The sequence below is a fragment of the Pseudoflavonifractor sp. BSD2780061688st1 E11 genome (genome assembly GCF_005844125.1).
Classification (GTDB): Bacteria; Bacillota; Clostridia; order Lachnospirales; family Lachnospiraceae; genus Sellimonas; species Sellimonas catena.
This window is the reverse complement of record NZ_SPHM01000032.1, coordinates 1-44,535: the sequence shown is the minus strand read 5'-3', so window position 1 is coordinate 44,535 and position 44,535 is coordinate 1. Positions and strand designations below refer to the sequence as shown.

General features: G+C 44.3%; 43 protein-coding genes and 3 pseudogenes. 40 read left to right on the top strand and 6 right to left on the bottom strand.

Annotated features, from left to right (window positions below):
• Window positions 1-77: 77 nt before the first annotated feature.
• The 30 genes and pseudogenes from FGQ85_RS13545 to FGQ85_RS13405 all read left to right on the top strand — a co-directional run bounded on the left by FGQ85_RS13545 (window position 78) and on the right by FGQ85_RS13405 (window position 30,130).
• The gene (locus tag FGQ85_RS13545; protein WP_138373720.1) at window positions 78-428 is read left to right on the top strand and encodes a hypothetical protein; all 351 of its coding nucleotides are present in this window, start codon (window positions 78-80) and stop codon (window positions 426-428) included.
• A 142-nt stretch (window positions 429-570) separates the two neighbouring features.
• Complete coding sequence (locus FGQ85_RS13540; protein WP_138373719.1) at window positions 571-1,269, top strand: hypothetical protein; 699 nt, start codon at window positions 571-573, stop codon at window positions 1,267-1,269.
• 263 nt (window positions 1,270-1,532) lie between these two features.
• Window positions 1,533-1,742, top strand: a complete 210-nt coding sequence (locus tag FGQ85_RS13535; RefSeq protein WP_118636165.1) for a DUF6462 family protein — start codon at window positions 1,533-1,535, stop codon at window positions 1,740-1,742.
• Window positions 1,743-1,842: 100 nt separating this feature from the next.
• On the top strand, window positions 1,843-2,013 hold the full coding sequence (locus FGQ85_RS18425; protein WP_164488620.1) for a hypothetical protein: 171 nt from the start codon (window positions 1,843-1,845) through the stop codon (window positions 2,011-2,013).
• Window positions 2,014-2,053: 40 nt separating this feature from the next.
• Window positions 2,054-3,289 (top strand): site-specific integrase, encoded by a 1,236-nt coding sequence (locus FGQ85_RS13530; RefSeq protein ID WP_138373718.1) that lies wholly within the window; start codon window positions 2,054-2,056, stop codon window positions 3,287-3,289.
• A gap of 275 nt (window positions 3,290-3,564) precedes the next feature.
• Window positions 3,565-3,966, top strand: a pseudogene (locus FGQ85_RS13525) (hypothetical protein); the annotation flags it as partial.
• Window positions 3,967-4,170: 204 nt separating this feature from the next.
• On the top strand, window positions 4,171-4,512 hold the full coding sequence (locus tag FGQ85_RS13520) for a nucleotidyltransferase domain-containing protein (protein WP_087169187.1): 342 nt from the start codon (window positions 4,171-4,173) through the stop codon (window positions 4,510-4,512).
• Window positions 4,502-4,909, top strand: a pseudogene (locus tag FGQ85_RS13515) (HEPN domain-containing protein). Before FGQ85_RS13520 ends, FGQ85_RS13515 begins: the two are co-directional and overlap by 11 nt.
• 111 nt (window positions 4,910-5,020) lie before the next feature.
• Window positions 5,021-5,803, top strand: a complete 783-nt coding sequence (locus FGQ85_RS13510; protein WP_138373716.1) for a hypothetical protein — start codon at window positions 5,021-5,023, stop codon at window positions 5,801-5,803.
• Between the two features lie 162 nt (window positions 5,804-5,965).
• Entirely contained in the window at window positions 5,966-6,874 is a 909-nt protein-coding gene (locus tag FGQ85_RS13505) for a trans-4-hydroxy-L-proline dehydratase activase (RefSeq protein ID WP_118636159.1), read from the top strand.
• 4 nt (window positions 6,875-6,878) lie between these two features.
• The gene (gene hypD / locus FGQ85_RS13500; protein WP_087166970.1) at window positions 6,879-9,257 is read left to right on the top strand and encodes a trans-4-hydroxy-L-proline dehydratase; all 2,379 of its coding nucleotides are present in this window, start codon (window positions 6,879-6,881) and stop codon (window positions 9,255-9,257) included.
• Window positions 9,258-9,410: 153 nt separating this feature from the next.
• A complete protein-coding gene (locus FGQ85_RS13495) occupies window positions 9,411-11,069 on the top strand; it encodes a DUF885 family protein (RefSeq protein WP_138373715.1) in 1,659 nt (552 codons plus the stop codon).
• 295 nt (window positions 11,070-11,364) lie between these two features.
• Window positions 11,365-11,775 carry a DUF3899 domain-containing protein gene (locus FGQ85_RS13490; protein ID WP_087166972.1) on the top strand — a complete coding sequence of 137 codons (411 nt, stop codon included), beginning with the start codon at window positions 11,365-11,367 and terminating at the stop codon, window positions 11,773-11,775.
• A 99-nt stretch (window positions 11,776-11,874) separates the two neighbouring features.
• On the top strand, window positions 11,875-13,656 hold the full coding sequence (locus FGQ85_RS13485) for an ABC transporter substrate-binding protein (protein WP_171027970.1): 1,782 nt from the start codon (window positions 11,875-11,877) through the stop codon (window positions 13,654-13,656).
• A gap of 67 nt (window positions 13,657-13,723) precedes the next feature.
• Window positions 13,724-14,680 carry an ABC transporter permease gene (locus FGQ85_RS13480; protein ID WP_138373713.1) on the top strand — a complete coding sequence of 319 codons (957 nt, stop codon included), beginning with the start codon at window positions 13,724-13,726 and terminating at the stop codon, window positions 14,678-14,680.
• Entirely contained in the window at window positions 14,673-15,833 is a 1,161-nt protein-coding gene (locus tag FGQ85_RS13475) for an ABC transporter permease (protein WP_171027969.1), read from the top strand. Before FGQ85_RS13480 ends, FGQ85_RS13475 begins: the two co-directional genes overlap by 8 nt.
• A gap of 41 nt (window positions 15,834-15,874) precedes the next feature.
• Window positions 15,875-16,939, top strand: coding sequence for an ABC transporter ATP-binding protein (locus FGQ85_RS13470; protein ID WP_087166976.1), 1,065 nt, complete (start codon window positions 15,875-15,877; stop codon window positions 16,937-16,939).
• On the top strand, window positions 16,932-17,867 hold the full coding sequence (locus FGQ85_RS13465; RefSeq protein WP_087166977.1) for an ATP-binding cassette domain-containing protein: 936 nt from the start codon (window positions 16,932-16,934) through the stop codon (window positions 17,865-17,867). Before FGQ85_RS13470 ends, FGQ85_RS13465 begins: the two co-directional genes overlap by 8 nt.
• Window positions 17,868-17,888: 21 nt before the next feature.
• Window positions 17,889-19,550 carry a DUF885 family protein gene (locus FGQ85_RS13460; protein ID WP_138373711.1) on the top strand — a complete coding sequence of 554 codons (1,662 nt, stop codon included), beginning with the start codon at window positions 17,889-17,891 and terminating at the stop codon, window positions 19,548-19,550.
• Between the two features lie 15 nt (window positions 19,551-19,565).
• Window positions 19,566-21,245: a M3 family oligoendopeptidase gene (locus FGQ85_RS13455; RefSeq protein ID WP_087166979.1), complete on the top strand. Its 1,680-nt coding sequence runs from the start codon at window positions 19,566-19,568 to the stop codon at window positions 21,243-21,245.
• Between the two features lie 270 nt (window positions 21,246-21,515).
• Entirely contained in the window at window positions 21,516-22,619 is a 1,104-nt protein-coding gene (gene ulaG, locus FGQ85_RS13450) for an L-ascorbate 6-phosphate lactonase (RefSeq protein WP_087166980.1), read from the top strand.
• 16 nt (window positions 22,620-22,635) lie between these two features.
• A complete protein-coding gene (locus FGQ85_RS13445) occupies window positions 22,636-23,088 on the top strand; it encodes a PTS sugar transporter subunit IIA (protein WP_087166981.1) in 453 nt (150 codons plus the stop codon).
• A gap of 17 nt (window positions 23,089-23,105) precedes the next feature.
• Window positions 23,106-24,596, top strand: coding sequence for a PTS ascorbate transporter subunit IIC (locus FGQ85_RS13440; RefSeq protein ID WP_087166982.1), 1,491 nt, complete (start codon window positions 23,106-23,108; stop codon window positions 24,594-24,596).
• A gap of 24 nt (window positions 24,597-24,620) precedes the next feature.
• Complete coding sequence (locus FGQ85_RS13435) at window positions 24,621-24,926, top strand: PTS sugar transporter subunit IIB (RefSeq protein ID WP_087166983.1); 306 nt, start codon at window positions 24,621-24,623, stop codon at window positions 24,924-24,926.
• Window positions 24,927-25,127: 201 nt separating this feature from the next.
• Window positions 25,128-25,904: a DeoR/GlpR family DNA-binding transcription regulator gene (locus tag FGQ85_RS13430; RefSeq protein WP_087166984.1), complete on the top strand. Its 777-nt coding sequence runs from the start codon at window positions 25,128-25,130 to the stop codon at window positions 25,902-25,904.
• Window positions 25,905-25,952: 48 nt separating this feature from the next.
• The gene (locus FGQ85_RS13425; protein WP_087166985.1) at window positions 25,953-26,804 is read left to right on the top strand and encodes an L-ribulose-5-phosphate 3-epimerase; all 852 of its coding nucleotides are present in this window, start codon (window positions 25,953-25,955) and stop codon (window positions 26,802-26,804) included.
• Between the two features lie 5 nt (window positions 26,805-26,809).
• Entirely contained in the window at window positions 26,810-27,865 is a 1,056-nt protein-coding gene (locus FGQ85_RS13420; protein WP_087166986.1) for a hypothetical protein, read from the top strand.
• A gap of 3 nt (window positions 27,866-27,868) precedes the next feature.
• Window positions 27,869-28,555 (top strand): L-ribulose-5-phosphate 4-epimerase, encoded by a 687-nt coding sequence (locus FGQ85_RS13415; protein WP_087166987.1) that lies wholly within the window; start codon window positions 27,869-27,871, stop codon window positions 28,553-28,555.
• 35 nt (window positions 28,556-28,590) lie between these two features.
• Window positions 28,591-29,310, top strand: a complete 720-nt coding sequence (locus FGQ85_RS13410; RefSeq protein ID WP_087166988.1) for an HAD family hydrolase — start codon at window positions 28,591-28,593, stop codon at window positions 29,308-29,310.
• A 16-nt stretch (window positions 29,311-29,326) separates the two neighbouring features.
• The gene (locus FGQ85_RS13405) at window positions 29,327-30,130 is read left to right on the top strand and encodes a hypothetical protein (RefSeq protein ID WP_087166989.1); all 804 of its coding nucleotides are present in this window, start codon (window positions 29,327-29,329) and stop codon (window positions 30,128-30,130) included.
• 99 nt (window positions 30,131-30,229) lie between these two features.
• On the opposite strand, the gene FGQ85_RS13400 is transcribed toward FGQ85_RS13405, so the two are convergent.
• Window positions 30,230-30,514, bottom strand: coding sequence for a helix-turn-helix domain-containing protein (locus FGQ85_RS13400; protein ID WP_087166991.1), 285 nt, complete (start codon window positions 30,512-30,514; stop codon window positions 30,230-30,232).
• 310 nt (window positions 30,515-30,824) lie between these two features.
• On the opposite strand from FGQ85_RS13400, the pseudogene FGQ85_RS19210 reads away from it, so the two are divergent.
• From FGQ85_RS19210 to FGQ85_RS13385, 4 genes and pseudogenes are all read left to right on the top strand, one after another.
• A pseudogene (locus FGQ85_RS19210) lies at window positions 30,825-31,310 on the top strand (MATE family efflux transporter); the annotation flags it as partial.
• Between the two features lie 203 nt (window positions 31,311-31,513).
• On the top strand, window positions 31,514-32,164 hold the full coding sequence (locus FGQ85_RS19205; protein WP_347563104.1) for an MATE family efflux transporter: 651 nt from the start codon (window positions 31,514-31,516) through the stop codon (window positions 32,162-32,164).
• 2 nt (window positions 32,165-32,166) lie between these two features.
• Window positions 32,167-32,772, top strand: a complete 606-nt coding sequence (locus FGQ85_RS13390) for a cytidylate kinase-like family protein (protein WP_087166992.1) — start codon at window positions 32,167-32,169, stop codon at window positions 32,770-32,772.
• Between the two features lie 165 nt (window positions 32,773-32,937).
• Window positions 32,938-33,144 (top strand): DUF6199 family natural product biosynthesis protein, encoded by a 207-nt coding sequence (locus FGQ85_RS13385; protein WP_087166993.1) that lies wholly within the window; start codon window positions 32,938-32,940, stop codon window positions 33,142-33,144.
• A gap of 123 nt (window positions 33,145-33,267) precedes the next feature.
• Here FGQ85_RS13385 and FGQ85_RS13380 read toward each other — a convergent pair whose 3' ends face one another.
• Both FGQ85_RS13380 and FGQ85_RS13375 read right to left on the bottom strand, forming a co-directional pair.
• A complete protein-coding gene (locus tag FGQ85_RS13380; protein WP_162610121.1) occupies window positions 33,268-34,089 on the bottom strand; it encodes a MerR family transcriptional regulator in 822 nt (273 codons plus the stop codon).
• 216 nt (window positions 34,090-34,305) lie between these two features.
• Window positions 34,306-34,767 carry a DUF2798 domain-containing protein gene (locus FGQ85_RS13375; RefSeq protein WP_138373710.1) on the bottom strand — a complete coding sequence of 154 codons (462 nt, stop codon included), beginning with the start codon at window positions 34,765-34,767 and terminating at the stop codon, window positions 34,306-34,308.
• A gap of 214 nt (window positions 34,768-34,981) precedes the next feature.
• Here FGQ85_RS13375 and FGQ85_RS13370 point away from each other — a divergent pair, with 214 nt between their 5' ends.
• The 6 genes from FGQ85_RS13370 (at window position 34,982) to FGQ85_RS13345 (ending at window position 40,946) form a co-directional block, all read left to right on the top strand.
• Window positions 34,982-35,782 (top strand): MerR family transcriptional regulator, encoded by an 801-nt coding sequence (locus FGQ85_RS13370; protein ID WP_138373709.1) that lies wholly within the window; start codon window positions 34,982-34,984, stop codon window positions 35,780-35,782.
• Window positions 35,779-36,588, top strand: coding sequence for an ABC transporter ATP-binding protein (locus FGQ85_RS13365; protein WP_138373708.1), 810 nt, complete (start codon window positions 35,779-35,781; stop codon window positions 36,586-36,588). Before FGQ85_RS13370 ends, FGQ85_RS13365 begins: the two co-directional genes overlap by 4 nt.
• A 3-nt stretch (window positions 36,589-36,591) precedes the next feature.
• Complete coding sequence (locus FGQ85_RS13360; protein ID WP_138373707.1) at window positions 36,592-37,305, top strand: ABC transporter permease; 714 nt, start codon at window positions 36,592-36,594, stop codon at window positions 37,303-37,305.
• A 100-nt stretch (window positions 37,306-37,405) separates the two neighbouring features.
• Window positions 37,406-38,326 (top strand): helix-turn-helix domain-containing protein, encoded by a 921-nt coding sequence (locus FGQ85_RS13355; RefSeq protein ID WP_138373706.1) that lies wholly within the window; start codon window positions 37,406-37,408, stop codon window positions 38,324-38,326.
• A 168-nt stretch (window positions 38,327-38,494) separates the two neighbouring features.
• A complete protein-coding gene (locus FGQ85_RS13350; protein ID WP_243128566.1) occupies window positions 38,495-39,688 on the top strand; it encodes a DUF6070 family protein in 1,194 nt (397 codons plus the stop codon).
• Between the two features lie 22 nt (window positions 39,689-39,710).
• Window positions 39,711-40,946, top strand: a complete 1,236-nt coding sequence (locus tag FGQ85_RS13345) for a DUF6070 family protein (protein ID WP_138373705.1) — start codon at window positions 39,711-39,713, stop codon at window positions 40,944-40,946.
• A 30-nt stretch (window positions 40,947-40,976) separates the two neighbouring features.
• Here FGQ85_RS13345 and FGQ85_RS13340 read toward each other — a convergent pair whose 3' ends face one another.
• From FGQ85_RS13340 to FGQ85_RS13330, 3 genes are all read right to left on the bottom strand, one after another.
• Complete coding sequence (locus tag FGQ85_RS13340; protein WP_138373704.1) at window positions 40,977-42,779, bottom strand: BlaR1 family beta-lactam sensor/signal transducer; 1,803 nt, start codon at window positions 42,777-42,779, stop codon at window positions 40,977-40,979.
• A gap of 2 nt (window positions 42,780-42,781) precedes the next feature.
• A complete protein-coding gene (locus FGQ85_RS13335) occupies window positions 42,782-43,168 on the bottom strand; it encodes a BlaI/MecI/CopY family transcriptional regulator (RefSeq protein ID WP_087167002.1) in 387 nt (128 codons plus the stop codon).
• Window positions 43,169-43,265: 97 nt separating this feature from the next.
• A complete protein-coding gene (locus FGQ85_RS13330) occupies window positions 43,266-44,165 on the bottom strand; it encodes a LysR family transcriptional regulator (protein WP_087167003.1) in 900 nt (299 codons plus the stop codon).
• Window positions 44,166-44,535: the final 370 nt, after the last annotated feature.

The window sequence follows — 44,535 nt, the reverse complement described above, 5'->3', positions numbered from 1 at the left end:
TGAACTTTGATAATCGAATACCTGCCAGATATTGAATTTTCAAGGTGCATAGGCAAAATCTATGTGCGAAGTTTGAGATGATAATAAAAATCTCGTCAATTTCATTTAAGACAATTGATGATTTCTTGGAATTCTATGTTCCATCAAAGAAAATGCGATATTTATTATTTCAAAACCAATGGATAAAGATTGATGGAAATTATATTCGCAGAAACCAGTTGTTAGTTGGAGAAAATCTTGAAATAAAAATTTATCCATCATATATTGATATAATACCTAATGACCAAGCGGAATGTGGAATTGAGATTATATATGAAGATCCGTTTCTTGTCATTGTCAACAAGCCCTCAGGGATATTAGTACATGATGATGGAGGTACGAAAATCAATTTACAAAAGATGTTAGATTCTTATTATAAAAAAAAATGAACTTGAAATATGGATTGAAAAAATAAAAGTAGGGTTACAAAGTATTCTGTTGGATTTAGATGCTACGATTATTAAGCAGGATACTATTTCAAGATTTGGAATAGTGATATACATTCAAAGTACTCAGTACGGAAAATGCTATTTGAAATTTGTTCCCCAAATACTTGAGCGTTATAATAATGAAAAAAAAATATATCATACTTTACATAAGAGCATTATGTGTGAATTGGTGAAATGCTATGATGAGTTCAATTGTTTAGTGTTGATTAATTGTGGAAACGAAGTATCAGAGTGGGATATTTCAAAGGAGGAAATAAAAAAATTTTTTACAAAAGTATATAATAATAGAATTATTTCTTCCAATGATAGTTTTTTTCATTCTTATGAAAGAATATTAATGGGAAAATTGTATAATTTAGAAAGTGTTTCTCCCCAAATTGCCCTTTATGTTAAAAAAGCAATAGAGTTATATAAAAAAAATTTCTCTAATAGCACAAAATACATTATTCATGGTGATATGCATCGACATAACCTCCTGGTATTAAATAATACTATTAAGGCTATAGACCCTATTGGATATATTGCTCCATACGAAATAGAATATGCAAGATACATTGGGACAGAACTAGAATTGCTGGTTGATTCGTGCTGCGAAGAATATGTTCACTCAAAGTGGCAAGACATGTTGTCTTTTTTCGGTAAACTGAGTCCGTTAATCTATGACGCGTTGTTTATTGATGTTGTTTTCCGCATGCACAATGCAACATTTGAGTGTGATGATGACAAACTTGTAAATAGATGGCTTAAAGTTTTATTTTGTATTGAAAATAGCTATACATAATTTTATAAAATACTTGACATTCTAAACTAAACATAGTATAGAAGCAAACGAAAATCAGAAAATCGTGAACTTTTTTCGTTATTAAAAAATGTAGTTATAGGATATACAGGCATATAAGAAATTCTAAAGAGATAATCTGAAATTTATTAAATCATTCTATAGAAAATTTTGATACTACATTGTATAATTAGCCTTTTTCGCTTGGAGATATGAGGAAATTAATTTTTAATTTCTTCTAAAATCTGAAGAAAGGGGTTTCTATTATGGGTTTCGCGAGAAAAGATGTCGAATCAACAAAGCAGTGCGAAAAGAAGTTTGTGAGATATCAGGAAGGCGCTGAAAAATACAGTCTTGGATTGACAAAATTCCAGGCATTAGCAAAAGAGGCTAAGGCGACATATAAAATTGATAAAGTTGTCTTAGTGAACTGTGAGATCTTTGAAAAGTATCTTGAAACATTTAGAGAATATTAATTATTTAAAGTGCGAAAAAGGACTCAGATAAGATTGCTGCCTGTTGACATTTTGTCATACAAAAAGTATAATGTGAATCATAGGAGGTATGAATGTAGCTATGACTAAGATGGGAAGACCAAAGTCTGAAAACACTAAGAAGAAAGTTTTGAGTATTCGTGTGTCTGACCAGTTATATTCGCAGCTGCTTGCATACGCCGAAAAACATAATATGACCACTACAGATGTTGTTTTACGTGGAGTGGAGGCTTTTATCTCTAAGCAGGAATAATCAGTGAGTCCTTCTTTCATATCGGGAGGAGGAAAACAACATGGCAAAGACAAGAAAAGATCTGCGGGGAAGGTCGTTAAGAAAAGGAGAGGTGCAAAGAGCGTCGGATAAGCGGTATATGTATACTTATACGGATCCGCTTGGCAGACGAAAATTTATTTACGCAAATGATCTTACACAATTAAGAGAAAAGGAAGAAAAACTGTTAAAGGATCAGTTGGACGGATTGGATATATATGTGGCCGGAAAGGCTACTCTGAATGAAACCTTTGATCGTTATATCTCTACTAAATACAATTTGAGAGAGTCTACAAGAAGTTCCTATTTATATACTTATGATCACTATGTGAGGGAGACTTTTGGGCTGAAAAGAATTGCAGAGATAAAATATTCTGATGTTTTACAGTTTTATTATCACCTTCTTAATCAGCAGGGTATTTCATTAGGAACGCTTGATTCAGTGCATTGTCTGCTTCATCCTACATTTCAGTTGGCGGTAAGGGATGAAATTATCCGCAAAAATCCTACTGATGGTGTAATGAAAGAAATAAGCAGAGAATCAGGGAAAAACAGAGGCGTCAGGCATGCGTTGACCATTGAACAGCAGAGATGTTTTATGGAGTATATTGCCAACCATCCGATTTATTATCACTGGTGGCCTATGTTTACTATTTTATTGGGAACAGGCTGCAGGATCGGGGAAGCGCTTGGATTACGCTGGCAGGATCTTGACTTTGAAAATCGGGTAATCAGTATTAATCACAGCTTGGTATATTACCCTGCGAATGGAAGTAATAAATGTGTTTTAAGGGTTTCACTTCCGAAAACAGATGCTGGCATCAGAACTATACCGATGTTGGATATCGTAAAAGACGCTTTTGAAATGCTCTATGAAGAACAAAAGGAAAACGGATTTAATGAGACAGAGATTGATGGAATGTCGGGCTTTATTTTCTGTAACCGCTTTGGTTCAGTGCCAAATCCGCAGACAGTCAATCACACAATAAAACGTATTGCCAACAACTATAATGCTGATGAAGTGGTGCGGGCAAAAAAAGAGCACAGGGATCCGATTATTCTACCTAATTTTTCATGCCATCATTTGCGGCACACTTTTTGTACCAGACTTTGCGAGAACGAAACAAATTTAAAAGTTATCCAGTCCATTATGGGTCACAAGAATATTGAGACTACATTGGACATCTACGCTGAAGCAACAGAAAAGAAGAAACAAGAATCATTCGAGAATTTGGCAGCCAAATTAGATATCTTTTGAGAAGGGCTTACAAATTCGCGGAGTACAACAAAATTTTGAAAAGACAACAAATTGACAACAAAATGAATTGAATAATGAATTATAACGAAGGACTGTGAATAATATATTTATTCAGTTGCAAGCCGGAATAAGGGATAATAAGTGATCACGAAGAGATCATAAAATATTTCCCGACAATGAAAGCACAGGGCGCAGCAAAGAATGAGGCGCACAATGCAGCTCAGACAGCAGGAAAAGCGGCAGAGTCAGCAGCAGAAGCAGCACCGGCAGCGGCAGAGACTGCACCGGTGAAAGTTGATATCGATTTCTCCAACGTGGAAGTAGAGCCGTTATTTGAAGATATGGTTGATTTTGAAACATTCAGCAAATCCGACTTCCGTGCAGTAAAAGTCAAAGAGTGTGAAGCAGTGCCGAAGAGCAAGAAGCTTCTGAAGTTCGTTCTCGATGACGGCAGCGGGGAAGACCGCGTGATCTTAAGCGGTATCCATGATTACTATGAGCCGGAAGAGCTGGTAGGAAAGACACTGATTGCGATTGTCAACCTGCCTCCGAGAAAGATGATGGGAATTGATTCCTGCGGTATGATCATTTCAGCAACTCACCTTGTAGAGGGAAGAGAAGGACTGAATGTACTGATCGTAGACGATAAGATTCCGGCAGGAGCAAAGCTTTACTAAGAGCGAATAGAATAAAAGATAAAACACAGCCATGATGGTACTGACAGAGAACCGTCATGGCTGTTTGTGTTATCTGTGTCACGGGATTTTGAACCAACTAAGCAAAAAAGCCTGTCGAAACAGAACAAAACCAAGTATAATATAAGTAGTTGTTAGAGAAGGTTTGTCAGAGCCTATGAGAATTTAAGGAGAGAAGGTGTTGATATGCCGACAGTAACAAGTGATTTGGTAAAGCAGTATGTGGAACTGCTCAGTAAAATATATGGAGAGCATTTAAAAACGGTTATTTTATATGGTTCTTATGCGAGAGGAGATTATACGGAAAATTCGGATATTGATATTATGGTGCTTCTGGATTTGAGTGATATGGACATAAAAAAATACCGCCATGAATTGTCGGGTATGACCTATGATTTTAACATGGATTATGATCTGGATATCAAGCCGATAGTCAAGAATAAGGAGCATTTTAATAAGTGGGTGGACGTATATCCGTTTTACACAAATATAGAAAGGGAGGGGGTAAAACTGTTTGATGCAGCATAACGAAAAGGGATCGCAACGGGATCTGGTTCTGTATCGCATTGAAACTGCAAAGAGTGATGTAAAATCGGCCAAAATACTTCTGGAAGCGGGAGAATACCGAGGAGCGAACAACAGGGCCTACTACGGAATTTATCATACTATCTCAGCAATACATGCACTTGATGGCAATGCTTACAAGAGACATAAGGACGCTCTTGCAAATTTTAATAAGAATTATATAAAGACAGAAATCTTTCCAAGAACTTTAGGAAGAAGAATTGCTTAGGCGGAGGAAATCCGACATGCGAGCGATTATGATGATTTCTATCTTGCAACGAGAGAAGAGGCAGAAGAGCAGATTGCCACAGCGATAGAGTTAATTGAGAAAGTAGAGGAATATGTGGGAAGCAAAATCTAAGAATAGTTTTGCGCTGATTCTGTCTAAGAGATAAAAAAGTAGCCATGATGGTACTGCCAGAGAACCGTCATGGCTGTTTGTGTATAAGGATGAGAGAAGAGGGGAGTACAAATGAGAAAAATACGAAGGCTGTTGTTTGGTGAAGCTGTTTTTACAGAAGAATATGCTTCATACCTGACTTTGCTTACACAGGTCGTAATCCGGAAATACCACGGCAGGAAAATAGGCCACCTGTGGACAAAGATCATCTACAAAAGCTTTTCCGTCCTGATAGCCTTGTCCTTTCTGGGAACTCTAGGATACGGTATGAGCAGGGCAACGCCTGCAGAAACGAAAGTCCAGGAAGTGTCAACAGAAATTTATGGTGACAGAGGATGGGATGAGAACCGACGTATGCTGAGCATGTGGCAGGGGGATGTCTATATTACCCTGGATAATCAGGAGAAAAAGGAACTGTGGCAGGATCTTGTTGATCTGGAAAGCCGGTACTGGGGAATTGAGCCGCCAACGGTGGAGGTGGAGCAGTATGAAGCGGAAAGCGAGAGAGATGGATACTACTCCAAAGCAGACCAGATGATCAGCGTTACGAGCAAGGCATGGTACTATTCCAGAGAGAGAATGATTGAGATTCTGCTGCATGAGGTCAATCATGCATACACACAGGCGGTAGCGGACAGTGTGAACTGGGAAGACCAGTATGAGGACGATCATACGCTTCGGATGTACGCCGATGCCTATATTTTCAAAAACGCGTCGGAACATTATACTGCGCCGGAGGAAGATAAAGAGGAGTATTACAATAATGCCCTGGAAGTTGCTGCCCGGGAGTATACGGAGGAGTGGGTCTGGAAATATCTTGAATATATTGACGAGATTCCACGTTCCACGGAGTAAGTCACGGGATAATTTGCGCATCTGGATGTAAAAGATGTTATTTTTTTATCAATTCTTTTCATTCTCTATTGACAAAATTATAACATTGTTGTACATTTAATTTAACGATTAGACTAAAGTTCAAACTGAGGTTCAAAGAGGGAGAACTGACAGGAGAGAATCATGAAAAATATCACAAATATACAGAAATTTTCGATTCATGATGGGGACGGGATTCGTACAACTGTATTTTTCAAAGGATGTCCTTTGAAGTGTGTATGGTGCCATAACCCGGAGACCCAGAGGTTTGAAAGAGAGATGGAGCTGGACAGGGAAAAATGCACAGGATGCGGAGCCTGCGCGGCGGCCTGCCCGAATGGTGCGATCCATATGGAGGATCACAAGCCGGTATGGAATTCACTGTCCTGTACATTTTGCGGAAAATGCGCAGATGTTTGTCCGGCGTCCGCAAGAGAAATCGTCGGATATGAGTATACAGTCAAAGAACTGGTTAAAGAACTCATGAAGGATCAGATGTTTTACGAACAGTCCGGCGGAGGAGTTACTTTCTCGGGCGGTGAAGTGATGTCAGTGGACATGGATTTTGTCCTCGCGGCAGCCAAAGAGCTGGACCGTCAGGGAATATCGCTTACCATCGACACATGCGGATATGCTCCTTATGAAAGATTTCAGAAGATTCTTCCTTATGTAGATACATTCCTTTATGATGTGAAGATTATGGATCCGGAGCTTCATAAGAAGTACATCGGAGTTGACAATAAACTGATACTTGAAAATCTGGTCCGCCTTTCTCAGGACGGCGCCAGAATCTATATCCGGATTCCTACCATCAAAGAGGTAAACGGAAACGAACAGAACATGAAAGAAACCATCGCGTTTCTTCAGGAACACGATATCCATCCGGCTCAGATCAATCTGCTGCCTTACCACGATACCGGAAGCGGAAAATACAGAAAGCTGGATATGGAATATAAAGGCACTGACCTGCATGCACCAGACAAAGAAGAGATGGAAGCACTGGCGGCTATATTTATCAATGCAGGATATACGAACACCAAAATAGGAGGTTAGAAAAATGGCAAAACTTCGCGGTATGAATGAAAGAATTCAGAAACTCAGACAGATCAGTGTAACTACTCCGGTTCATATTGACCTGGAAAGAGCAAAAATCGAGACAGACTTTTACAGAGAAAACGATGGAAAATATTCAATTCCGGTTATGAGAGCGATGACTCTGAAAGAATATTTTTCCAAGAAGACATTATATCTTGGAGACGGCGAACTGATCGTTGGTGAAAAAGGAAAAGATCCTCAGGCATCTCCGACATTCCCGGAACTTTGCTGCCACAGTGAAGAGGATATGATCGTCATGAGCGAAAGAGATCTGGTATCCTTCAAGACAACAGAAGAAGACCGGAAGCTTCAGAGAGAAGAGATCATCCCGTACTGGACAGGAAGAAGCATGAGAGAAAAGCTTCTTTCCAAGATGACACCGGAATGGCATGACTGCTATGAAGCAGGTATGTTCACAGAGTTCATGGAGCAGAGAGGACCTGGACATACATGCGGAGGCGAGCAGGTATTCACAACCGGATACATGGATTATAAAGAGAAAATCAAAAAGACAATGGATGCTCTGGATTATATCAATGATCCGGAAGCTCTGGATAAAGCAGAAGAGCTGAAAGCGATGGACATCGCATGCGATGCTGTCATTATTCTTGGAGAGCGTTATCACAAACTTGCTCTTGAAATGGCAGAAAAAGAAGAAAACGAGACAAGAAAGGCAGAGCTGCTTCAGATTGCTGCAAACCTGGAAGTTGTACCGGCACACAAGCCGCAGACATACTGGCAGGCAATCCAGCTGTACTGGTTTACACACCTTGCAGTTACGACAGAACTGAATCCTTGGGATGCTTTCAGCCCGGGAAGACTGGATCAGCATCTGTATCCATATTATCAGAAAGATGTTGCCGACGGTATTCTGGATGATGAGAAAGCAAAAGAGCTTCTGGAATGTCTGTGGGTAAAATTCTACAATCAGCCGGCTCCTGTAAAAGTTGGTATCACACTGAAAGAAAGTGCAACATACACCGATTTCGCAAATATCAACACAGGCGGGGTAACACCGGATGGACGTAACGGTGTCAATGAAGTAAGTTATCTGATCCTTGACTGCATGGATGAGATGAGACTGGTTCAGCCGAACTCCAACGTAACTATCAGCAAGAAGACACCGGCAAAATTCTTAAAGAGAGCATGTGAAATCTCCAGAGAAGGATGGGGACAGCCGGCATTCTATAACACAGAGGCTCAGATTGCAGAGCTCCTTAATGCAGGAAAGAGTCTGCCGGATGCAAGACGCGGTGGATCCTCAGGATGTGTAGAGACCGGAGCATGGGGAAGCGAAGCTTATATCCTGACAGGTTACCTGAACATTCCGAAGATCTTCCAGCTGACACTGTTCAACGGATACGATGAGTACAGCAAAAAGCAGCTTGGTCTTCAGCTTGGATACGCAAAAGACTTCAAGACATTTGACGAATTATGGGCTGCATTTAAGAAACAGCTTGAGTACTTCGTAGATGTTAAGATCCGTGGAAACAATGTTATTGAAAAATTATATGCTGAAAACATGCCGGCACCATGTCTGTCTGTTGTAACAAATGACTGTATCTCCAAGGCAAAAGACTACAATGCAGGTGGAGCAAGATACAACACAAGCTACATTCAGGGTGTAGGTATCGGAACGGTTACTGACTGTGTTGCTGCAATCAAATACAATGTTTACGACAAGAAGAACTTCACCATGGAAGAGCTGATCGAAGCAATGGAACATGACTTCGAAGGATATGATTCCATCTACAAGATGGTTCATGACAACAGCCCGAAATATGGTAATGATGATGATTACGCAGATGATATCATGCAGGACATTTTCGAGCTTTACAGAAGCACCATCACAGGACGTCCGAATATCAGAGGCGGAGAATACCGCATCGATATGCTGCCGACAACCTGTCATGTATACTTCGGAGATGTCATCCTTGCAACTCCGAACGGAAGAAAAGCTCACAAACCGGTATCCGAAGGTATCTCTCCGGAAAAATCCGCAGATACAAACGGACCGACAGCAGTTATTAAATCCTGCTCCAAGATGGATCATCTTGCAACAGGCGGAACACTTCTGAATCAGAAGTTTACACCGGACGTTGTAGCAGGCGAAGAAGGCCTCAATCATATGGCAGACCTGATCCGTTCTTACTTCGCGATGGATGGTCACCATATCCAGTTCAACGTAGTGGATCGCCAGACTCTGATCAATGCACAGAAACATCCGGAGGATTATAAAGATCTGATTGTTCGTGTTGCAGGATACAGTGATTTCTTCCGCAACCTGGATAAACCGCTTCAGGATGAGATCATTAACCGTACAGAGCAGTCTTTCAGCTAAGAGACAGAAGATAAAGTAATCAGGGACACTCTTTGAAAGTGCAGACTTTCAGAGAGTGTCCCTTTTTGTGTTGTATTGAAGAACCGTAAATGCTGTGCTAAGATGGAGAAAAGATCATAAAACCGATCAATCAGGCGGAAAGGAGTGACTGGAATGGCAAAAGGACAGGAGGAACTGCTTCGGCAGTACCGGGAGCTGGACAGGGACTGCGCACTGTTATCCAGATTTCAGCTGGATGAGAGACAGGCGGGAGACAGACTGTTCCTCCCGACAGAAGAGCATATGAAACAGGCATGGAGCAGGTGGGAGGAGTTGAGAGACAGGGCGGATGCTCTGGAGGAGCCGGATAGAGTTTTCTCCATGGTAAAACATCATTTTCAGGATTTTCTGGATTCCCTGGAATATACACTGCGGGATAAGGAAGAGCATCCGGAGGTGGATCACCTGAGAGTGCACTGGGAAATCGAGAATACTTCCCGGCTGAACCGGCATCCGGACGAGGAACGGTGTCAGGGGCTGACGGACTATCTTCGTGAGATCTGTGAGGCAAAGGACAGCGTGCTGGAACTGATTCAGGCAAGGGCAGAAGGAAGCACGGGAGATCTTTCGGAAGAATTCCGGAAAGAGAGCAGAATGGTAGAGATGTACCGGACGGACCTGAAGCGGTTTTTTCCTTCCTTCCAGGACGGACAGATGGAAAGGCTGGAGAAGGCGCTGATGGAGACGGAGACCGTTCTGAAAGAAATGGCGGCTGTCCTTCGGGATGAAGAAGCGCCGGCGTCGGAGACCGTGGAAGAAGACCTGAAGCAGACGATAAAGATGGATGCGGACGCCTACCGGACCATTCTGCAAAAACAGATGGGAGTGTCTTTGGATGAGCTCCTGTCCTGGTATCGGGAAGAGATCGAGAAGACCAGAGCGGAAGTTTTCGAAATTGCCGGGAAACTGGATATTCCGGAACCGGTGCCGGATACAATGGAAGAGGTCAATGATATTTTGTTCAAATACGAAGGCCCTTGCGATACTCCGGAGGAGATGCTGGATCGCGCAAACGAGTATCTGAAACGAACCAGAGCGCTGGCCCATGAGTATGTCCGGCTTCCGGAGGATGAAACGTGTATCTGTTTACCAGTGCCGGAGTGCTGCAAAGATTCCTACCCGTGGGGCGGATATGAAGGCGGAGATTTCAGTATCCGGCCGCTTGTGGGACAGATGTTTCTGAATGTTTACAACTACAAGAATGTAACGGACGGATGGATCCGGATGAATACTCTCCACGAAGCCTATCCGGGGCACCATGTACAGTATGTGAGGGCCGTGGTTGACGAGACGCCGGAGACGGTCAAAATCGGAGCCAAGCTGGTGCCGCTTCTGGAAGGGACCTGCCTTCGGACCGAGCGCGCATTCCAGGATCTCTTCTCGGAAGATCCGTTCTTCCCGCTCTTTGTCGCATACCGGCGGCATCATGCTTCCGTGCGGATCTGTGCGGATCTGATGCTGTTTTATTACGGGGCGTCTCTGGAGGAAGTAATCAGACTGTACGAAACGGAACTCGGATTCGACAGGGTAACGGCAAGAGGCCAGGTAAGGGCACATCAGAACTCGCCCGGGTATTTTACCTGCTATTACTACGGCATGAAAAAAATCTGCGAATGGGAAAAGGAGTACGATTTCTCCAAAAAAGAATTCACCGAGCTTTTGTTCTCCGCGGGATATATCAGCATGGACCGCTTTGAGGAACTGGTGAAGATGACCTCGAAAGAGCGGGAACACTATTTTCACGACTTTTGCAGCCTCCAGCAGGAAAAATAAGTAAAGAGAAAGAAATGCATTTTCGGTTTGGAAAATGTGTTTCTTTTTTTATGCTTCTATAACCAAAATGACTACCAGATAAGATCAGTAAATGATAATTTTGTTTAAAAAGCACAAAAGTGAGCGATGAAAATTGTATACTTATCTGAAAATAGTAATAAATGTCAGGAAAAGATTGACTAAAATATACGGGGGGGATAAAATGAAAGAGCCGTGATAAGAAAAAAAGGTGGTGACCACCGATAAAGTATAGAATTACGAATTGACAGAAAAATAGTAAAGCGAGGGGAGAAAGATGAAAAAAATAATGTTAAAAACCTGCCTGAAAAACGAAAAAGTCAGGACATTTTCTATAGCACTTCTTTTAGCGATAATATTTCTTGTTACTCATTTCAAAGAGAGTACATTGTTAAATATTTCGAATACATTGTTCGTTGTAGCAGCAGTTTATATTGTTGTCGGGGGAACAAGGTATATACGAAATGTTGGGCTGTTCAAAACATTCTCATATATTGCTTATAAAAGACGTTGGAAACAGGGAAATAAACTGGATGGAGAATTGCATCCTATGAGCTTGGCTGATTATACGATTAATGTTGTTATGGATGAGACAAGACAGAAACCAGTTGCCTTTTCCCTGTGCATAGGGTGTGCGTGTACAGCTATATCAGCATTTTTAAGCTTTATAAGTTATCGGTTTTTTTGAACCTTAACCATGAAAAGGGAGGAAATAGAACAGAGAAAGGAGGATAGCTTTGTAATAACTGAATAATGCAAAAATAAAGAATGGGAGGATATGACTCGTATGAAAAAAACACGAATTTTAACAGCCGTTATGTTGACAGCAGCTCTGGGGTTAACTGCCTGTAGTGGGAATGGCGGAACGGAAGAAACTTCAGGTGGTAAAAAGTCAGAGAGTGGAGAAAAAGTTCTAAAAACATATTTTTCAGACACCCCTCAAACCTTAAACCCACATACTACGGCTGACAATTATGAACTTCTTCTTGATATGAGTGCAACATTGTATCGAGAGATCTGGGATGAAGAAGCGGGCGATAAAACGTTTGTTCCGTCATTGGCGGATGGGGATCCTGTTGCAAAGGACGATTCGCATAAAGTCTGGACAATAAAGGTGCAGGATGGATTTACATTTACGGATGGAACGGAAATCAATGCAGAAACTGTTGAATATAGTATCAAAATGTTAAATGATCCCAAGCTTGCTAATCGTAATGTGAATGCAACTAATTTTGAAAATGGAGATGCTTATTTAAAGGGTGAATGTGATTGGGAAGAGGTAGGATTTCAGGCGATAGATGAAAATACAATTGAAGTAACATATGCAGAGAATTATGAACCGGAAAGTGCAAAAGATGTAAAAGATCTTTTCTGTTTTGTAGGAACAGCAGTAGTAAACCCGGAAGTATACGATTCGTGTTTAAACGCTGACAAGACGGAGTGTTCTTATGGATCAAGTTTGGATAAGTTTATGGCATCAGCCTTGTATGAACCGACATCATTGATTCAAGGACAGTATTTGGAATTGACACGGAGAACAGATGGGAAGGCTCCGCTGGAAGATGTATATACACCGGACAAGGTTGAATATCAGGCAATCACTGATGCCAATACAATTGTGCAAATGTTTGAAAAAGGGGAATTGGATGCAGTAGTTGCAAATCAGCCGGCATATGATGAATATGATGGAGCGCGTTATGTATATACCATTGATAACTTTGGATTATTCATTAATTCAGAAACTCCGACATGTGAAGCGTTAAAAGATGTAAATCTTCGTTATGCATTTTACTGGGGTCTTGACAGAGAGTCTGTTGTAAAAGCTGTATTTCCAACAGCATTGCCAAGTGCATATCAGTATGTTCCGTTTTCAACAATGCCGGATCCGGCGGATAAAGATAATAAGACGGTAATGTATCATGAGACAAAAGAGGCTAAAGCGATCCGCATGGATGGTCATGAAGTGACCCAGGAAGGATATGATGCAGATCTGGCAAAAGAGTATTTTGATAAAGCCTACCAGGCTAATGGAGGTCAAAAAATTTCTATTACAGCAATTTATTCAGATAATAATGAAGTAAGTAAAACGTGGGCGGAAGCAATACAGTCAGCATATCAGGAACTGTTTGGAGAGGATAAATTAGAAATCAAACTTCAGGCTACACCAGCTGCAATCATTTATGAAGAAATTGCGCGTGATAAGATGAACTACGATATGTGTCTCAGTTGTGGATGGGCAAATACATATGATGCACCATGGAATAACACGAATTTTGTGTACAGCGGACCATATGTATACAACACACAGTATTGTGTTATTGCAGACGATGAACTTTCAAAACAATGGGATGATCTGTTCTATAAATGCGCGATGTATGATTATAGATGGGATGCCCAGAAAAAACTGGAAGCAACAGCGAAAATGGAAGAAATCCTGTACAATGACTGCAGCTTTATCCCGGCATATTCGCGTGGAAGCCGTTACTTCTTTAGTTCCAAAATCACGCCATTAATGGATGAAGGAGATCCAGAATTGAAATTCTGTCTGATGCAGGCAAAATTTAACTAAAATTACGATACAGATGCCGCCAAAGCATCCTGCTTCTGGCGGCATAAATTAGAAAGAGGGATACTAGATGGTCAAATACATTATACAGAGACTGATTGCGGCTTTTCTGACATTTATTGTCATTCTGATTGTTGTTTTCTTTGTGCTTCATTCCATGCCTGGGGACATTATTGATTTTTCCCCAAAGCTGGATCCGGCCATTCGCGAAATGATCATGGATAAGTATCATTTGAATGATTCGCTGATTGCTCAATTTGGATACACGATGACAGACTATTTGCACTTTGATTTTGGTTACTCGCTTAAAGTGAGACCTGGGGTACCGGTATTTCAGTGTGTGCTGGAACGCCTTCCGGTAACAATACAGCTGAACTATTTTGCGGCATTCTTTATTTTGCCATTCGGACTGCTTTTTGGAATTACAATGGCGATCAAAAAAGATACGATTTACGATCATGTTGTAAGCAGCTTTGTTATTCTTCTCATATCGGTTCCATCCTTTGTGCTCGCAGCACTGATGCAATATTTTCTTGGATACAAACTGGGATGGTTTCCTCTGGTACTGGAGACGGAAGAAAGTTTGACGCTGTCAAAATTCTATTCCATGATTCTGCCGATTCTGGCATTGAGCTTCGGGGGAATAGCAAGTATTGCAAGAACATTGCGGGCAGAACTGGCGGAAGTATTGACAATGGATTTTATGATGCTGGCCAGAGCAAAAGGACTTAATTACAGACAGACGATTTTGCGGCATGCGTTAAGAAATTCATGTGTACCGCTTGCAAGTACCTTTTTATATTTATTTTTGGGAGTGCTTTCCAGTTCGCTTGTAATAGAACAGATTTTTGGAGTTCCTGGACTCAGTAAGACGCTTTTGCAGTCCATCAATGGGAAAGATCACTGGCTGACAATGGGCATTGTTATCTTCTATGTATTGATTGGACTTCTGATGGCGATTCTTGCCGATCTGTCGTATGGCTTTGTGGATCCTCGTATTCGGATGGGAGGTAAAAAGGATGACTGATAGAAAAGTTTATTTGGCAGATGGAGAGCCTTTGAGTGAAGAACTGCTCAATATGGGACCGTCAGAGTTCCAACTGGTAGAAAGAGAAGAAGAAATCAAGGATGTTGAATTTAAAACAGAAGCAGTATCTTATGGAAAAGATGTTTTCCGCAGATTTTTAAGAAGTAAGACGACGGTTGTTGCGGCATGTATAACGTTGTTTATTGTTTTTATGGGAATTGTTGGTCCGTACCTCAGTCCGTACAATTATCTGGAGCAAAATGTAGAGCTTAAAAATATGCCGCCCAGAATTCAGGGGCTGGAAAAGCTCGGAATTTTTGATGGCAGTGAGGTGTTGGAGGTCCAGAAGAGCAGCCTTGCTGAATACGAAGACTGCATTATTAAAAGTCTGGGAACGGTAACAGATAAATCTGCGTTTGGAACAGTGGAGATGGAGCGGATTAAAATTAATATGTACAAGTATAAAGGGGCGGATGACGTATATTACTGGTTCGGATCAGATGCACTGGGACGGGACCTGTTCTCAAGATTATGGCAGGGTACAAGAGTTTCCCTGATCCTGGCTTTCGCAGTTGTAGCAATCAATCTGACGATTGGCCTGATCATAGGTGCCATCTGCGGATACTATGGAGGATGGGTTGATTTGATTATCCAGCGCTTGATGGATGTTATCTGGAACATCCCTGCCCTGCCGCTGACAATTCTTCTGATCATGCTGTTTGGATCTGGGATACTCCCTCTGATGCTTGTATTCTGTCTGACTGGATGGATGGGCATGGCTAACGGGGTACGAATGCAGTTTTATCGCTACAAGAATCAAGAATATGTACTGGCTGCAAGGACAATGGGAGCAAGTGATGCCAGGATCATGGTCCGGCATGTGCTGCCAAATGCTGTAGGAACGATTATTACGCAGTGCGCATTGTCTGTTCCGAATGTCGTTTTCCAGGAAGCGGGACTATCTTATCTGGGACTTGGTGTTCAGGCACCAAACCCGTCGATCGGCATGCTCTTGTCTGATGCTCAGAAAGCGCTTTTGGATTATCCGTTTATGATTGTATCGCCGGGATTTGTGATTGTATTTCTGATGCTGGCGTTTAATCTGTTAGGAAACGGACTTCGGGATGCTTTCAACCCGACACTTAGACAATAATGAAGGATGAGAAATCAGATCAGAAAGGATAGGATATAGCTATGAACGAGGAGAGAGAAAAAGTACTGGAAGTAAAAGATCTGACGGTGTCCTTTCAGACGTATGCCGGGAAGGTACAGGCTGTCAGGAGCAGCAGTTTTGATCTGTATAAAAGGGAAACACTGGCAATAGTAGGAGAATCCGGATCCGGAAAATCGGTTACTGTAAAAACGTTGATGGGGCTTCTGGGAAGGACTGCTGTGATTGAGAAGGGAAGTGCTATGTATAAAGGCATGGACTTGACAAAATTGACAGAAAAACAGTGGGAAAAGATACGCGGCAGAGATATAGCCATGATATTTCAGGATCCACTGTCCTCTCTGAATCCGATAAAAAAAATCGGCAAACAAATTTCGGAAATATTTACAATTCTGCATAAAATGCCAAAGGCAGAGGCGAAGAAGCGGACATTGGAGTTAATGGCAGCAGTAGGAATACCGGAACCGGAGAAACGGTATAATCAGTATCCGTTCCACTTTTCAGGGGGAATGCGTCAGCGAATTGTGATTGCAATTGCACTTGCTTCTAATCCGGATATTTTGATCTGCGATGAACCAACTACTGCACTGGATGTTACTATTCAGGCGCAGGTGCTCGCCCTGATTGGAAATCTGCGAGAGAAGAAGGATGTGTCGACAATATTTATTACACATGACCTTGGGGTTGTCGCCCATGTTGCAGACCGGATTGCCGTTATGTATGCGGGAAAAGTTGTAGAGTACGGTACAGCGGAAGATATCTTCTATGATCCGCTTCATCCGTATACCTGGAGCCTTTTGGCATCCATGCCGGATACGAATCTGAAAGCAGGTGAAGAGTTGAGTGCACTTCACGGGACTCCTCCGAATATGTTGTTCCCTCCGAAGGGAGACGCATTTGCAGAGCGAAATCCATGGGCCGTTGCAATAGATTTTGAAAAGGAACCGCCGATGTTTAAAGTGAGCGATACACATTATGCGGCAACATGGTTGCTTCATCCGAATGCACCGAAAGTAAAACGTCCGGAAGTGCTGGAACGTAGAATCGCAAACAGTATGAGACGGAGGGAGGAACAGGCAAATGGTTAATAAGGAAATAGTGTTGGATGTCCGCCATCTGCAACAGTATTTTTCAAATGGCTTCGGAAAAAATAAAGTGGTTGTAAAAGCGGTGGATGATGTAAGTTTTCAGATTCCAAAAGGCGAGACATTCGGGCTCGTTGGAGAATCTGGATGCGGAAAAACGACAACAGGACGTACAATAATACGATTGTACAAACCGACTGGTGGAGAAATATATTTTAATGGCAGGCTGATTTCCGGAAAACTCAGCCATGAAGACAAAATTGCAGTCCATCAGGGAATTCAGATGATATTTCAGGATCCAATTTCTTCTCTAAATCCTCGTATGACGATTCAGGAGATTATCGGAGAAGGACTTCTGATTAATAAAGTTGTAAAAAATGATGAAGAATTGAGAAAAAGATGTGAAGAAATGATTGAACTTGTTGGATTGACAAAAGACCATTTAAGCCGGTATCCTCACGAATTTTCTGGTGGACAGAGGCAGAGAATCGGTATTGCCAGAGTGCTGGCGTCCAAGCCAAGTCTTGTCATTGCGGATGAGCCGGTTTCTGCTCTGGATGTATCGATTCAGGCACAGGTGCTCAATCTCCTGAATAAACTGAAAAGAGAGCTGGGGTTGACAATACTTTTTATCGCCCATGATCTTTCAGTGGTAAAATACTTTTCTGATTATATTGGAGTAATGAACAAGGGACGTCTTGTGGAAAAGGGGACTCCGGAAGAGATTTATAGTGAGCCAATTCATCCATATACAAAAGCACTTTTGTCGGCAATTCCTGTTCCGGATCCGGCATATGAGAAGTGGAGGGGATATATTACTTATAATCCGAATGTACATGATTATAGAGTAGAAAAACCATCCATGCATCATGTAAGCGGAAGTCATTATGTCTATTTGTCAGATTCAGAAATGGAAAAATATGTAAAATAGAACTGTCTGAGAGGAGAAAAGATGAGAAAAGAAGAATTATTACATTTGTATCGCCAACTTGACAAAGAGTGTGCTCTGCTTTCTAGATATCAGCTGGAAGAGAAGGAAACACAGGAAGCTTTTATTCCAGATAAGGACAATATGAAAAAAATCTGGGAACGGTGGAAGAGTTTATGCAGACGCGTGGCCGAACTGGAGGAACCGGACAGAGTGTTTTCCATGGTGAAGCATCACTTTCAGGATTTTCTGGAGTCTTTGGAATATACGTTTTATGATACAGAAGATCACCCGGAAAGGTATCATCTCACGATCCACTGGGAAATCGAGACAGTATCCCGTCTGAACCGACACACGGATGAAGAACGTTGTGAAGAATTAACGAGAAGTATAAACCAAAGGTGCAGGGTCAAAGAACCGTTTTTAAAACTGATGAAAGAAAAGTATGATACAGCCAGAAGAGAAGAGCTCGCAAGTGATTTTTTAGAAGAAAGCCGGACAGTCGAAAAGTGCCGTATAGATGAAAGAAAATTGTTTCCGACTTTTTCGGAGGGGCAGATAAAATGTCTGGACGAAGCGCTGGGAAATCTTCGGGATGTAATGGAAGAGATGGCAAATGATCTGGCAGAAGATAAGAGGAACGGACCGGAAATCAAAGAAGATGATTTGACGATTACTGTCAAGATGACGGAAGAAGAGTATCGAATTCTTTTAAATAAAAAGTTTGGAGTCTCTTTGGATGAACTGCTGTCCTGGTATCAGGAGGAGATGAATAAAACAAGAAGGAATGTTTTTGACATTGCAGCCGGTCTGGATATTCCGGAACAGGCACCGAAAACCATGCAAGAAGTAAACGATATCTTGATAAAGTATGAGGGACCGTGCAGCAGCGCTGAAGAAATGCTGGACCGTGCGAATGATTATTTAAAGAGGACACGAGCACTGGCGCATGAATATGTAAAACTTCCGGATGATGAAATTTGCCGATGTGTAGAAGTGCCGGAAAGCTGTAAAGAATCCTATCCTTGGGGTGGATATGAAGGAGGGGATTTCAGCATTCGGCCTTTCATAGGCCAGATGTTTTTGAATACATATAATTATCAGAATGTGACGGATGGATGGATCAAATTAAATTCGATTCATGAAGCCTATCCGGGACATCATGTGCAGTATGTTCGTGCTGCAGTAGACGAGACTCCCGAGACAGTCAAAATCGGAGCCAAACTGGTTCCGCTTTTGGAAGGCACATGTCTGAGGAGTGAGAAGGCTTTTCAGTTTATTTACGGAGAAGATCCATTTTTTCCGTTGTTTGTAGCCTATCGGCGCCATCATGCATCCGTAAGAATATGTGCAGATTTGATGCTGTTCTATTTCGGAAAAACACTGGAAGAAGTAGTGGAATTGTATGAAAAAGAACTGGGGTTTGATCGGGGAACAGCAAGAGGGCAGGTCCTTGCACAACAGTATACGCCGGGATATTTTACATGCTATTATTATGGGATGAAAAAGATCTGCGAATGGGAAAAAGAATATGGATTTTCGAAACAAGATTTTACGGAGTTACTCTTTTCGGCTGGATACATCGGTATCAGTCGGTTTGAAGAGCTGGTCAAAATGACAGCAGAAGAAAGAGAACGTTATTTCCACGAGTTTTCAAGCCTTCTTGCGAAAGAAAACAAGGTCTGAGAAAGGAGTGGCGTAATGAAACAGTTTTCGGAGCTTTTATATGAAAGGCCGGATTTTAAGACTGAAAAAGAAGCTGTAAAAAAGTATGCTTCCGATATCATGAATGCCCAGAGCCCTGAGGAGCTTGCGGAGATTTTTCAGAGAGAAGATCAACGAAGCAGACACATGTGGACGATGTATGATTTGGCGTATATTCGCAATACCATTGATACAACGGATTCGTTTTACGAGGGAGAGATGAACGCATTTTACGAGGAAATGGGTGAATTATCGCTTCTGTATCAAAAAGCGGAGTCTTCGATTTTGCAATCGCCATTTAGGAAAGGAATTGAAGAACGATTTGGTGCACTAATACTCCAGCGAATGGAAATGAATCAAAATCTGGTTAGTACTGAAGTTGTAGATGACATGGAATTGGAATCGGGGCTTTGTCAGGAGTACAATCGCCTGGTGGCATCTTGTGTTAGAGAATTTCATGGGGAAACATGTAACTTTGCCAAATTGTCCAAATTTATGCAGGATGCGGACAGGAAGGTGCGTAAAGAAGCGTTTCATGTGTGGGCGTCCATGTATGAGAGCATTGCCGGCCGGTTGGATGATATCTACGGCAAAATGATTGAAGTCAGAAGCCGTATTGCAGAACAACTTGGATTTGAAAGCTATATTCCGTATATTTATGCCCGCTTTGGACGGACGGACTATGGACCGGAAGATATCAGTCGCTTTCGGGGATTTATAAGAGAGAAAATAGTACCTCTCTGTGAAAAGCTGTACAGGGAACAGGCGCGGAAACTGGGGCTTGATTCTTTGGAATATTATGATGAATCGCTTAAAAATCCGGAAGGGAATGCAAATCCATGCGGTACAAAAGAGGAGATGCTTAAAAATGCATCGTTGATGTACCATGAACTGTCGAAAGAGACGGGCGAGTTTTTTGACTTTATGATAAAGTACAATATGTTTGATCTGGATAGCAGGCCCGGCAAGCAGCCTGGAGGGTACTGTGCCTTTTTATCAGAAGTTAAATCTCCGTTTATTTTTGCAAATTTTAATGGAACCAGCGCAGATGTAGATGTGTTGACTCATGAGATGGGACATGCATTCGAGGCGTATACAGCAAGCAGAATCTATCCGTTGTCTTCTATGATGTGGGCATCCAATGAGATAAATGAGACTCATTCTATGTCTATGGAATTTCTTACTTATCCTTGGATGGACAAGTTCTTTGGTGACCGGGCGGAAGAGTATCGAAGAAATCACTTGGCACAGGCGCTTGAAGCAATTCCTTTTATGGTGTGTGTGGATGAATTTCAGCACAAAGTATTTGAACATAAGCCGGATGCCATGGGGCGGAGGCGCATATGGCATGAACTGGAACAGGTGTATATGCCGTGGAGAAAGTATGATGGGAATGAATTTTTTGAAAGCGGCGGATACTGGATGCAGAGGCAGCATATTTTTATTAATCCGTTTTATTATGTGGATTATGCTCTGGCACAGATGGGAGCGTTTCAGTTTTATCGAATGATGGATGCGGATCCTGAGAAAGCATGGCAGGAGTACTACAGGCTCTGCCGTTCAGGCGGGAGCCGTGGGTACTTTGAGACAATGGAATATGCAGGAATCAGTAATCCATTTCAACAAAAGACAATTCAAGAGATTGTAGATTTCTTAAAGCCAAAACTCTTTTTATAGAACTCTATTAACACAGGGAACCAGCTATGTCTTGGAGAATTCTGAGACAGGGCTGGTTTCTTGTGTTTGCCTGTTGTGAAAATACACAAAAACCGAAGTCCTAAATTGTGCAAATCATAAAAAAATCAAGAAACGATCATTTAAATGATAAGTGCTCATATAAATCACTTGATTGAATTCAAAAAAAGTAATATACTACATATAAAGGAACAAGAAACAGGCAAAACGAAACAAAATATATGAATGTTTCGAACGAAAAGGAGGGCTTTTATGAGCAAAATCGACGACATCACAAGGGAGAGCTGGATTATGAGTACATTTCCGGAATGGGGTACCTGGCTCAACGAGGAGATTGAGGCAGAAGAGGTAAAACCGGGAACTGTAGCAATGTGGTGGCTTGGATGTACCGGAATGTGGTTCAAAACTCCTGGAAACTGCAACATCACAGTGGATCTGTGGTGTGGAAACGGAAAGAGAACACACGGCGATGGGAAGATGAAGGTCGGACATCAGATGGCAAATATGTGCGGAGCAAGAGCGATGCAGCCGAATCTTCGTGCCGTACCATTTGTAATTGATCCATTTGCGATCAAACAGGTGGATGCAGTGCTGGCAACCCATTACCATCAGGATCATATGAGCGCGGAGTATGCATCCCACGTAATCAAATCCGGCATGACAACCGTCAACGAAAAGGGTGAAGAGATTCCGGTTCCATTCATCGGACCAAAGAAATCCGTAGAACTGTGGCAGAAATGGGGCGTTCCGGCAGACCGCTGCATCACAGTGAAACCGGGAGATACCATTAAAATCAAAGACATCGAGATTGTTGCTCTGGACTCCTTTGACAGAACCTGCCTTGTAACAACGGATTCTACAGGACCGGACAGAGAAGAACTGACAGGAAAATGCCCGACCGACATGGATGAGAAGGCAGTAAACTACCTGATCAAGACACCGGGCGGAAACATCTACCACAGCGGGGATTCTCACTATTCTATCTACTTTGCAAAACACGGAAAAGATTACGACATCGATGTAGCATTTGGATCGTACGGAGAAAACCCGGTCGGAATGCAGGATAAGATGACATCTGTTGATATTCTTCGTATGGCAGAGGCTTTGAGATGTAAAGTTGTGATTCCGATCCACTACGATGTGTGGACCAACTTCATGGCAGACATCAATGAGATCCGCGTGCTTTACAATATGAAGAAAGACCGGCTGGATTACAAATTCCACCCGTTCTTCTGGGAAGTCGGCGGAAAATACGTGTACCCGACAGATAAGGACAAGATGGCATACCACCACAGGAGAGGATTTGAAGACTGCTTCGAAGCACCGCAGAACATTCCGTTCCGTTCCTGTCTGTAATAAGGAGGCAAAGAAGATGTTAAAAGAATTTGTGGAAAAGAAACATTACAAATTTGCCGAAAGCGCAAAAGACTGGAGAGACGCAATCCGTATGAGCTGTGAAGTCCTGGAAGCGGACGGGACGGTAGAGGGAAATTACAAAGAAGACATCATCAAGTGTGTCGAGAAATACGGTCCGTACATTGTAATCATGCCGGGGCTTGCAATGCCTCATTCTCAGGAATTCGCAGAAGGCGTACATAAGACAGAGATTGCCTTTATGAAACTGGAACAGCCGGTAAGTTTCGATCCGGACGATCCGGATAAGGATGCTGTTCTGTTTTTCACACTTGCTTCCTGCAATCCGGACCAGCATCTGGACAATATGTCAAGACTTGCCGAGATGCTTTCCAATGAAGAACTTGTGGAGGAGCTGAAAAAAGCAAAAGGTCCGGAAGATCTTCTGGCACTTGAAGAAAAATACTTATAAAGGAAGAGGGTAATGACGTGGATATTTTAATGAGTATTTGGTCCTATTTTGCGACCAACGTCCTGCAGCAGCCAGCATTCATGATCGGTCTGATCGTAATGATCGGGTATATCCTTCTGAAGAAACCGTGGTATGATGTACTTGCGGGAGTAATCAAGGCGATCGTAGGATATTTGATCCTGACCGTTGGTTCCTCGGGGCTGACAAACAACTTCCGTCCTGTACTTGTAGGACTGAGAGATGTATTTAACATCGATGCGATGGTAATCGACCCGTATTTTGGACAGAATGCGGTTACGGCCGGTGTTGAAGAAGTATTTGGAAAAGGATTCGGCGATGCGATGATTCTTCTTCTGATCGCATTCATCGTAAACATTCTGCTGGTTCGTTTCAGCAAATACACCAAACTGCGTGCACTGTTTACAACCGGACATGTGCAGGTACAGCAGGCTGCAACAGCTTACTGGCTGATCATGTTCGCTCTGCCGGGACTGATTTCCAATAACGTGGCTCTGCTTGTTGTCATGGCAGTCATCCTGGGAGCATACTGGGCAGTCGGCTCAAACCTCCTGATCAAACCTTGTCAGGAAGTTACGGACGGAGCCGGATTTACTCTGGCTCATCAGCAGATGTTTGGTGTGGCGCTGAACTACTGGCTTGCCGAGAAACTGTTCGGAAACAAGAAAAACGGTAAAAAAGTAAAGAAGATCGATGATATTGAGCTCCCGGGCTTCATGTCCATCTTCAACGAAAATATGGTATGTACATCCATCCTGATGCTCGTATTCTTTGGTGCAATCCTCTGCATCCTCGGAAGAGATTATCTGGTAGAGGGCGGATTCATGGAAGAAGGAGCATCCATGGTATTCTACGTAATCCAGACCTGTCTGTACTTTGCCGTATATCTGGCAATTCTGCAGCTTGGTGTCCGTACTTTCGTAACAGAACTGACAGCATCTTTCCAGGGTATCGCAGACAGACTGCTTCCAGGTTCCGTACCGGGTGTTGACTGTGCGGTTATCTTTGGATTCGGTTCCGCAAACGCTGTTCCGCTCGGATTCCTGGCAGGTTTCCTTGGACAGATCATTGCGATTGCACTGCTGATCGTCCTGAAGAGCCCGACACTGGTTATCTGTGGATTCGTACCTGTATTCTTTGATAATGCGACTATCGCGATTTTCGCGAACGAAAGAGGCGGTATCAAAGCTGCTTTGATTCTCCCGTTCATTTCCGGTCTGTGCCAGGTATTTGGTTCGGCCCTGATTGCAGGATGGGTTGGAATGGCAGCTTACGGCGGATATCTCGGTATGTGGGACTGGGCAGTCGTATGGCCGGTGATGACAGTCGTAATGAAGTTCTTAAGCTACGCGGGTGTTGTTGTTGTAGCGGTAGCACTCCTCATTATTCCGCAGCTTGAGTACAGAGCGGATAAGGAAGGATATTTCCTTATTACAGAAGATTATGAAGCGTATAAAGAATTAAAAGCAAAACGTGAGGCAGGGAAATAATCTGCCGGAAAGGAAGGAAAAGAAATGGCAAAAGAGAATATGAGCTTTTTAGTATGTTGTGCAAATGGAGCCGGCTCCAGTCTGATGATGAAAATGACAATGCAGAAAGTACTCGACAAAGTGGGCTTAAAGCCTGGAAAAGTACATCACTGCGCACTGTCCGAAGGAAAGACAGCGGCATCTCAGTATGATGTGGTATTCTGCGCACAGAACTTTGTAAATATGTTCAAAGACGCGGAGAAGAAGGGAACGATCGTAATCGGACTTCGTAATATCATGTCAGCACAGGAAATTGAACAGAAAATGAAAGAACATGGCATTATTGAATAAGTTGACAGCCATTTCGGTATAAGATCAGAGCCGGGTGCTCCGCTCGAAAGGAGCGGGGCACCCGAAAGTTTTTTAGAAACTCCGAAAATTTTCCTGTTCATTTTTAAGATCATTAATCGCAAAAATAATGACAAAAAATCATATACAATGGTATAATTGAAAACAAGCGGAAATCGATATTATAAAAGACAAGGAGGAAAAATGAAACGGGAAAAAGCGTATGTAGATGGACGAAGACAAAAAATACTGGAACTCCTGCAGCATAATCCTCAAATCCGCGTAGATGACCTGGCTGAAAGGCTGAATGTATCGGTGGTTACGATCCGGCGCGATCTAAGATTTCTGGAAGAAGAAAACCTGGTCAAGCGTTTCTACGGGGGCGCAAAGGTCATGAAAGAAGTGACAGAAGAAAAAGATACGATCTCCATGTGCAGAGATCTGATTGCACGGTACGCGGCGACTCTTGTGGAAGATGGAGATACGATCTTTATTAATACAAGCAAGAATGCGCTGAAACTGATTTCTTATGTGGAGAGCAGGAATGTAACCGTAATTACGAACAATGGAAAAGCAATCAATCACGAGGAAGCAGACGGTGTCAGCATTATACTCACAGGAGGAGAACTCCGGTATCCGAAAGAAGCGATGGTAGGAGATTTTGCGATCAGGAACCTTCAGAATATTTTTGCAAAGAAGGCATTTGTCGGCTGCTCCGGAATCAGCGTGAAATCGGGTATGACAACGGAAATCGCCAATGAAGTCAATGTCAACCAGCTGATGATTGAGCATGCGACCCAGGAAGTTTACATTCTGGCGGATCATACGAAGATCGGTCACAGCAGCAGTTTTACAAGCTGTGATATCAGCAAAGTCAAACATCTGATTACGGATGAGTTTGCACCGGAGGAGGAACTGGAACAGATGCGGATGCACGGCGTTCAGGTTCACCAGGTGAGGAGAGATTTCTTTTTAAAATAGCACTCTGATTTTATGCAGATACGGGATCTGATAACAGGAGGTAGCAGAATGAAAGCGTACTCATTGGGTCTTTATGAAAAGGCCATGCCCCCGGAGCTTTCCTGGAGGGAAAAACTGGAAACCGCAAAAGAAGCAGGATACGATTACGTGGAAATCAGTATTGATGAAACGGAAGAGAAAATCAGCCGTCTTGATATGACAGGGGAAGAGCGTTTTGAGATGGTTTCAGCGATGTATGAAACCGGACTTCCGATCCGCACGATGTGCGTCAGCGCCCTGACAAAATATTCCCTTGGAAATGATGATCCACAGTTCAGCGCCAGAGGTATGGAAATTCTGGAAAAATCGATCCGGCTTGCCGATGATCTTGGAGTTCGCGTCGTGATGATTCCGGGGTACGATGTCTATTACAGGCCGTCCACCCTTGAGACAAAACGCAGATATCTGAGAAATCTGAAAAGGGCCGCGGAGATGGCAGAAAAGGCGGGAGTGATTCTCGGACTGGAAACAATGGAAAATGAGTTTATGAACACAGTGGAAAAAGCAATGAAGTATGTGACTTTGTGCGGTTCCAATTATCTGAAAGTTTATCCGGATATCGGAAATCTTACAAATGCGGCGGTTCAGTATCAGTCAGACGTTCTGGAGGATCTGGAACTTGGAAGAGGAAATATCACTTCCATGCATTTGAAAGAGACACTGCCGGGAAGATACAGGGAGGTTCCGTACGGAACGGGCCATGTGGATTTTGAAGCTGCCATCAAAAAGGCATGGGAGATGGGAATCCGCAGGTACGTAACAGAGTTCTGGTATAAGGGAAGCGAAAACTGGAAAGAAGATCTGAAGTTTGCACATAACATGATGTCGGAAATTCTGGACAGTCAGTCAAAAGGAGCGTAGAAAGCATGATCAGAGTAGAGAAAAAAGTAATTTCAAATTTAACAAAGTGTTATTCAATTGCGCCGCTTTTTTATAAAGGGAAAGAGCATTTCCTTGTTGCGGCTGAGAAAGTAGATAAATGTCTTCTTTTCGATATGGAAGGAAATCAGGAAGAAGTTGTCTGGGAAGAGCCGGGCGGAGTTATGACAATGGTACAGGTACCGGGAACAGACGGACAGTTTCTTGCAACACATAAATTTTACTCTCCGAACGATTCCAAAGAGGCAAAAATCGTGAAAGTAACTCCGGACGGAAACGGAAACTGGGAGGTAAAAACGCTGGTAGACCTTCCGTTTGTTCATCGCTTCGATATTCTGGAACGTGGCGGAGTCAGATATCTGATTGCGTGCGCTCTGAAGTCCGGCTATGAATACAAAGATGACTGGAGATTTCCGGGCAAGGTTTATGTCGCAGTTCTGCCGGAGGATTTAAGCGGATTCGATGAAGAACATCAGCTGGAGCTGACTGTTTTAAAAGACAATATGCTGAAAAACCATGGCTACTACAGAGTGGAGGATGGAGGAGTCCAGACAAGTGTCATCTCCTGTGACAACGGTATTTATCAGTTTGTTCCGCCGGCAGATCCGGACAGTGAATGGGAGATCCGTACCCTGACGACCGATGCGGCCAGCGATGCTGTCATGGTAGACTTTGACGGGGACGGAGTAAAAGAGATCGCTGCCATTGCACCATTCCATGGTGAGAAGATCCGCTTCTACAAAAAGGTGGACGGTGCTTATCAGATGGTCTATGAATTCGGTGAAGACTGCGAATTCCTTCATTCTATTTACGGTGGAACCCTCTGCGGGAAACCGGCATTTGTGACGGGACACCGCAAAGGAAAACGGGATCTGATGGCTTTCTTCTATAACAGGGAAAAAGGATCCTATGAGGTAGAATATATTGATCATGACTGTGGTTCAGCCAATGTATATCACTACGTGAAAGATGGAAAAGATATGCTGGTATCGACAAACCGCGAGATTGACGAAGTAGCATTATATACGATTACGGAGGAATAAGAAATGCTGGAAGAATTAAAACAGGTTGTTTATGAAGCAAATATGGATCTCCCGAAATATGGGCTGGTTACATTTACATGGGGCAATGTAAGTGCCATCGACCGGGAAAGCGGGTATTTTGTAATTAAGCCAAGCGGTGTGGATTATGACAAACTGAAACCGGAAGATATGGTTGTGATGGATCTGGAAGGAAACAAAATTGAAGGAAAATATAATCCTTCTTCCGACACAGCGACACACCTGGAGCTTTATAAAGCATTCCCGAACATCGGAGGTGTTGTTCATACCCATTCTCCGTGGGCAACAAGCTGGGCGCAGGCGGGAAGAGGAATTCCTTGTTATGGAACAACACATGCAGACTATATGTATGGTGAAATTCCATGCGCGCGCTGCCTGGAAGGCAAAGAATTTGATGAGTATGAGAAAAATACCGGACTTTTGATTGTCGATACATTCAAAGACAAAGATTACGAGGCGGTTCCGGCTGTACTCTGCAAGAACCACGGACCGTTTACATGGGGCAAGGATGCCCACGAGGCGGTACATAACGCCGTTGTTCTGGAAGAAGTTGCCAAGATGGCAGCCCGCTGTGAGATGATCAATCCGGATGTGAAACCGGCACCGCAGGATCTTCAGGATAAACATTACTACAGAAAACACGGCGCAAACGCATATTATGGACAGAACTAAAAGGAAAAAATGAAAAGGAAACGAGGCGAGGCAGGATGATCCGGGCAGTGATCTTTGATATCGATAATACCATGTATAATTTTGACCGCGCGCATGCAGCAGCAATGGAGGCGCTTTTCCGGTATGGGAATCAAGCACTCTCTCTCGAACCGGGTTCCATGAAGGAAGGGCTTTCTGCAGCACAGAAGCTCATCCTGGACCGCCTTGGAACGAATTCCTCAGCGATACACAACCGGCTGATCCGGTTCCAGACCTTTCTGGAATCCATGAAAAACGTAGATCTGACCAAAGCGCTGGAGATGTATCATACATACTGGGATACACTTCTGGCTGTGATGGAGCCGGAACCGGGGCTTAAGGATCTTATTCTTGATCTTGGCAGCAGGGGAATCCGGATCGGGATCGGCTCGGATATGACAGCATACATCCAGTTCAAAAAGCTGGAGAAGCTGGGCGTGCTGGATCAGCTCTCCTTTATCGTTACAAGCGAAGAGGCAGGAGCGGAAAAGCCGTCGCCGGAGTTTTTCCGGCTCTGTGTGGAGAAGGCCGGATGTAAGGCAGAGGAATGTGTTTTTATCGGAGATAGCCTGAAAAAGGATGTGGAAGGCGCAGAAAAAAGCGGACTTTACGGGATCTGGTATCATCCGGCGCCGGAAAACCGGAAACATGATATGCAGGAAACCGGAAGCGGATATCCTGTGATTACGTCCTATGAGACATGCCTGAAAGACGGCGGATTCTTTTCGGAAATATAACAAAGGAGAAAAGGCTATGGGATCTTTTACTTACCAGACAATCGTGCTTGTACTGATCGGTGCAGCGGTATTTGTTCTTGGCACGACCAACATAAGGGGACATTTCAGAATGAAAAGACCTGGTATGGTTTTCAAAGGAAAAGTTCTGAATGCAAAGCTGGTGGAACGAAGAGATAAAGAGGACCGGCTGATCCAGCATTATTATGAACTTCAGGTGCAGTGCAGAACACAGAATAAGACATTTAACCACAAGATAAAAAGTACAACAGAGTACGAAAAGGGAGAAGAAATCCAGCTGATGCAAAATGGCGGACAGATCACGATGGTCAGTAATAAATCCATCTCGCTTGGCATTGCCATATTGATAGCTTTCGCCGGGATGGCACTTGCTGTATTTCCGGTAGTTTACCAGAATGCGGGGAAGAAAGAAGGATCTCTTGTACTGACTGTACTTCTTATACTTGCCGGATGCATTACCTTTTTCTCTTATATGAAAGAAAGGGGAAGAAACCTGACAGAAATTCAGGGAGAAATTGTGGATGTTCTCTATTACCGGACCGGGGACAATAAAAGGTTTTCCAAGCCGGTAGAGTCTTATTATCCGCTGATCCGGTGCACACTGGACGGAAAAGAAAAGATTTTCCTCAGCAGCTACAATTCCAGCCGTCCGAATGTCTACAAAGTCGGAAGGGAAATGAAACTTTTCTATGACAAAGAGACAAGAAGCATCGTTGAAAAACGGACAAGCCCGGCACTTCTTGTGGCAGCCGCAGTTCTCTGGTGCCTCGCCCTGATTGGACTGATCAGCAGTTTTATGTAAGAATAGAAAAATGAAGATCCCGGGTTCGCCGTAATGGTTATGGCGGATCCGGGATCGTTTTTGTATCAGGATGGATTTCGGAGATAAATGGAAAGACGCTCAATCTTTGGCATATGCCACCTCCTCTATAGAGAGAAAAGGAACTTCCTCAAACAGGTCTTCCAGCTCTCCTTCGATTTCCAGTGCGATTGCAATTTTGGTGAGGGAAATCAGCGAGATCTCACCGTTTTGCTCAAACCGCTTCACAGACCCCAGGCTTACTCCTGATTTTTCGCTCAGTCTTTTCTGTGAAATTTTGCGTCTTTTACGGATGCTGCGGATGCGCGACGCAATGAGCTGATCGATTTCCCGTGGTGTTTTGGTTAAAAAATTGTAATTAATCATAGCTAATATATTAGCTTAAAATGGGAAAAAAAGCAAGGGATGGCTAATATTTTAGCTTGATTTTCATAAGTACACAGGAAGCTCCATATTTGACAATTCCTCCACGCCCATGTTAAACTACTTACAGTTTCTCGGAGGGCTGGTACAGCGCTGACTGTGTCCGGCCGGATAAGGGGCGGTCTGAAATGTCCGTCTACGGAGGGGAAATCATTCAGAGGAAATGATGAGCCGGATAAGAGATGAGTTAAGATACTTGTTTCTTATCCGGCTTTTTTCATGAGAATACAATTCAGAACAGGGGGATGAGAGGATGGATTTTCTGAACGGGAAAATCAAAACGATTTATTTTAAGTATCTGGCAGCGGCATTTGGAAGTGCCCTCATCACATCGATCTATTCGATTGTTGACATGGCGATGGTGGGGCAGTACCATGGGCCGGAAGGATCGGCTGCCCTTGCGGTGGTGGCGCCGGTCTGGAATATTATTTACAGTCTGGGACTTCTGATGGGAATCGGCGGATCGGTTCTTTTCAGTATGATCCGGGGAAAAAGCGGGGGTGAGGAAGAACTACGAAGATCCAACGAGTATTTCACGGCATCGGTGATCGGCTCGGTGATCCTTGCGGTAATTGTCTGGATGGGAATTATCTTTTTTGACAGACAGCTTTTAGTTGCATTCGGAGCGCAGGATAATACGCTGACACTTGCAAGAGAATATGTGCGCCCGATTAAAACGGCTATTCCATGTTTTCTGTTTAACCAGATGCTGGCGGCCTATCTGCGGAATGACAAGAATCCGGCCCTTGCTACCGGAGCCGTGCTTGCCGGCGGAATTTTCAATATTTTCGGGGACTATTTCTTCGTGTTTGCGTGTGATATGGGTGCGTTCGGTGCCGGACTTGCGACAGCGATCGGCTCTGCCATCAGCTTTCTTGTCATGCTGACCCATTTCCTGACGAAGAAGAATACACTCCGCCTTGTGAAGCCGACGCGGCTTCTGTGGAAATTAAAGGAGATTACGGTAACGGGATTTTCCACCTTTTTCATCGATGTGCCGATGGGAATTCTGACGATCCTGTTCAACCGTCAGATTGTGATTTACCTCGGAACAAACGCGCTTGCGGTCTACGGGGTGATGGTCAATATCAGTACCTTCGCGCAGTGTTGTGCCTACAGTGTGGGACAGGCCTCGCAGCGATCATTTCCACGAATTTTGGAGCAGGAAAGGGCGGACGGATCCGCCAGACGCTCAAGTACGCGCTTGGAACGGCGGCCTTTTTTGGAATCTTGTGGACGGGGCTCTGCATCTTTTTCCCGGAACAGTTTATCCGTTTCTTCATGAGCCCGACGAAAGAAGTTCTTGCGATTGCGCCGACGATTTTCCGTTGCTATGGAATTTCCTTCCTGCTGCTGCCGCTGAATATCTTTTCCACCTATTATTTCCAGGCTCTGATGCAGCCAAGGACAGCGTTTATCGTTTCGGTGGCAAGAGGGCTTGTCATCAGCGGAATTCTGATCTATGTGCTTCCGGCCGCAGCGGGCGGAAATGCCGTCTGGTTTGCGATGCCGGTTACGGAGTTGGTAGTTGCGGTTTATGTCATCTGTGAGATGATCAAATATACAAAGAAATTAAGCGTGAAGGAGGAATGAGTATGAAGCGGATCATTACGATTGGACGTGAATTTGGAAGCGGCGGGCGCGAACTTGGCCGGAGGCTCTCCGAGGAGATGGGGATTGCCTACTACGATCAGGAGATTATTACCGAGATTGCGAACCGCACCAGCCTGTCGGAACAGTACGTTCAGGCGGTGATAGAACACCGGCCGTCCTTTTCTTTCCCGATTCATATCGGAAGGAGCTTTTATCCGGCGGTCAGCCCGGTGTTTGAGCAGAGCATGGCTGTCTTTCAGGAACAGTTTCGGATTATCAAAGAGATGGCGTTGAAATCGGACTGCGTGATTGTCGGGCGGTGTGCGGATTATATCCTGAAAGAATACCGGCCGATGCGGATCTTTGTCTATGCGGATATGGAAAGCAGGATGGCAAGGTGCCGTGCGAAGGCTCCGGAAGAGGAAGAGATGACAGACAAGGAATTAAAGCAGCACATCCTCGGTATTGATAAAAAGCGTGCAAAATATTATGAATTCTATACCGGACACAAATGTGGAGACAAGCTGAATTTCGATCTGTGCGTCAATACATCCGGAATTGTGATCAAAGAGATCGTGCCGGGCATGGCGGCCATGCTGAAACGATAGTCGGACAAAAAGATAGGTAATCAGATAGAATTTCCGCCTGTTGACGCAGTATGATGAAATCCATTATAATTTTCTTATATAAACCTTTGTATAGGAGAAAGGCTTTCAAATGTGGAGTAGGCGCTGTTTCTGTGAGAAATACAATCATTTGCGGGAGAGTGGGAAATGAAGGATATCAATTTTATCTGGCCGGTCATTTTATTCCTTTTAGGCTTGCTTATGTTAATCAATCCGAAGCTGCTTTGGAAAATAGAAAATTGTTTTACTGTGAAAGATGGAGAACCAACGGATTTATATATTGCATTTATGCGAATAGGCGGACTCTTATTTATGTTTGCATCAATCATTTTTTCAGTAGTATGCTTTGCATAAATCATGATGTTTAAAGAGATGGGACGATTCCAGGAAGGATTGAGACTCTGAAAAGACTCAAATTTCAAGGGATCGTCCATTTATTGTGGAAAGAGCCGGAAAATGGAATCCCGAAGTTTCTAATCATTTGAAACAACGGACTGGAATTCGAACTCTCGTAATCTGTCCTTTTTTTTCGGAGCTTCCGACTTCGTCAATGAGACGTTCCTCGCAGGCATCTCCGATGATTTCCAGCCGATTTTCACGAATGAAAGAAAAGAGCCGCTCGTAAATGGAATCCGTATCCTCCAGAGAACCCGGACCGCAGGCGGCCGCAAATAATCCGGCAGGGATGCTGGCGTTTGCAAGGGAAGCATCCTTTACAAAGGCGACAATTCGGGAGACAGTTTTTGTCTCTTGTTTTTTGAGCTGTTCTCTGGCAGTCAGATAACCTTCGGGATAACCGAAGGTGACGTGGTTCTGCTTGCAGTGCAGATAGAAATCAAGCCAGATTTCATCCGGAATGGCCTGCCGGTCCGCTTCGAAGGGTGTGCTCTGAAAAATCAGTGTTTCCTCAAAAGAAAGGAGCTGTACGTTACGGGTATCCATGGATGTTCCCTCCTCCAGCCGGACGAGCCGTTCCTCCAGCATACCTTGTACAGACTGGAGGCTTCGGATTTTTTCAGTCAGGTTTTGCTGCTGTTCTTTCAGAAAGGACAGGGCATGTCCGGGTGTGATATCAGCTGTATAGTCTTTGATTTTCGAGAGAGGAATCCCCAGTTCTTTTAAAATCTGAATCATTGAGATCACATAAATCTGTTCATGGGCATAGTAGCGGTAACCGTTTGGGGCAGTGTATTTGGGGCAGAAGACGCCGATCGTATCGTAAAAGATCAGTGTTTTCCGTTTCACTTCCGAAATACGGGAAAATTCGCTGATTGTCAGAAGATGCTGATTCTGTTTCAATGCTGATTTCCTCCATGATCTGGTATTTATAAGAGACTATACGGCGGCAGGGCGGGAATGTCAAGAAGGGGAATGGGAGCTGATTATAGATCATTATTGCAAGCCCAAATGTGAATTCTTAAATTACTGTCCGGAGAAAAAGTCCTGTGTGCGGTTTCCGGTAAAATAGCAAAAAAGGTACTGGGTTTTCTTTTGAACTCAGTACCTTTTTCTGTTTTATGACTGTCTCATGATCTTTCTGAACAGGAATCTTACCAGTGGTCCGGCATAGCACATCTGCCAGAAGAATGCCATCGGGAAATTCATCGCGATGGTCTGGATCCAGACCGGAATCACGTTGATTCCTGCATCTTTGAACAGCAGTGTAGCCGCAAGACTCATCAGCGGACACATCCACATCACAGTAATAGCGGAGATCGCCAGCACCAGATGAAATGGATTTTCTTTTTCCGGGTCTACGATTTTAAAAGCGGTTCTTTTTACGATGTGGCTCACAAAGAAAAAGTCCAGAAGAAAAGCGATCGGGTACATGATGATCAGTTCATGAAATGCTGCTCCGAATACGGCATAATTCATTCCGCCCATGTTCAGTGCAATATTGTAGCAGACCATGGCATAAACCATGAAAAATACCATCAGAAGTGAAAAAATGAGTTCCTGTTTTTTGGTTCTTGGCATAAAAAAATCCTCCTTATGAATGAATAATAAATCAGCAGAAAAATCGTGTTGTTCGTTATTCATTCGGGAGAATGTACGTTTCCAATAAAGACCTGAATTTTCCGAGTCACCAGTCTATCATAAGACGGGATCTGCGGTCAAGAAAAAATTTTTAAAGGGGCTTGCTTGTGACGTTACGTCATGAAGTATACTAGGAGCAGGAGGTGACACGGACATGGAAAAACAAAGAGCAGTACCGAAGGGATTTATGACCATCGGGGAAGTGGCAAAGAAGATGAATGTCACAGTCCGGACATTACAGCACTATGACAGAGAAGGACTGCTTTTGCCTTCTTCCATCAGTGAAGGCGGGCGGAGGCTTTATACAGATAAAGATGTAATCCGTCTGCACCAGATTTTATCTTTGAAACAGCTCGGATTCTCCCTGCAGGATATCAAAAACCGCCTGATTCCGCTGGATACGCCGGATGATGTGGCGGATGCCCTGGCACAGCAGGCAGAAGAAGTGCGACGGAAAGTCGAAAGTCTGTCCGAATCATTAAGGGAGCTTGAAATTCTGCGGGAAGAAGTGCTTCAGATGCAGGAGGTGGATTTCAAAAAGTATGCGGATATTATCGTAAACCTGCAGATGAATAATGAGTATTACTGGCTGATCAAGCATTTTGACGATCAGACACTGGAGCACATCCGAAGCCGCTTTGACCGGGAAAGCGGAACGGATTTTATGCACCGGTTTCAAAAGCTTCAGGAGGAAGCAATACAGCTTTACATAGCGAAAGTTCCGGCCGACAGCGAGCAGGGACAGCACTTTGCCGAGATTTACTGGAAGATGATCACGGAATTTACCGGAGGGGATTTGAGTATGCTCTCCAAATTGGTGGAAATTGGGAAATTTGAAGGAACAGATCCGAAATGGCAGGAAAAACAGGCCATGGCCAATGAGTATGTCGGACAGGTGCTGGATGTGTATTTTTCCCGTCTGGGGGTGAATCCGTTTCAGGAGGGAGACGCATGACAGAAGCAGTACGGGTTTGTGGATTAAAGAAAAGTTACGGAACACATGCGGTGTTGAAGGGTCTGAATTTTGGTGTGAATCAGGGGGAAATTTTTGGAATTCTGGGGATAAATGGTGCGGGTAAAACGACGGCCATGGAATGCATCGAGGGGCTGAGAACATATGACGAAGGACAGATCAATGTCCGGGGGAAAACCGGAATTCAGCTGCAGTCGGCATCATTGCCGGAGCATATCCGGGCGATGGAGGCGGTCCGGCTGTTTGCAAAGTGGAATCACTGTGTGCCGGATGAAGGAATGCTGAAGGAACTTGGCATTCCGGAATTTGCAAAGAAGCAGTATTATCAGTTATCAACGGGACAGAAGAGGCGGCTCCACCTGGCACTTGCCCTGATACGGGATCCGGATCTCCTGTTTCTGGATGAACCGACAGCAGGACTTGATGTGGAAGGGCGGGTGTCACTTCATGGTCTGATCCGAAAGCTGAGGGAAAATGGAAAGACCATCGTATTGACGAGCCACGACATGGCAGAAGTGGAAAGTCTCTGTGACCGGATTGGGATTTTAAATGGGGGCAGCCTTGTATTTCTCGGAACGGTAGAGGAACTTGGTGAAAAGGTTGGAAAGCAGTACCGGATTTCGATTCGGACAGAACATGGTACGGAAGAGTACGAATCAGAAGACATTGGAACAGATCTGATGAAACTGTTGGAACAGTACCGGAAGAGGAGTGCGACGATTCTGGATCTTCATGTGGACCGTGGATCGCTGGAACAGCACTTTATGAAAATCACAAAGGGGGAATGATAGATGAATGCATTCTTTTACGGAGTCTCGCTCCAGTGGAAAATGGATATCCGGAGCCGGACGCTTCTGCTTACCTGCTATCTGGTGCCGCTTCTGTTCTTTGCGGTGATGGGAGGCATTTTTACTTCTGTCATGCCGGAAGCCAAGGAGACACTGATCCAGTCCATGACCGTGTTTGGCGTTTCCATGGGTGCGCTCATCGGTGTTCCACCTTCTCTTGTGGAAATCTACGGAAGTAAGATCCGGCAGGTTTACAAAGCCAACGGTGTTCCCGGGTGGCTTGGATTCTTTACGACAGGTCTTTCTGCGTTTGTACATTTGTTTTGCATGAGTATGATTCTCTTTTTTTCTGCGCCACTGTTTTTTGACGCGGAATTTCCGGAACATCCGGCTGCATATGTGGTTTCACTGGTACTGTTTCTTGCTGTTACGATCAGCGTGGCAGGCGTGATCGGTTTGATGGTGAAAGATCAGAGTAAGACCTCCATGTGGTCAATGCTTGTCTTTCTTCCGTCGATTCTTTTGTCAGGCATTTTGTTCCCGAAGGAACTGCTCCCGAACGCGCTGCAGGTCATCGGAAATGCGTTTCCGGCTGCATGGGGATATTGCCTGATGACAGAAGCGGGAGGATGGATGAAGAACGTCATTCCACTTGCGGTGATTCTGGTTCTTGCACTGCTGCTGTGTAGCATTGGCATTCGCTGGAACAAAGAATAAAAATGGAACTGCACATATCCGGTCAAGAAAAAAGGAGTCCCATCGTGTAAACTAATAATTAGCAAGACCAGACCATGCGTGAATATGGAGGTGAAAGAAGATGGAAACAGAAGGACTGGAGAGGGTACTTGATTATATTGATACACATATTTCTGAGAAAATCAGTCTGGCAGAACTGGCGGAACTTGCAGGCTACAGTCCTTTTTATTTCAGCAGACTGTTTTCGAGGATCATGGGAATTTCGGTGACCGGATATATACGGATCCGAAAACTACAGCATGCGCTGGCTGATCTGGCAGAAGGAAACAAGGTGCTGGATGTATCGCTTCGATATGGATTTGACTCGCATGAGGGCTTTACGAGATCATTTACAGACATGTTCGGGATGGCACCAAGTAAGGCGAAACGGTATCTTGTCTCGTATAAGGTGCCGCAGTACCGCATTCCGGATGAATACGATGGGAGGATGGCGATGGAATTACAAGAAAGACAGATGGATCTGGGAGACAGTCTGCATGAACTGATATTTGAAGTGCTGAGAACGTCTTTGGAAGAGGCGGAAGAAGGTTTCTGTACGAAGATTGAGGTAGTACTGCATTCTGATTGCAGTGTCCGAATTGTAGATAATGGGAGGGGAATTCCGCTTACACAGAATACGGAGAAAGACCGGGAAGTGCTGGACAGGATCTTTTCTGGATATCCATTATCGGGGCCGGCCTGTCTGCGGACAGAGGAGATAGCGGGATATAGCCTGAAGACAGTGAATTCTCTTTGTGAAAGACTGAAGATCAGGACTTACCGGGACGGCTTTGAGTTCTGGCAGGAATATATACGGGGAATCGCGCAGCACGAGGTTATGAGTGAGCCGTGTGATCATGAACCAGGGACAGAAATTTTGTTCCGGCCGGACCGGGCAGTGTTTGGAGAAAAGAGGATCTCCGCGGATAGAATCCGGGAATGGGTGCGGAAGCAGACCGGAGAGAGGAACACGCCTGTAATCCAAATAAGGGAAGAGGACTAAAAGAGGTATGGGCTGCTGCGAAATATTCGTAGTCAACCCGTTGGAATCTTCTTGACTTTGAAATCTTACAAGTGTAATATTAAGAAGCAAGGAAGAAAAGCAGATAGATTCTGAGTATTTCAGGGAAGATATTTTACAGTGGTAACAGATGAAAAAGGAGAGAATTTCTTGAGTTGGAAGAAGTGGATGATTGCAGGATGGATTCTTCTGTTTGCCGGGGCGGGATGCAGTACTGCCATGGAAAGAGAGGGCGGGTACGAGCAGGAAAATCAGCAAAAAACAGAAAGACAGGAAAAAGAAGAGAGAATTTCTAAGGAGTCTGAACAGCTTGCAGAAGGATTCCGGGAGATTTATGAAGAGAAGAAAGACAGCGGGGGAAAAGATACGCTTGAATTTCGGAAGCAGATTATACAGGCCATCGGAGAGCAGGGATATGCGGCAGTTGACACGGACAATCAGATCAACATGGTACATTACGGACAGATCGAGGACTTCTGTGAAAACACAGAACAAGGAGAAAAAGCAGCGGCAGTGTTTTTCAGTGTAACGGACGAAGGAGGCTGGATCCGCTATGATCTGGAGACCCAGGATGGCAACATAGATGTGACGGAATCTTCCCTGTGGTGGGAGAACGACAACCCGGAGGTCTATTATTATCATGAATTTGAAGCCGCCTCATGGGATTATACGGACAAGGGATATCTGTTTTTGGAAGAATCCCGTCCGGCGGGATACGACGGCGCTCCGGGGCAAAAAGCCTTCCGGGTCAAGCCGTTGGATCAGACATGCAGGGAGGCTTACCAGACCTATCTCGCATCTGTCGGATATGAGCGGAATAATCTGCTGATTACCGACTGGACGGAGCAGGACAGCAAAGAACTGGATTTTTACGATCTGTATGAACGGCTTTGCCGCGCAAAATATGGGGAAATTGTTCCATATGAAGCAAAGGAAGGGGCAGAATATCATGTGCCGGAAGAAGAAATTGAAGAAGTTCTGCAAAGTTATTTTTCCTTTGACAGGCAGACAATCCGGGAACACATGAAGTATCAACCGGAGAGCGGCACCTTTCTCTACCGCCCGCGGGGGCGTTATGATGGAGGCTCGCCATACGGGCCGTATCCGGAAGTGACCGGATATAAAGAACTGGAGGATGGAACGGTTCAGCTTACCGTGGAAGCGGTATGGGAGATGGAAATGCTGGACTGTGCCATGAAGAGTGAACTGGTGGTGCGCCCGATGAAAGACGGGGGTTTTCAGTATGTATCCAACCGCGTGATTTCCAGGGAGGAAGGGATGACCAGTTTCTGGTATAAGCCAAGGCTCACAGAGGAGGAGTGGAATCATTACTATGGGGAGTAAAAAAATTTACAGGAAATATGCTATGCTTATAGTTCTCCTGATTCTGCTGATTGGTCTGAGCGGCATCATGCTGAGCAGAGACAGAAAAGGAAACAGCCAGAGCAAAGGGGAAGAAGCTGAGGCAACAGAGCAGACAGAACAGTGGGAAAAGGGATACAATCTTCCGCTGGATACCCAAAAGAAGAAAGATGCAGAAGAAGAGTGCAGTGCGGCAATGGAGCTGATTTCCAGTCAGTATCAGAACATGGATAAAGGGAATACATCCGATGGAGTATTATCCGATGAGGAGATTGTCGCCCTGAAGGAGGTGCTGAAGGAAGACGGATTGACGGTAACCGGCGCGGATGCCTATTCGACAATGGAGAACTATGAAACGATGGAAGACTTTCTGGCAGATTGTCAGGATGGAAAAGAGGGAACGATGGTTCTTTATAAGGTGAAGTCCAGCGGCGGGTTGAACCGGATGGAGTTTGAGTATGACGGGGAAAACCTGTATGTGGTGGATACCATTTCCGAGTGGAGCGGTGACGGGGAACCTGTCATTTCTTCCACTTCCTATACAAGGGTGAAATGGTGGAACTACACGGAAAAAGGATGGCTTTCCTACGAACTGTGCGCACCGCAGCCGCCGGAAGTTACGGAAGTCGTGGACGCATCCACCATGATACGGATCCGGCCCATGGAAGAAACGTACCGAGAACTTTCCAGGAAGTGTGTTCTGGCACTTGGATATCAGGGAAATAATCTACTTTGTTCAAACTGGAATACGTCCGATCTTTCCAGACTGGATTACAATGGAGTGTTTGAATCATTCTATGAAATGAAATATGGAACGATCATAGATTATGACCGGTATGCGGACGGGATCGAGGCGGAAGAATTTGAAAGTCTGATCATGGAATATCTTCCGGTGACGAAAGATGAACTCAGGGCCTGTGCAGAATACGATGCAGAGACAGGAACCTATCTGTGGGTACGGCTTGGGACCGGGAACTATTCTCCGACTACGTTTGGAACTTCCATTCCGGAAGTTGTAAAGGCAGAAGAAAAGGGGGACGGCATAGTGGAACTGACGGTGCAGGCGGTGTGCATGGCAGCGTGCAATGACAATGCAATGACCCATAAACTCACCGTGCAGTTTTCGGATGACGGGACATTCCAATATCTGGGAAATGAGATTTCCGAGGAGGAACTGGCGAAAGTACCGGAATATCAGTACCGGTTTGGAAAACAATGGGAAGAAGCGGACGGGGAGTAAATATTCCTGTCCGCTTCATTTTGCGTGAATTTAAAGGGATTCATCAGAATAAATCCCCAGATCCGATAAGATAGAGAGTGTGGTGGACGCCGCCGTACTTCCTGCCGCATCTTTGCCCCGAAGGTTTGATGCAAAGAAGACCGGGTGCCCGGAAGACTCTACAAAACCGACAAAGCAACCGTTGATATTCTGCCCATTTATCTGTCCGGTTCCCGTCTTTCCATAAAGGGCAGTTCCCGAAGATGAGGAAAGGCAGATAGCATCTTTGACCGTTTCAATATGTGACGGATCGAAATTCCAGTCGTTGTAATAAAATGAAACAAGAAGCTGCACCTGCTCCACCGGAGAAATTTTCAGAGAAGATTCCATCCAGTAAGAAGAAAGATCTCCCTGAAGGGATTCATTTCCATAGCCGATCTGATGCAGGTAGGAACGCAGGACGGATGCGCCCATCTGATGATCCAGATTCTGAAAATACCAGTTGACGGAGGAGGTCATTGCACTTTGCAGTGTCTGATCCTGATTCCACTCTTCAAATGGATACGATTCATCCGGCTGTGGAAGAAAGTTGTGTTCCGGAGTGATTATCCCTTCTTCCAGAGCAAACAGGGCATCAAAAATCTTATAGGTCGAATCCGGTGAAACCCGGCTGCGGGCAAGGGATTCGTTGTAGATGGTCCAGTCGTCCGCTTCCATATCGTACAGGACAAAACATCCCTCATAGCCCTGGAAATAGGCGGAAAGGGAAGATGAAGTACCGGAAGCTCCATTTTCGGGAAGCGCCGCATTTTCTGCCGCTGCATCGGAGGAAAGAAAGGGAACCGATGCGGACAAAAGGAGACAGATCAGGAAAAAGGCGCACCCGCTTTTGAATCGCCTACAGGGTGTAGGCTTCTGGTAGGAAGCAATGCAAAGAATCCGTTTTCGGATCTGTTTTTTATTTTCTCCAAGTCCGGCTGTAAAAGGAAACGGATGAAGCGATGTTTTCCGGGCAAATCGGATGAGGGTCTGCCCATAGTCGGTATAGGAAGCTTCATCAAGCAGGGACAGCACAGAAGCATCGCAGGCAATTTCCCGGTCTTCCCGCATGGTGTGAAGAGAAAGGCGCATCAGCGGATGAAACCAGTAGACCATACCCGCAAGATTCATCAGATGTCCGATGAGTGAATCCCGGTGGCGGTAATGAAACAGTTCGTGAAGCAGAATATACCGGAGATCCTTTTCCTGATAATCAGAGATCAGGTGAATCGGAAGGTAAATGCCGGGACGAATGACCCCGGCCATAACCGGAGACTTTAAAAAGGCATTGCTGTACACAGGAATCTTCCGCCGGATGTGCAGTTCCTCCAGACACGACTGATACAGCGCTTTTGCTTTTTCATGCTGCAAAGGAAGGGAAGCGTTTTTCAGTGCATGGAGACGAAGTGCAGAACGGATCAGAAAGATTCCCATAAAAAAGACGCCGGCAATCCAGACGGCAAAAAGAAAACCCCAAAGAGAAGACGGCGTTCTCTGTGTAACAGATTCCGTGAAATCATTCATCCATCCGGCGGCAGCAACGTAAGGCTGCATATTCTGGCCTGTTCCGGATACAGCATGAAATGAAAAAGAATGGTTTGACGGCAGGAAAGACCATAAAATATTTCCGGAAAATTTAAAAGGGAGACCCGGAAGAAACGGAATGGCAGACAGTATAAGCAGCACAAGCCAGAGATGGTACCGCATCCGTCCGACAAGCAGTGTTTTGAATACTGTCCGGAGAAAGAAAAAGATACCGATGATTCCACAAAGAAGAAGGCTGCAGAACAGAAAATGTATCATAAAACGTTCCATGATCAGCGGCCTCCTTTTTTTGATGTTCCGGACAAAAGCGCACGCAGTTCATCGAGGTCTTCTTCCGAAAGGCGGTCCTCCTCCAGGAAAGAGGAAACCATTTCGGTGAGATCCCCATGGTAAAAACGCTTCAGAAAAGAAGAACTCTCCTGTCCGATATATTCTTTTTCTCCGACCAGAGGAGTGTAGACAAAGATACGTCCCTGCTTTTCGTAGGTCAGAGCACCTTTGTTGACCAGCCGCTTGATCAGCGTCTGAATCGTTTTCGGACTCCAGGATGTCGTTTTCTCCAGACATTCCGTGATTTCATTTGTGTTGACCGGGGCACGCTGCCACACGATTTTCATGACTTCAAATTCCGCCTCGGAGATTTGCGGCAAACGGGTCATAACAGATTCCTCCCTTCAATCTTACAAATGTAATAGTTATATTATAAAAGAGAATACATCCAATTGTCAAATAAAGCGGGGAAAATGGAGAAGAAACCTATGCTTCATCCAGAGAAAGAGATTCCCGCAGGACAGAAATAAATTTTTCCACCGGTTTGGAAAACACCTGATACTTTTTCCAGATAATTGACATCTCTATCTCCAGTGCCGGATCAAGCGGACGAAAGCAAAGAGTACTGTCTCCGGTCGTATTGATCAGATGGTCAAAACTAAACGCATAGCCCAGCCCTTCATCGACCAACCGGGAAGCATTGTAAATCAGATTGTAGGTGGCTACAATACGAAGATCAGCCGGATCCCGCTTCAACCACTGCAGCACCTGGCCGCCGTTGGACTCCTGCTGGGAGACGATCAACGGCTGATCCCAGAGATCTTCTCTCCGGATTGATTCCTTCTCGGCAAGAGGCGAATCCTTACGCATCAGCACACCCCAGATATCCCGTACCGGAACTTTCAAAGCATGATATTTCGTCAGATCTACAGGACCAAAAACAATTCCAAAATCAATCAGTCCCCTGTCAAGAGACTCTCTCACAAACACAGCATTTCCACTTGAAATATGAAACTGGATGCCGGGATAACGCGACTGCATCTGCTTTGCCGCCCGCGCAATCAGCCGGATCCCGTCAGTCTCACCGGCACCAATATAAATATCACCGATCAGAACATCATCAGAAGCAGAGATCTCAGACTCCGTCTTTCGGACAAGCTCGAGAATCTCCTCAGCCCGCTTACGCAGAATCATCCCCTCTTCTGTAAGCGTAATCCGCCGGGAACCCTTACCACCCCGGATAAAAAGTTTCTTACCAAGCTCATCCTCCAGGTTTTTAATCTGCGTAGAAAGCGTCGGCTGTGAAAGATGCAACGACTCGGCAGCATGAACAATACTCTGTTCCCTTGCAATCGCAAGAAAATATTGAAGAACACGAAGCTCCATAAACACATTCCTCCATCAGACTTATCACACAAAATATAAACTATACAAAATTTAAAACATACTATAAAACACTACAAATACTATACCCCGAAGCAGAATAGGTTTCAACTATAAATCCTTATAAACTATAAATAATTACTATCTTATACGCTTTATCGGGGACGTGTTCCGGTGCACAGGTACACGACGTAAATGGACAAAAAAGTCTCAAAACCCGCATAAAATAAGGCCAAAACCGAATTGTCAGATTTTTTCCATCGGGGACAGGTTCCGAAACGCCGGAACACGTCCCCGGTTAATTGAAAAATTAATTGCAACATAGGTTGTTGCAGTTAGAATTACAAGGCATATGGGCCATGAAGTTGCAGTT

Coding starts and splice junctions, on each gene's coding strand:
- FGQ85_RS13475 (WP_171027969.1), top strand. CDS start 14,673: ATGACTGATAGAAAAGTTTATTTGGCAGATGGAGAGCCTTTGAGTGAA.
- FGQ85_RS13335 (WP_087167002.1), bottom strand. CDS start 43,168: ATGACCCGTTTGCCGCAAATCTCCGAGGCGGAATTTGAAGTCATGAAA.
- FGQ85_RS13455 (WP_087166979.1), top strand. CDS start 19,566: ATGAAACAGTTTTCGGAGCTTTTATATGAAAGGCCGGATTTTAAGACT.
- FGQ85_RS13485 (WP_171027970.1), top strand. CDS start 11,875: ATGAAAAAAACACGAATTTTAACAGCCGTTATGTTGACAGCAGCTCTG.
- FGQ85_RS13360 (WP_138373707.1), top strand. CDS start 36,592: ATGAATGCATTCTTTTACGGAGTCTCGCTCCAGTGGAAAATGGATATC.
- FGQ85_RS13445 (WP_087166981.1), top strand. CDS start 22,636: ATGTTAAAAGAATTTGTGGAAAAGAAACATTACAAATTTGCCGAAAGC.
- FGQ85_RS13490 (WP_087166972.1), top strand. CDS start 11,365: ATGAAAAAAATAATGTTAAAAACCTGCCTGAAAAACGAAAAAGTCAGG.
- FGQ85_RS13505 (WP_118636159.1), top strand. CDS start 5,966: ATGAAAAATATCACAAATATACAGAAATTTTCGATTCATGATGGGGAC.
- FGQ85_RS13405 (WP_087166989.1), top strand. CDS start 29,327: ATGGGATCTTTTACTTACCAGACAATCGTGCTTGTACTGATCGGTGCA.
- FGQ85_RS13330 (WP_087167003.1), bottom strand. CDS start 44,165: ATGGAGCTTCGTGTTCTTCAATATTTTCTTGCGATTGCAAGGGAACAG.
- FGQ85_RS13425 (WP_087166985.1), top strand. CDS start 25,953: ATGAAAGCGTACTCATTGGGTCTTTATGAAAAGGCCATGCCCCCGGAG.
- FGQ85_RS13520 (WP_087169187.1), top strand. CDS start 4,171: ATGCCGACAGTAACAAGTGATTTGGTAAAGCAGTATGTGGAACTGCTC.
- FGQ85_RS13510 (WP_138373716.1), top strand. CDS start 5,021: ATGAGAAAAATACGAAGGCTGTTGTTTGGTGAAGCTGTTTTTACAGAA.
- FGQ85_RS13385 (WP_087166993.1), top strand. CDS start 32,938: ATGAAGGATATCAATTTTATCTGGCCGGTCATTTTATTCCTTTTAGGC.
- FGQ85_RS18425 (WP_164488620.1), top strand. CDS start 1,843: ATGACTAAGATGGGAAGACCAAAGTCTGAAAACACTAAGAAGAAAGTT.
- FGQ85_RS13370 (WP_138373709.1), top strand. CDS start 34,982: ATGGAAAAACAAAGAGCAGTACCGAAGGGATTTATGACCATCGGGGAA.
- FGQ85_RS13375 (WP_138373710.1), bottom strand. CDS start 34,767: ATGCCAAGAACCAAAAAACAGGAACTCATTTTTTCACTTCTGATGGTA.
- FGQ85_RS13530 (WP_138373718.1), top strand. CDS start 2,054: ATGGCAAAGACAAGAAAAGATCTGCGGGGAAGGTCGTTAAGAAAAGGA.
- FGQ85_RS13415 (WP_087166987.1), top strand. CDS start 27,869: ATGCTGGAAGAATTAAAACAGGTTGTTTATGAAGCAAATATGGATCTC.
- FGQ85_RS13365 (WP_138373708.1), top strand. CDS start 35,779: ATGACAGAAGCAGTACGGGTTTGTGGATTAAAGAAAAGTTACGGAACA.
- FGQ85_RS13345 (WP_138373705.1), top strand. CDS start 39,711: ATGCTTATAGTTCTCCTGATTCTGCTGATTGGTCTGAGCGGCATCATG.
- FGQ85_RS13355 (WP_138373706.1), top strand. CDS start 37,406: ATGGAAACAGAAGGACTGGAGAGGGTACTTGATTATATTGATACACAT.
- FGQ85_RS13430 (WP_087166984.1), top strand. CDS start 25,128: ATGAAACGGGAAAAAGCGTATGTAGATGGACGAAGACAAAAAATACTG.
- FGQ85_RS13340 (WP_138373704.1), bottom strand. CDS start 42,779: ATGGAACGTTTTATGATACATTTTCTGTTCTGCAGCCTTCTTCTTTGT.
- FGQ85_RS13435 (WP_087166983.1), top strand. CDS start 24,621: ATGGCAAAAGAGAATATGAGCTTTTTAGTATGTTGTGCAAATGGAGCC.
- FGQ85_RS13535 (WP_118636165.1), top strand. CDS start 1,533: ATGGGTTTCGCGAGAAAAGATGTCGAATCAACAAAGCAGTGCGAAAAG.
- FGQ85_RS13460 (WP_138373711.1), top strand. CDS start 17,889: ATGAGAAAAGAAGAATTATTACATTTGTATCGCCAACTTGACAAAGAG.
- FGQ85_RS13400 (WP_087166991.1), bottom strand. CDS start 30,514: ATGATTAATTACAATTTTTTAACCAAAACACCACGGGAAATCGATCAG.
- FGQ85_RS13420 (WP_087166986.1), top strand. CDS start 26,810: ATGATCAGAGTAGAGAAAAAAGTAATTTCAAATTTAACAAAGTGTTAT.
- FGQ85_RS13410 (WP_087166988.1), top strand. CDS start 28,591: ATGATCCGGGCAGTGATCTTTGATATCGATAATACCATGTATAATTTT.
- FGQ85_RS13390 (WP_087166992.1), top strand. CDS start 32,167: ATGAAGCGGATCATTACGATTGGACGTGAATTTGGAAGCGGCGGGCGC.
- FGQ85_RS13470 (WP_087166976.1), top strand. CDS start 15,875: ATGAACGAGGAGAGAGAAAAAGTACTGGAAGTAAAAGATCTGACGGTG.
- FGQ85_RS13465 (WP_087166977.1), top strand. CDS start 16,932: ATGGTTAATAAGGAAATAGTGTTGGATGTCCGCCATCTGCAACAGTAT.
- FGQ85_RS13495 (WP_138373715.1), top strand. CDS start 9,411: ATGGCAAAAGGACAGGAGGAACTGCTTCGGCAGTACCGGGAGCTGGAC.
- hypD (WP_087166970.1), top strand. CDS start 6,879: ATGGCAAAACTTCGCGGTATGAATGAAAGAATTCAGAAACTCAGACAG.
- FGQ85_RS13545 (WP_138373720.1), top strand. CDS start 78: ATGATAATAAAAATCTCGTCAATTTCATTTAAGACAATTGATGATTTC.
- ulaG (WP_087166980.1), top strand. CDS start 21,516: ATGAGCAAAATCGACGACATCACAAGGGAGAGCTGGATTATGAGTACA.
- FGQ85_RS13480 (WP_138373713.1), top strand. CDS start 13,724: ATGGTCAAATACATTATACAGAGACTGATTGCGGCTTTTCTGACATTT.